The organism is Kitasatospora sp. NPDC001540, assembly GCF_042894345.1.
Lineage (GTDB): Bacteria > Actinomycetota > Actinomycetes > Streptomycetales > Streptomycetaceae > Kitasatospora > Kitasatospora phosalacinea_C.
This window is the reverse complement of record NZ_JBIAVO010000011.1, coordinates 109990-163700: the sequence shown is the minus strand read 5'-3', so window position 1 is coordinate 163700 and position 53711 is coordinate 109990. Positions and strand designations below refer to the sequence as shown.

Sequence of the window (53711 nt, the reverse complement as noted above, 5' to 3'; positions counted from 1 at the left end):
GGGGCGGCGGGTGATGACGGTCGGTCAGGACGGCGGTCATCGTACGTGCACCGTGCGTGTGTGCGGCGTAAGGGCGTCCGCCCGCCCGCCGCAGGAACGCAGGTGTGCCGCGACCCGTCCCCCAACCGGTCGCGGCACACCCGCCGTACTACCTGGTGGTGCTGTCGTCGCTCACGTGCTCCGGGTGGCTACAGGCGCTGCCACAGGGCCGGGACGACGTCCGGCGTCCAGGTGCTCTGCGAGGTGTGGGCCTGCAGGCACTTGTAGCTGACGCCGTTGTAGGTGACCACGTCGCCCGCGTTGTAGGCCACCCCGGCGGCCCAGGTGCCGCCTCCGGTGCCGCCGCCGTTCACGACCAGGGTGTAGCCGGTGGTGTGGGTGGCGGAGGAACCGGTGCCGGTGACCGTGATGGTGTAGGTGCCGGCGGGGGTGGTGGAGGAGGTGGAGACCGTCATGGTCGCGCTGCCGCCGCTGGTGACGGAGGACGGGCTGAACGAGACGGTGGCGCCGGACGGGGCGCCGCTCGCGGTCAGCGAGACGCTCTGCGCGCTGCCGGAGCTGGTCGCGGTGGCGACCGTGGCACTGGCCGCGGAGCCCGCCTGGACGGTGCCGGTGGCCGGGTTCACCGCGAGGGTGAAGTCGTTGACCGGGGTGGTGGTGCCGCCGACCGAGGTCTTCCAGATCGCGTACGCCACGCCGTCGGCGTTCCGGTTCAGCACCGTCGCGTCGACGTTGGAGGTGGTGTCGCAGGCGGAGTGGTAGCAGGAGTCGTAGGAGCGGTTCGCGGTGCCGCCCCACTTGGCGGCCTGCGCCTGGGTCTTGACGGCGTCGGCGCCCGCCGCGTAGCCGGAGGTCGGGATGCCGGCCTGCTGGAAGGAGTAGTCGTCGGAACGGCCCTGGCCCTCGACGTTCTCCTCCGGCTGGAGGTTCAGCGAGTCCCAGTACGCCTTGAGCGGCGCGGCGGTGGCCGAGGTGAGGTTGTTGACGAAGTACCCGGCGTTGGGGGAGCCGACCATGTCGAAGTTGTAGTAGCCCTTGATCGCCGAGCGCTGCGCCGAGGAGAGCTGGCCCACGTAGTACTGCGAGCCCTGCAGGCCCTGCTCCTCACCGGCCCACCAGGCGAACCGGACGTGCCGGGTCATGGTCGGGTTCTGCTGCGCCAGGACGAGCGCGTTCTCCAGCAGCACGGCCGAACCGGAGCCGTTGTCGTTGATGCCCGGGCCGGCCGAGACCGAGTCCAGGTGCGCGCCGAACACGGTGACCTGGTCGGACGGGCCGCCCGGCCAGTCCGCGATCAGGTTGTTGGCGGTGTAGGTGCAGGAGGTGCAGGTCTGCTCGGTGACGGTGTAGCCCGCCGCCTGCAGCTTGCCCTTCACGTACGCCAGCGACTGGCTGTAGCCCGCGGTGCCCGCCCGGCGGTTGCCGCCGTTCTGCTGGGCCACGGTGTACAGCTGGCTCAGGTGCGCCTGCACGTTGGCCACGTTGACGTCCGGGGCCGAGCCGCCGGGGTTGCCCCCGCCGTTCACCGTCAGCTGGTACTGCGCGGTGTGGGTGGCCGGGCCGGTGCCGGTCACGGTCAGGGTGTAGGTGCCCGCCGGGGTGTTCGCGCCGACGTTGACGCTCAGCGTCGCCGAGCCGCCGGACTGCACGGTGGACGGCGAGACCGTCGCGGTGGTGCCGGACGGGGCGCCGGTCACGGCCAGCGAGACGTTCGCCGCCGAGCCCGCGGTGACGGCGGTGGAGACGGTCGCGCTGGTCGAGCCGCCCGCCTGCACGGTGCCCGCGGACGGGCTCAGCGCCAGCGAGTAGTCGCTGGTCGGCGTCGCCGCGCAGGTCGGGTCGCCGGTCTGCGCCGGAACGCTGACCGCGTCCCAGGCGGCCTTGGCGCGGTTGAAGAAGGTGCAGGACGGATCGAGGTTCTTGGCCGCGGTCAGGGTCGCGGTCCGGTACTTCTTGTACGTCATGCCGCTGGTCTTGAGCAGCATGCCGCCGTAGAAGACCCGGCCCGCGTCCCGGATGCCGATGCCGGTGACGGACGAGGAGTTGCAGGTCGGGCTGGACGGCTTGCCGCCGCCCGGGTTGGAGCCTTCCGCCAGCAGGTAGAACCAGTGGTTCAGCGGGCCGGCCGCCGCGTGCTCCTCCGTGTTGGGGATCGAGGAGGAGTAGCAGTTCGGGTTCCCGGAGACCTGCGAGGGGTTGTACATCACCCGGATCGGGCCCTGCCCGACCAGGTTGATCATCTCGCCGACCGTGTAGTCCGGGGAGTCGTACGGCGCGGGCTCGTTGGCGTACGCCTCGGTCAGCGCGCCCATGATGTCGCCGGTCGCCTCGCCCAGGCCCGCCTCGTTGTTGGCGCCGCCCGGCGTGTACTGGTCCAGGCCGTGGCCGAACTCGTGGCCCACCACGTCGATCGCGGCGATCCACTCGTTGGCCTGGCTGTGGCCGATCGAGATGGACGAGCCGTCCCAGTACGCGTTGACGTCGTTCAGGCCGACCTTGACCGGCCAGCTGCCGCCGTTGCCGTTGTGGCCGTTGCGACCCAGCCAGTCGCGGAGCATGTCCCACTCCTTCTGCGCCGCGAACATCGCGTCGGCGCAGCCCGTCTCCTTGGAGGTGGCAGCGCCCGTGCCCCAGGAGTCGGTGGACTTGGTGAAGACCTGACCGGTCGAGTAGTCCGAGCACTGCAGGCCCGGGCGGGTGGAGTCGCGCAGCGAGTACGAGCCCGCCGAGCCGCTGGTGTTGATGGTCAGGCCCGCCGGGCCGTTCCACTTGCTGTTGATGGTGCCGGCCTTGACGTCGTCGTAGCTGTCCGCCACCTCGCCGGTGACCGCGTCCACGAACACGTGCAGGTGGCTGGGCCGGTTCCCGGTCGAACCGGTCAGCATCGACTCCCAGGCCAGCCGCGAGGTGCCGTCCTTGACCCGGACCACCAGCCGCGGCGCCTCGGCCGAGTCGACCTTCGCCAACCGCGCGCGCGCCGCCCTCTCCGCGGCCGCCGCGCTCACCTTCGCCTTCGTCGGCACGCCGACCGGCCCGGACGCGGCGTTCTGCACGCCGCGGACCTTGCCCTGGCCGTCGGCGAGCACCACCGCGTCGCCGCCGACCACCGGCAGGCCCTTGTAACTGCGTTCGTACGAGACCGAGTAGAGGCCGTTCAGGAACTGGGTGACGCCCCGGCGCTCGTAGCTCTCGTCCGGGCCCTTGGCCAGTGCGTCCAGTCCGGCCGAAGCCGCCAGGTCCGCGGCGGAGACGGCGGCGGCCAGCGGGGTGGGGGCCGGCGGGGCGGGGGGAGGCGCGGCGTTCGCCTGTCCGGCGAAGGCACCGAGCATGCCTCCCAGCACGGCCAGGGTGGTGCCGGCGGTCAGCAGTCTGCGTTTCATCAGAGCTCCTCAGCTCTTCGGGTGTGGGGGTGCCCGGAACCCTCACACCGCCGCCATGGCCCGGTCAACGGAGCTGACAATCCCCGGCACGGGATGGCAAATTCCGTCAAAGGCTTTGATCTAGAAGGGAATTGGCAGCACGTCAGCAAGGGTTCCGGGGCCCTCCGGCCGGGGCGCGGGCAAGGGGCCGGACAAGGGCGATGGCAAAGAAGAGGTACAGACCACGCCATGTACGGGGCGCGGTGCGGGCGGGTACCGTCGCGGTACGGCAACAGGAACCGCCGCAGGAACGGACCCGGGGGAGGTGTCGGCGGATGCTCGGGGCACCCAACCCGGTCGAACTGCCCGACGGCGGAAGCTGGCAGGAATTCGGCGCCCTGCTGCGCCACTGGCGCCGCCACGCCGGCTGGACCCAGGCCCAACTCGGCGCCGCCGTCGGCTACGACCACACCGCCGTCAGCCGCCTCGAACACGGCGCCCGCCGCGCCACCCCCCGCCTCGCCCGCCGGATCGACGAACTCCTCGGCGCCGGGGGCGAACTCGTCCGCGGCCACGACCGCGCCGAGAGCGCCGAGGGCGGGCGCCCCGCCCTCCCCCCGCACCTGCTGCGACCCCCGCTGCCCCCCGGCACCGGCCCCGCCCCGGGTGGCGGCCCCGTCCCCGCCGACGACTGCCCCGCCACCCTGCCCGACCACGACGTCCAGTGCCCCCTGCACGGCGCCACCGGCTGCCAGCCCCCGCCGCCCGCCACCGTCCTCGCCCTGCACGCCGCGTTCTGCGCCAACCCCGCCGCCCCCCTCGACACCGACACCGTGCACGCCCTCGCCGCCGTCCTCGGCGCCCAACTCCACGGCGCCGAACGGGCGATGGGCGAACGCGGACCGGGCGCCGTCATCGAGGGCACCCTGCGCGCCGTCGTCGCCCGCCTCGCCGACGCACCCGTCCGTCACCGCCGCGTCCTCGCCCGCCTCGCCGCCGAGTACGCCCACGCCGCGGGCAGCCTGCGCCTGCACGGCGGACGACCCGCCACCGCGATGGCCTGCTTCGACCGCGCCCTCGGCTGGGCCGCCCTCGCCGGGGACCCCACCACCCAGGCCGCCGCCCTCAGCGACATGGCCGTCCTCGGCCTCCTCGACGACGACCCCGCCGCCGCGGGCGACTACGCCCGCGAGATCCGCCGCGCCGCACCCGGCCGCCACTGGTCCGACGCCCTCGCCGAACTCGGCGAAGCGCGCGCCACCGCCCTCGCCGGGGACACCCGCACCACCGTCCGCCACCTCGGCCGCGCCCGCCAGCACCTCGAGCGACCCGACCCCGCCCTCCCCGACGCCGAGGCCCGCGTCCCCTGGCTGGCGCCCGCCGCGCTCCGCCTGCGGGTCGAGTCCGGGGCCTCCGCGGCCCTCCGCGACCTGGCTGCCGCCACCGCCGACCCCCGCCTCGCCCACCGTGCCCTCACCGCCGCCACCGCCGCCCTCGACCTCCTCGGCGACGGCCAACTCCCGGCGGCCCGCGCCATGCTCACCGTCCGCATCGCCGACTGCCACCTCTGCGCCGACGACCCCCACCCCGCCCTCGCCGCCCTCACCCCCCTCCTCGCCACCGACCCCGCCCCGCTCCCGGCCCTCGTCCGCCACGAACTGCGGGGTCTGCGGGGGCGGTTGGCGGCGGGTGGGGGGCGGTGGGGGGTGGAGGTGGTGGAGGTGGCGGCGCGGTTGGGGGCGGTGGTCTGAGGCGGCGCTGCGCGCAGCGGGGCTGCGGGAGGACGCGGACGGCCCTGGACCGGGCGCGGTGAGCATCCACGGCCGCACCGGCCCGCAGGCCCTCACGCTCGGAGCCGGAAGCCGGCCGGGCCGACCTCCGGCGCGGGGTGCCGGGGCGTGGACGGCCTGTACCCACCGACCGCACCGTCCGGAAGGGCCCGCTGTCCGGCGGGGCGGAAAACCGGGTGCGCGGGGGTGGAGCGGGGCGCAGACTCGCGGGGTGGACCTCGATCATGACGCGGTGGCGGCCGCTTTCGGGCTGGGGCGGGCCCTGGGGCCGTGGCGGGTGCTCGACAACGGGGGCGCCCCGACGGACAGCCGGGCGCTGGAGACCTCCCGGGGGCGCTGGGCGGTGCGGACGGGCCGGCTGCTGAGCGACTGGCACCACCAACAGGCCCACCGGGTACGGCGGTTGCAGCGGGCGGCGCTGGCGGCCGGGGTCGCGATGCCGCGCCCCGTCGAACCGCCCGCCCCCGCCGTCGGCTACTGGCACCGCGGCCCGGGCGACACGGTCGTCCGGGTGAGCGCCTGGCTGGACGGTCACGACCTGCGGCAGGGCGGCGTCGACGCCGCGGCGGTCGACTGGACGGGGCGGACCCTGGCCCGGATCGCGCTGCTGGAGGTCGGCGGGGAGGAGCCGCCCCCGCCGCACCCCGTGGCGGAGTGGCGGGAGTGGGTGGCCGAGGCGGAGGCGGGCGGCCTCCCGGTGGCGGGCCCGGCCCGTGCGCTGCTGCCCGCGGTCGCCGAGGCCGTCGCCCTGGTGCGGGAGGCGACGCGCGGCGCCCCCGCGGCCGTCCTGGTGCACGGCGACACCTCGCGGGCCAACGTGCTGCGCATGCCCGACGGGTACGCGTTGATCGACTGGGAGACGGTCGGCCCGGAGGTCCCCTGGTGGGAGGCGGTGAGCGTGGCCCTCCGCTTCGCGACCCCCTTCGACGGCCCCGCCGTCGACCCCGACCCCCGGGTGGTCCGTCCGCTGCTCGCCGCCTACCTGGACGCGGGCGGCCCTCCCGGTCCGGCGGATGCCTCGGCCTTCGCGGGCCTGCTGCGCGGCCAACTGACCACCGCCGCCTGGTGCCTGTGGCTGGCGCTGGGCCACCGCGGGGCGGACGCCCGCCGACGGGCGTTCGGGCTGCGGATCGTCACCGACACGGCGCGGGAGATGCCGCGGGTGCTGCGCTCGCTGGAGGGCTGGGCCGCGCTGCTGCGGTGAACCGGCGCCGGGAGGGGGCCGTTGTCGGCGGGGGCGGCGGGTGTGGGAGCATCCCCGCCATGTCTCTGACGACCTGGAGCCACGACGGCGACCTGTACTGCGCCCTGTTCACCGAGACGGGAGTGGACGGGAGCCGGGTCGGGCACTTCGAACTGAGCGAGGCCCGGACGGTGCCGGGCGGCGGCCCGGGGGTGCCGGACTCGCCCGCACCGGGGCCGACGGCCGTCACGGTGGTGGTCCGGGCCCTGGAACCGGAGGACCAGCCGGTGGTCTTCTTCGGCGACGGCTCCGCCCTGCCGTTCGCGGTGCTGCAGCACTTCGTGGCGACGGTGGCGGCCCGGCTGGAGGGCGCGGGCGCGTAGGCCCTCCCGGCCCGGCGGTCCCGCTCCGGCCGGAGCCATGCCCCCTGCCGGAGGCAGGACATATGATCTCCCCGTCAAGTCGGCCCCGTACGGAGCCGCTTGACGATCCGAGCGCCCGTCCGGGCCGGGCCGGGCCCGGACGGGGAGAAACCCGACGACGGGGGAGTGGGCATGGCGGCAGGACGGGACGACGACCTCGGCGGTCCGGAGATCACCGACGACGAACTGCTCGACGTCGCGGACAATCCGCGGCAGGCGGCCGAACTGCACCGCGCGCTGCGGACGTTGGCGAGCAACGACAAGGTCGGGCCGGAGCTGCAGCAGATGGCCCGGGAGGTGCTCAGCGGGCGGATCGGCATGCGGGAGGCGATCCAGTCCGACCGGTACCTGTCGGCGATCGGCGCGCGCCTGGGCGAGATGCGCGCCGCCGCGGAGAACCTCTCGCCGGAGGAGCGCGCGGCCTCCGAGAAGCGCGCCGTCAAGCTGCGCGAGGACTACGAGGCCGAGCACGGACCGGACCCGTACGCGGACGACGACGACGAGTGGACCGTCCGCCGCGACGACCGCCCCTGACGGGGGCTCCGGCCGCCCGGCCCGTCCGAGGGGTGGAAAACCACTGGTGCGGCCGGGGCCGCTGAGTAGGCTGCGCCGCATGTTCCGGACACGACGCAGCAAGCGGGCCCCCGCTCCGCCCGACGGCCGCCTGCCCGCAGCCGAGTTCCTCGCCCTGGTGCGCGAGGCGCTGGAGGAGGTCGCGCCCGGGTTCACCGAGGGCGTCGTGATCAAGGACGACCTGATGGTGAGCCCCCAGGGCTGGGCGGTCATCCTGCTGCCGCCGCAGCACAGCACGGGCCGCCACTACGACCTGATCGCCACCCCGGACCCCCGGCTGCCCGGCAAGGAGTGGACGTTCTCCGACTGCGTGACGGCGTTCTCCGCGGACGAGCGGGACACCGCCGCCTCCTGGGCGCAGACCACCGGCGCCTGCCTGGTCGAACTCGTCGACGGGCGCGGCCGCTTCGCGGAGCGGGTGGCCCCCGGGGACGCGGGCGGAGTGCCCGGCTGGGGCCTGATCGTCTCCGGCGCGATCGGCTTCGGCCGCGACGCCACGGAGAACCGCAAGCTGCAGGGCGCCCTGCTCCTCGCCGACGTGCTCCCCCGGACCGCCCACACCTTCACCGCGGACCTGACCTCCCCGCACGTCAACGGGATCAAGGTCTTCTACGGCGGCGCCCCCGGCGCCGTGCAGGCCGAGGTGCGGGTCAACGGCGAACGCCACGAGGCCGCGTCGGCGGCCCTGGCCGCGCTCGGCCTGCCCGAACCGGCCGCGCTCGCGGTGGCCCGCTACTACGCCCTGATGCTGCCGCTGCCGGAGAACGCCGAACTCTTCGCGGGCCGGGACGCGGGCCGGGACGCGGACCACCACGACGGGTGCGGCTGCGGTGACGCCTGCGGCTGCGGAGGGAGGATCGACCCCGAGCACCCCGGCTTCCTGCAGCCGCTGCCCGACCCGGTCCTGCGGCTCCCGGAGGCCGAGCGGGCCGACCGGACCAGGGTGGACACCGGGGCGGTCATGGCCGTGAAGGGGGTGGGCAACTTCCTGAAGGTGCGGCTGCCGGTCCGGTTGGAGGACGGCCGCACGGTCAACCACCTGCTCTGGGCCCGACTGGACGCCGCGACCATCGAGGAGGTGGTGCAGCGGGCCCGCGCGGGCACCCTGACCGGCCACCGCTTCGCGGGCACCCTGGCGAACGGCGTCCGGCCGTGGGGCGGGGAGCTGCTCGACGCACCGGTGGTGCTGGAGGGCCGGGCACCGGCCGGGGAGGGGACCGTCGGCATGTGCGAGGTCGTGGAGTCCGAGCGCCCGGTGCTGGCCGAGGTGCTCGCCGGGCGCTGGCCCGCCGAGCAGGTGCTGGGCGAGCGCGACCCCCGGCTGCGGACGGGCTGAACCACCCCCCGGGTGTTCGGCGTCCGCAACCGAGCACTAGGGTCCGCACCGACGATCCACCCTGCACGAACACATGAGGGAGAGCATGAACGCCCGTCTGACGGTCCACCTGGTCGTGTCGCTGGTCCTGGCCCTGGTGCTGGTGTTCACCGGCGCCGCGATCGGCGGACCCGCCCTGGCGCTGCTGGGCCTGGTCCTCTGGTACGTGCTGGAGAGCCTGGTCAAGGCGCTGCTGCCGCCCGCCTTCCTGCCCGGCGTCGAGGACGCGCAGGCCACCTCGGCCGTGTACCGGGGCTGGGCGGCCAAGCTGGTCGCGGGCACCGCCCCGGCCCGGACCCGGACGCCCGCGGGCGACGCCGCCCGCCTCGCCGCCGGGGTACCGCTGTGCATGCTCTCCTTCGGGGTGCACGACGGCAGCCAGACCATGGGCCACCTGCTGCTGCGGCGCACCCCCGACGGCGGTACGGCGCTCGCCTGGCGCGGCCGCGGCAAGAACGCCGGAACCCGGCCGATCGACCCGCCGGTCCCGACCTTCCGCCCGGGCCGGGAGCAGCTGAACCCCACCCAGGCCCGCCTTGGCTACACCTCGTCCGTGCAGTTCGGCGGAGACACCTACTGGCTGCGCGGCCACGACGCCGAACTGCTCCAGCTGCTCCTCGCCCCGAAGACCTCCGGGGCGCCGGTCACCGCCTGACCCACCGCCCCCCGCGGCGCAACGCCCCGCCCCGGCCCGACCGTGACGGGGCGTTGCCGCGGCGTGGCGGCCCGTCAGATGACCTCCTTCTCCTCGGTGACCATCACGGCCACCGAGTCCAGGTCGATGAAGCGCGCCTCGTCGGGGTTGACCAGCGTCCGGTAGTTCTCGGAGGCGAAGAAGGCGTCGTGGTCCGCCCAGTTCTCGAACCAGATCTCCGTCAGGCCGTCGTAGGCCCGGGGCGGGTGGTTCGCGGCGGGGACCGGGTGGGACACGGTGTACTTGCGCACGTAGCGTTGCGCCTCCGGGACGGAGGCGAACAGCGGCGCGTGCCGGTCCCGGTGGTACTCGACGAAACGCTCGTACGACATTCCCCCGGCGCGGTTGATCATGAAGATGAGCTTCAGCACGGCACTACCCTAAGAGCTCACACCGGTGTCAGGGGCAAGTGCGTCAGCAGCAGGTGAGGAGCGCGGCATGCGGATCGGTGAACTGTCCGCCCGGACCGGAGCCAGCCGCCGGTCGCTGCGCTACTACGAGGAACAGGGCCTGCTCGTCAGCTCCCGCTCGCCCAGCGGACAGCGCCACTACGAGGAGGAGCACGTCCGGCGGGTGCGTCTCGTGCGCGCGTTCCTGGCGGCGGGGGTGCCCAGCGCCACCATCGCCGAGATGGTGCCCTGCATGTCCGAGCCGACCGAGGACAGGGCGCGGCGGGCACTGGACCTCATGGGCCGCGAGCGGGTCCGGCTGTCCGAGGCCATCGACGCTCTCGCCACCGCCAGGAACGCGTTGGACCACCTCATCGAGGACAACCGCGCGTACCTGGAGCGGTCGGCGCCCGGCGGTCCGTGAGCCGGGCGCCGACCGCGCAGCTACTCCGCGGAACCGGCCGCCGGGTGCAGCAGGCCGCGCAGCTTGTCCGGGTTGACCTGGAAGCGCAGGTTGCGGATCAGCCCGTCCGCCAGGTCGAAGGTGAGCGCGCCGATCGGGTGGCCGTCCACCGTGAACAGCACGCCCTCCTCGCCGTTGATGGAGGCCGAGCGCCAGGCGGTGCCCCGCACCGAGGGCTTGGCGAGCACGCCGACCATCCAGCGGGCCACCGGGTCGGCGCCGTGCAGCGGGCGGCGGGCCGCGGTGACCTTGCCGCCGCCGTCCGACCAGGCCGTGACGTCGGGGGCGAGCAGTTCCAGCATCGCGTTCAGGTCGCCGCCGTCGCAGGCCGCCAGGAACCGGCCGGTGACCTCGCGGCGTTGTTCGGGGTCGGTGTCGAAGCGGGGCCGTCGGGCCCGGACGTGTTCCCGCGCCCGGTGCGCGGTCTGCCGGACGGTCGCCTCGCTGCGGTCCAGGAACCCGGCGATCTCCGCGTGGCTGAACCCGAACGCCTCGCGCAGCACGAACACCGCCCGCTCCACCGGCCCGAGGCTCTCCAGCACCACCAGCAGCGCCGTCGACACCGAGTCCGCCAGCACCGCCCCCTCCGCCGCGTCCGCCTCGGTCAGCACCGGCTCCGGCAGCCACGGCCCCACGTACGACTCCCGGACGGCCCGCGCCGACGTCAGCCTGGTCAGCGACAGGTTGGTGACCGTCCGCACCAGGTACGCCCGCGGGTTCTCCACCTGCTCGGCCCGCCCGGCCGCCGACCACTTGATCCAGGTGTCCTGCAGCACGTCCTCGGCGTCGGCGACACTGCCCAGCAACCGGTAGGCGGTGCCGAACAGCACCCCGCGGTGCGCGGTGAACACGTCCAGCGGATCGGCGGCCGACGCGGTGGCGGCCGACGGGGCGGCGGAAGAATCGATCATGCCGGTCAGCATGCCAGGCCGCCGACCGGCGGGGGCGGTCGACGGCGGATCAGGACGGTTCCGGGTCGGGGTTCAGAGCGCGGAGATGCGCTGGAGCAGGTCGTTGAGGGTGGCGCGTTCGGCGGGGGAGAGAGGGGCGAGAAGGTCCTCGGTGACGCGGCGGCTGTCGTGGTCGGCGGTGTGGAGGAGGGCGTGTCCGGCGGGGGTGAGGACGACGAGGCGGCTGCGGCGGTCGGCGGGGTCGGGGCGGCGTTCGGCGAGGCCGAGCTGCTGGAGGTCGTCGAGGAGGGAGACGATCGCGCTGGGGTCGTAGCCGAGGCGGTCGGCGAGTTCGCGTTGGCGGGCGCCGTCGACGGTGGCGAGGTAGCGCAGGATCGCGTGGTGGCGCAGGCGGAGGCCGTGCTGTTCGAGGGCGGCGTTGAACGCGCTGCCGGAGCGCTGGCCGAGGCGGTAGAGCAGGTAGCCGGTGTCGGCGTGCAGGCCGTGCATCCAGGGGGCGTCGTTCATGGGGCCATCATGCCAGAGCGAAGATGTTCGGAACAATCATTGACATCAGCAATGGTTGTTCCTAGCTTCAATGGCCATGAGCAACGAAACCCTCCTGACCCCCGGTCAGCACCCGGACCTGACCGGCACGGTCGGCACCCCCGTCCCGGTCGTCCCCGGCGCCGCCGAGTGAACCCCGCCGAGCTGACCGCGATCGACGTCCACACCCACGCCGAGGTCTCCGCGCACGGCCACGCCTCGCTCGACGAGGAGCTGAACGCGGCCTCCAGCGGCTACTTCAAGGCCGACGGGGCGCACCGCAAGCCGACCGTGGCCGAGCTGGCCGCGCACTACCGCGAGCGCCGGATGGCCGCCGTGGTGTTCACCGTCGACGCCGAGCACGCCACCGGCCGCCCACCGGTGCCCAACGAGGAGGTCGCCGAGGCCGCGGCCGCCAACGCCGACGTGCTGATCCCGTTCGCCTCGATCGACCCGTTCCGCGGCCGGGCCGGAGTGCGGCAGGCCCGCCGCCTGGTGGAGGAGTTCGGCGTCAAGGGCTTCAAGTTCCACCCCAGCATCCAGGGCTTCTTCCCGAACGACCGGATGGCCTACCCCCTGTACGAGCTGCTCGAGGAGACCGGCACCGTCGCACTCTTCCACACCGGCCAGACCGGCATCGGCGCGGGCGTCCCCGGCGGGGGCGGCATCCGGCTCAAGTACTCCAACCCGATGCACGTGGACGACGTCGCCGCCGACTTCCCGCACCTGAAGGTGGTCCTGGCCCACCCGTCCTTCCCCTGGCAGGACGAGGCGCTGGCCGTCGCCACCCACAAGCCCGGCGTGCACATCGACCTCTCCGGCTGGTCGCCCAAGTACTTCCCGCCGCAGCTGGTCCAGTACGCCAACACCCTGCTGCAGGACAAGGTGCTGTTCGGCTCCGACTTCCCCGTGCTCACCCCCGACCGCTGGCTCGCCGACTTCGCGAAGCTGCCGATCAAGGACGAGGTCCGGCCGAAGATCCTCAAGGACAACGCCGTCCGCCTGCTCGGCCTGGCCTGAACCGGCCCCGCGCCCCGCGTCCCGCGTCCCGAGTCCCGAGTCCCGAGTCCCGAGTCCCGAAAGGCTGTCACACCCTCATGCGCAACCAGGGAATCGGCTCCTGGCCCGCCCGCCGCGCCAGGAAGACCCCGCACCGCACCGCCCTCGTCCACACCGGACACCGCCACAGCTACGCCGATCTGCACGAGCGCAGCACCCGGCTGGCCCACGCCCTGCGCACCGCCGGGGTCCGCCGCGGCGACCGGGTCGCCTACCTGGGCCCCAACCACCCGGCCTTCCTGGAGACGCTGTTCGCGACCGGCCTGCTCGGCGCGCTCTTCGTCCCGCTCAACACCCGCCTCGCCCGGCCCGAGATCGCCTTCCAGCTCGACGACAGCGGGGCCCGGGTGCTGATCCACGCACCCGGCTGCGCCCCGCTGGTGCCGCCCGGCGCGGTGCCGGTGGCGGTGGAGACCGGGGAGCCGTACGAGTCCTGGCTGGCCGGGGCCGGGAGCGCGCCGCTCGACGAGCCGGTCGGCCTCGACGACACCTGCCTGATCATGTACACCTCGGGCACCACCGGCCGTCCCAGGGGCGCCCTGCTCACCCACGGCAACCTCACCTGGAACGCCTACAACGTCCTGGTCGACACCGACCTGCTCGCCGACGACAGCGCCCTGGTCGCCGCCCCGCTGTTCCACACCGGCGGCCTGAACATGCTCACCCTGCCCGTCCTGCTCAAGGGCGGCACCTGCCACCTGGTCGAGTCCTTCGACCCGGCCGCGACCCTGGAACTGATCGCCCGGGAGCGCATCACCTACATGTTCGGCGTGCCGACCATGTTCGACCTGATGGCCCGCCAGAGCGGCTGGGACGGCGCCGACCTGAGCAGCCTGCGCATCCTCAACTGCGGCGGCGCCCCCGTCCCGCGCCCGCTGATCGACACCTACCTGCGCCGCGGCCTGTCCTTCCAGCAGGGCTACGGCATGACCGAGGCCGGGCCTGGCGTGCTCTTCCTGGACGCCGGGCACACCGTCGCCAAGGCGGGCAGCGCGGGCGTCCCGCACTTCTTCACCGACGTGCGGCTGACCACCCCGGACGGGCGGGAGGCCGGGGTCGGCGAGGTCGGCGAGGTGCTGGTCAGCGGGCCCAACGTCGGCCCCGGGTACTGGGGCCTGCCCGAGGCCACCGCCCGGTCCTTCCACGGCGACTGGTTCCGCAGCGGCGACGCCGCCCGGGCCGACGCCGACGGCTACCTCACCATCGCCGACCGGATCAAGGACATGTACATCTCCGGCGGCGAGAACGTCTACCCCGCCGAGGTCGAGGAGGCCCTGCTCGCCCTGCCCGGCGTCGCCGAGTGCGCCGTCCACGGCGTCCCCGACGCCAAGTGGGGCGAGGTCGGCCGCGCCGTGGTCGTCCCCGAACCCGGCGCCGCGCCCGACCCGGCGGAACTGCTCGCCGCCCTGGCCGGGCTCCTCGCCAAGTACAAGCTCCCCAAGACCCTGGTGCTCGCGGACGCCCTGCCGCGCACCGCCACCGGAAAGATCCTCAAGCACAAGCTCCGCGCCCTGCACGGCAGCTGACCCCACCTCCCCTCTTCGAAAGGCACCTTCCCCACGGCACTCGTCGTCAGTGGGGATCCGCACCGACCCCGAGCCCGCCGCCGTCCTGCGGAGCGTCTCGCGCTGCCACGTCCGACGGGGCGTCGGGGTGGGTGCGTCGGGGTGCCGACGGCCGGCCGATATTCGGACGACACCCGGCTGACGTGCTGTTAGGGTGCCCGCCATGGCAGTGCTCAGACAGTTCCAGGTCACCTTCGACTGCGCCGACCCGGCCCGGGTCGCCCGCTTCTGGTGCGAGGTGCTCGGCTACGAGTCCAATCCCCCCAAGGGCTTCGACAGTTGGGAGGCGTACCAGGCCTCCTGCCCGCCCGAGGAGCGCGGCTCCTGGTCGGCCTGCACCGACCCCACCGGCGTCGGTCCCCGGCTGTACTTCCAGCGCGTCCCCGAGGGCAAGGCGGTCAAGAACCGCGTCCACCTCGACGTCCGGGTCGGCACCGGCCTGCGCGGCGAGGAGCGGCTGGCCGCGCTCGAGGCCGAGTGCGCCCGCCTGCTCCCGCTCGGCGCCGTCCGGGTCCAGCTGCTGTACGACGGCGGCGACGACTCGTGCATCGTCATGCAGGACGTCGAGGGCAACGAGTTCTGCCTCGACTGACGCCCGCTCACGCCCGCTCACTCCCGCGCCGCCGCCGCCAGGTCGATCATCCGGAGGGCCACCGCCGCCGGGATCGCCGGGTTGGCGGCGGCGGCTTGGGCCTGCCCCCGGTCGCGGAGCAGGCCGATCAGCACCGGCACCGGCAGCGCCGGGTTGCGGGTCAGCGCCCGGCGCAGCCCGTCGGTCTCGAAGCCCGCGCTGACGTCCGACCCGGCGGTCTCCAGCAGACGCCGCAGGGCGGCCGCGGGCAGCCGCGGATCGGCGGCGGCGGGCGCGTGCACCAGCCGGTCCGGGTCGTCGGCCAGCCGCTCGACCAGCTCGGGGGTGCAGTCGGCGGCGTGCAGGGCGAGGCGGCGCACGGTCGGTTCGGGGTCGTCGGCCCAGGCGGCCCGCAGCCGGTCGGAGGGGAAGTTCGGGTGGCGCAGCACCTCTTCGTGGTGGTGCCAGGTCCGGGCGGCCTCCAGCAGCAGCTCGGGGGGTGCCGCCTCGTTGTGGGCGGTGATCGCGGTGCGCACACCGCTGTCGGGGTCGCGGGCCAGCAGTGCCAGGATGTCGGGCGGTAGGGTGCGGGCCCGGGCGACGGAGCGCCGGACGGGGACGCTCGCGGAGGTGGCCAGGCGGCGCATCGCCGCGGGGTCGTCGTGCAGGTCCTCGACCCACTTCAGGTGCCAGAACTTCCGGTCGGGCGGCAGGCCCTGCGCGGCCCGGTCCCGCACGGCGTCGGGCACGTCCTCGCGGACGATCTCGGCGCGGACGTCCTCCTCCGGGTCCGCGGCCAGCGCGGCGAGCAGTTCCGGGTCCAGCTGGGCCCGGGCCGCGTAGCGGCGCAGCCCCGGGTCGGGGTGGACGGCCAGGTGCCGCAGGAGTTCCTCCTCGGCGCCCCGTTCGGCGAGTTCGTCGAGCCGGTCCTCCGCGTCCAGCGCCGCGAACTCGGCCGAGGACAGCGGGGGTTCGTCCTCCGCCATCTCCCGCGCGGCCTCCCGGACCTGCGGATCGGGGTCGGCGAGCAGCGCCGCCCGGCCCGCCTCGCCCGCCTCGTGCCAGGCGTGGAGGCAGACCTCCCGGCGCACCTGCGGGTCCGGGTCGGCGGCCAGCGCCACCGCCACCTCCCCGGGCCGGCCCCGGAACCACAGCGTCCGCAGCCGCACCCGCGGGTCCGGGTCGGCCGCCCGCCGGGCGAACCACTCCGCAGTGGGCCGCGGTGCGTGCTGGCCGGTGTGGTGGGCCATGAAGGTGCGCTGCCAGTCGAGGGACGGTTCGTCCCGGATCAGCCGCTCCCACTGCGCGAGGCTCATCCCCCGCTGGTTCTCCACCCAGTAGCGGCGCACCCGCCAGTCGGGGCAGGCGACGGCGGCCTCGACCACCTCCGGCGGGTGTCTCCCGTCCATCGCCATGTACGGCATCAGGGGCGCCAGCCGCACCCGGACGTCCAGGGCGGGGTGCCTGGACAGCCCGGACAGCCACGCCCAGCGCATTCCGGTGACGTCGACCCCCTCGAACAGCCCGTTCCACTCCCCGAATTCAGGCATGCCGCGCCCCTTCCTCCCCGACTGCGGACGGTGACACCCTACTCGCCCGCCGGGTGGGCGGTGCGCCGTTCGGGGAATCAAGTAGGCGCAGGTGAAAGGCGGTTGGACGCGGACGTCCGTCCCGTGCCGGTCGGACGGGTCGGCTGCGGAGAGTGACGGCGAGGAGAGGGGGTCAGCCTTCGAGGAGGCTGCGCAGGTCGTCGAAGGCCCGGCGGAGGTGCACGTCCAGGCGGGAGGCGGGGGCGTCGATCCAGGACTGGACCGCCCGGTGGAAGGCGGCCCACCCGGCCGTGGCGGCCAGTGCGGCCGGTCGGTCGGCGACGCCGCGCTGCCGCAGGGCCTCCGCCAGGGCGTCGCCGAGCGCCGCGGCCTTGGCCAGGTCGCGTTCGCGCAGCGCCGGGGTCGTCGCGATGACCCGCAGGCGCGGCTCGGCGAACGGGCGGTTGCGCTCCAGGACCGGTTCGGCCGTCCGGAAGGCGCGCAGCAGCACGTCGAGCGGGGACAGGCCGTCGGGCGCCTCGGCCACCGCCCGGACCAGCGCGGCGCGCAGGTCGGCCTCGCCGTCGAAGAGCACCTCGCGCTTGTCCGGGAAGTGTCGGAAGAAGGTGCGCTCGTTGACGCCCGCCCGGGCGGCGATCTCGGCCGTCGTCGTCCGGTCGAACCCGTGTTCCTGGTACAGCTCCAAGGCCGCCTGCTGGAGGCGGCGGCGAGCTTCTGCTCCGCTCCGTGGCACGCCCCGAGGGTAGCGCACGCGCCAGTCACTGGCGCTTCTTGACGTCAGTCACTGACGCTACCTAGGCTCGGCGACGGCGCCACGTAGCGCCAGTCACTGACGTAAAAAATGGGGAGCGCTCAGATGCACGTCTTCGTCACCGGCGGATCCGGCCAGACCGGGCCCGCGGTCGTCGCCGAACTCGTCGCGGCCGGCCACACCGTCACCGCCCTGGCCCGCTCGGACGCGGCCGCCGCCCGGCTGGCGTCGCTCGGCGCCGCGCCGCACCGCGGCTCGCTGGACGACCTCGACCGCCTGCGCAGCGGCGCCGAAGCCGCCGACGCCGTCCTGCACATGGCCTTCGGCGGCGACTTCTCCGACCTCGACGACATGAGGCGGCGCGACCGCACCGCGATCCAGGCGCTCGGCCGACCGCTGGAGGGGACGGGGAAGCCGTTCGTCAGCACCTCGGGCACCCTGGTCCTGCCCGCGGGCCGGGAGGCCACCGAGGAGGACGAGCCCGACGCGTCCGGTCTCGCCGCGTTCCGGATCGCGGGCGAGCGGGCCTGCCTGGACTTCGCCGCCCGGGGCGTGCGCGCGAGCGTGGTCCGCCTCGCCCCGACCGTCCACGGCCCCGCGGACCACGGCTTCGTCCCGATGCTCGTCGCCACCGCCCGGAAGACCGGCGTCTCGGCCTACGTCGGGGACGGCGGCAACCGGTGGCCCGCGGTGCACCGGCTCGACGCGGCGGTCCTGTTCCGGCTGGCCCTGGAGCAGGCGCCCGCAGGCAGCGTGCTGCACGGGGTCGCCGAGAGCGGCGTCACCTTCCGGAGCATCGCCGAGACCATCGCCCGGGGCCTCGGCCTGCCCACCGCCTCGCTCACCCCCGCCGAAGCCGCCACCCACTTCGCGAGCCCGTTCATGGCCACCGCCTACGCCTTCGACGGCCCCGTCTCCAGCGCCCGCACCCGGGGCCTGCTCGGCTGGTCGCCCACCGGCCCGACCCTGCTGGAGGACCTGGAGCACGGCGACTACCTGACCGCGCCGACTGCCTGACCGCACCGGCTCCCCGGCCGCCGGGGCGGGGCGGGGCGGAACTCCCGGGCGGGCGGACCCGCGCGCGGTTGGTGACCGGCGCGGCGGCCGGCCACGCGGCTCTCCTCGGAGGGGCCGAGCAGGGGCAGCCGGGTGCGAGGGACGTGCCCACCGCCCCGCGCCAACCCGTACACTCGCGCCCTGGTCGATCCCGCCCCCGCCCCCGCTCCGGCCGGCAGTCCGCCCGGCAGTCCGCTCCGCAGCCCGAACGAAAGGCCGTGACCCCGTGACCCCCGCCCTCGACTTCGTCTTCGAGATCCGCGCCCACCTCGCCCCCGCCCGGCACGTCGGCCACGGCGACGGCGAGGCCCTGGCGTTCACCCCGATCACCGGCGGCACCGTCACCGGCCCGCGCCTCACCGGCACCGTGCTGCCCGGCGGCGGCGACTGGGGCAGCACCCGCGGCGCCGTCTGCCAGCTCGACGCCCGCTACCTGCTGCAGGCCGAGGACGGCGCCGTCATCGACGTCGTCAACCGCGGCTACTACCGGCCCGGCCCCGACTGCCCCGCCCAGTACGAGGAGGACGGCCTGCGGGTCAGCGAGGCGGGCGTCTACTTCCGCACCGCGCCCGTCTTCCGCACCGACGCCCCCGCCCACCGCTGGCTGGCCGAGACGGTCTTCGTCGGCCTGGCCCGCCCCGAGGACGAGGGGCGGACGGTGGTGATCCGGATGTACGCGCTGCGCTGACGCCGCCGCGACCCGGGAAATAATTCGTACGACCGTGCTGAAATCTCGGGTACGCTCGGCGCCATGACGGACACTCAGGACGTGGACATCCGGGCGCTCGACGCGCGCGCACTGCGGGCCGCCCGCTCCTACGTCGACCGGGTCGACGCCGCCGCGCTCGACCGGCCGACCCCCTGCGGGGCGTGGACGCTCGGGCAGTTGCTCGCGCACATGACCGGGCAGAACCACGGCTTCGCGGCCGCCGCCCGCGGCGGCGGCCGCGACCGCGCCGAGTGGGCGGACCGCCCCGTCGGGGCCGACCCGGCGGGGGTGTTCGCCGCCTCGGTGGCCGAGGTCGCCGCGGCCTTCGCCGAGGAGGGCGTGCCGGAGCGCGCGTTCTGGCTGCCCGAGATCCGCGACGGCGGCCCGTTCCCGGCCCGGCAGGCGATCGCCTTCCACTTCCTGGACTACCTCGTCCACGGCTGGGACGTCGCCGTCTCGATCGGCCTGCGCCCCGCCTTCGACGCCGACCTGGTGGCCGCCGTCCTCCCGGTCGCCGCCCTCGTCCCCGCCGGGCCCGCCCGCGAGGCCCCCGGCGCGGCCTTCGGCCCCGTCCTGGCGGACGCGGCCGGCGCGGACGGGTCCGACCCGTTCGACCGGGTGCTCAGGCTGCTCGGCCGCGACCCGAACTGGGCGCCGCCCCAGGCCGGTTGACCGGACGGCCCCGCCCGGGCGGCCGCTCGCCGGGGCCGAGGAGGCAAGGCCGTGAGCGGGTCGAATCAGTCGTGCAGCAGGTCGAGCTGTTCGGTCGCCCGCCGCCAGCCGAGGGCGTCCGCCGCAGTACGAGCACGCAGTTCGGCCACCACGGAGCCGCGCCCACGGGCACCGGCGGCCCTGACGCGTTCGAGGTCCTCCCGTTGCCGCCGCAGCTCGGCGCCCGGGCCGGGAAGACGGGGGTCGCCCTGCCGCTGCCGCGCAGCGAGCGCGGCGGTCTGCAGACAGCGGAGGGCGCCGTCCCAGCAGTCACCGGTGCAGGCGGCAACGGCCTCCGAGACCGCCCCCAGCGCGTCGAGGTGCGCCAGCACGGCGCCCTCGGGCACCGCCTCCTCCAGGAAGTCGTCCAGGTCGACGGCGTCGCCCTCACCGGTCGGCGCCCCGTACGAGCGGAACAGTTCGGCCAGCGACAGATCCAGGTACGCGCTGGACCAGTCGGCCGACCGGGCGGCCAGCTCCCGGGCCCCGGCCAGGGGCGTCCCCTCCTCGTCGGCGGCGTCGGCCCAGCACTTCCGGAGCAACTCCTAGCGCGGGCCAGGACGCCCGTCCCCGCCCGCCGGACGGTCCGCCGGAACCCCTCGGACGGGTCCGCTGCGGGAGGTGGATCAAGGTCCGGCCAAGGGGCTGACGGTGGGGGAGGGGCGGCGCTACGGTGGCGGCCGTGATCGAAGACGGCGGCCGGACCGCCCCCACGGTGTACCACTCCTCCCGGCGCAAGGCCTGGCTGCTCCTGGCCATGGCGGTGGCCTTCGTGGCGGCGGGGGTGGCGTTCCTGGTCGCGCACAGCACGGTGGAGATGACCGTCGCCGGGGCGGTGGCCGTGCCCTTCTTCGGCACCGGCGTGGTCCTCCTGATGTGTCGCCTCGGCAGCGGGCGGCCCGAGCTGGTCATCGACGCGGGCGGCCTGGAACACTTCCGCCTCGGCCGCTTCGAGTGGGCCGAGATCGCCGCCGTCCGGCTGCGGGTGCAGCAGGTGCGCCGCACCACCTCGCAGCGCTTCCTCGAACTCGTCCTGCACGACCCCGACACCTACCTGGCCCGCGCCCCGCGCCTGGTCCGCGCCACCGCGGGCATGAGCCTCAGGCTCGGCTTCGGGCCCGCGAACATCCCGGTCAACACCCTCCCGGTCACGCCCGAGGCCGTGCTCGCCGCGATGAAGCAGCACCACCCGGAGCTCGTCGTCGCCCCCTGACGCGCCCGGTCGGGCGTCACGGCAGCCAGTGCACCGCGCTGGCCCGGCGGAGGTGGACCAGGACGTCGAAGGCGGCGGCCAGCGAGGCCACGGCCAGGTGCTCGGCGGCGTCGCCCTCGGGGGTGTAGACGCCGCTGACGACGCGGACCTTCGCCGGCCCGTCCCACCGGCGGCGGACGTCCTGCTCGCGCAGGTCCAGCCAGCGGGCGGCCGGGGCCCCCTCGCCGAGCCGCGCGTCGACCAGGTCCGCGGCCGGGGGCGGGACGGTGACCACCCCGAGGTCGCCGTGGTGGAAGCCGATCGCCGCCGAGACGTACCCCGCGCCGTAGCGCTCGCGCAGCACGCTGCCCGTGGTGGCCTGCGTGCCCGCTCCGGACGCCAGGCCCAGCCCCGCCCCGGCCGCCGAGGTGTGCCCGAGGCCGTCCCAGTAGACGACGCGCAGGCCGGTCCGCCGCCGGAAGTCCACGACCGCCCCGGCCCACGGCTCCGCCTCGCCCGCGTAGCTGCCGCGCCCGGCGACGCTGTGCTCGTGGAACTCCACGATCAGCCGCATCCGCTCGGCCGCGCCGCCGGGCCGGTCCGCGCCGGGCAGCGGCTCGACCAGCGCCAGCGCGTCCCGGGCGTGCTCGGCGAACGGGCGTCCCGGGTGGACGCCCCGCGCGCGCTGCACGTGCTCCGCCGTCTCGTGGGCGGTGCGGACGGGATCCAGGTGGGCCGCGACCCGGGCGAGCAGCTCCGGGGCGGTCGCGCGCACGAACGCCAGCACGGCCTCGTAGTCGGCGGGCCGCGCCCGGGCCGGTCGCACGCCGAAGATCCGCACCGGATCGTCCGGGTGGTCCCGGTTGAACGCCCGCACCCACTCCAGTGCCGCCGCCATCTCGGCGGTGCGCCACGGCCTCCAGGCGCCGGCCAGCGCGTACGCGGCCGAACCCGGGCCGCCGTTCGCGTACGCGTCGAGGGCGGCGGCGGCCACCGGGTCGTCCTGGAGGGCCAGCGCGCGGAAGCCGTGCTCCCGCACCAGTCGGCGGAACAGCTGGTCCCGGACGGCGAAGGTCTCCCGGGAGAAGCGGGTGGACTCCCCGACGCCCACCACCTCCGCCCCGGCGGCCAGCCGGGCGGCGATCTCGTCGAGCGCGGCGCCCGGGAGCGGGAGGTCGTCGGCGGGGTGACGGTGACTCAGGTCGCCGTCCGGACCGGTGGCTTGACCGGCGGCTGCGGTGGTGTTCGGCATGCCGCCCAGTCTCGTTCTTCAAGCCGACTTGAAGTCAAGCGCGAGTCCCCGCCTTTGCCGCCGCGCCCGCTGCCGCGGCCTTCGCCCCGGCGTGGGCCGCCCGGGCCGCCAGCACCTCGGGGACGCGCGACTCGGCCCAGCGGGCCAGCGCCCAGACCTGCCGGGCGGCCTCCTCGCCGAGCGGGGTCAGCGTGTAGTCGACCCGCGGCGGGATGACGGCGTGCGCCTCGCGGTGCACCAGGCCGTCCTGCTCCAGGGTCTGCAGGGTCTGGGCGAGCATCTTCTCGCTCACCCCGCCCACCGCGCGGCGCAGCTCGCTGAACCGGTGGGTGCCGTCCAGCAGGACGGCCAGCACCAGCACGGCCCAGCGGCTGGTGACGTGTTCGAGGATGCCGCGGGAGGCGCAGTCCGCCGAGTTGACGTCCGGCTCCAGTCCGCCGGTCAGTTCCTTCACCCTGGGGTTCATGGAAGTAGCTTACCCGAAAGTTGGTACTTCCGAATCGTTAGTGACTTTCCTACGGTGGGTGCGACAGCCCGTCGCACCCACCGTCGCACCACCCCAGGAGTTGCATCCCCATGAGCATCGTCGTCACCGGCGCCACCGGACAGCTCGGCCGCCTCGTCATCGGCGAACTGCTGGCCCGCGTCCCGGCCGCCGAGGTCGCCGCCGCCGTCCGCGACGAGCGGAAGGCCGCCGACCTGGCCGCCCGCGGCGTCGAACTGCGCCTCGCCGACTACGACCGGCCCGAGACGCTGGCCGCGGCGGTCCGGCCCGGCGACACCGTGCTGCTGGTCTCCGGCAGCGAGGTCGGCCGCCGGGTCGCCCAGCACGCCGCCGTGGTCACGGCCGCGAAGGCCGCCGGGGCCGCCCGCCTGGTCTACACCGGGGTGCTCGGCGGTCCGGACGCCGACTTCCGGCTCGCCGAGGAGCACAAGGCCACCGAGCGGCTGATCCTCGACTCCGGCCTGCCGCACACCTTCCTGCGCAACGGCTGGTACACCGAGAACTACACCGCCCTGATCCCGGTCCAGTTGGAGCACGGCGTGGTCGGCAGCACCGCGGGCGGCCGGATCGGCTCGGCCGCCCGCGCCGACTACGCCGCCGCGGCCGCCGTCGTGCTGACCGGCGAGGGCCACGAGAACCGCGCCTACGAACTCAGCGGCGACCGGGCCTGGACGCTGGAGGAGTACGCCGCCGAACTCTCCCGGCAGAGCGGCCGGGAGGTCGCCCACCACGAACTGCCCGCCGAGGCCCACCTCGCCGTGCTCACCGGCGCGGGCCTGCCGCCGCAGCTCGCCGAGATCCTGGTGGACGTCGACGTCTCCGGCATCGCCCGCGGCCTGCTGGCGGGCGGCAGCGGCGACCTGGCCCGGCTGATCGGCCGCCCGACCACGCCGCTGGCCGACACCGTCGCGCGGGCGCTCGCCGCCACCACCGCGACGGCGGGCTGAGCCGGGCGGCGGGCGCCCGGGCTACTCGGCGGCCCGGGCGCCCGCGCTACTCGGCGGCCCGGACGCCCCGACCGGCGGTCCCCTCCGCGTCCGGCACGGCGGCGTCCGCCGCGCCCAGGCCCGCGAGCAGGCGCAGCCCGTCCGCGGAGGGGGTGCCGGGGGCCGCGGTGAGCACCAGCAGTTCGGCGCCCGACCCGTCCGGCAGCGCGAAGTTCTCCTGGTGCAGTTCGAGCAGCCCCACCAGCGGGTGGCGGTACGCCTTGCTCCCGTGCGTGCGGGCGCGCACCTCCGCGCGGGCCCACAGGCGGCGGAAGCGCTCGCTGCCCATCGCCAACTCGCCGATCAGCGAGGTCAGTCGGGGGTCGTCGGGGTACTTCCCGGCGGCCAGCCGCAGGTGGCCGACCACGTCGAGGGTGCAGGTCTCCCAGCCCGCGTAGAGGCCGTCCTCGCCCTCCTCCAGGAAGAGGTGGCGGGCGATGTTCAGGCCCGCGACGTCCGGGCGGCCGTAGAGCAGCCCGGCGAGGCGGTTCCCGGCCAGCACGTCCAGCCGGTGGCCCATGATCAGCGCGGGCGCGTCGGCGACCAGGTCCAGCATGCGCAGCAGCTCCGGGCGGACCCGTCCGTTCGGGGTCCTCGTCCGCAGCCGGGGCTGCCGGGCCAGCCGGTGCAGGTGCTCCCGCTCGGTCCGGTCCAGGCCCAGCACCCGGGCCAGCGCGTCCAGCACCTGCTCGGAGGGCTGGGTGGCGCGCCCCTGCTCCAGGCGCACGTAGTAGTCGACGCTCACCCCCGACAGGTGCGCGACCTCCTCGCGTCGCAGCCCCGCCACCCGGCGGCGCCCGTCGACGGGGATCCCGGCCGTCGCCGGGTCGACCCGGGCGCGCCGGGTCCGCAGGAAGCCCGCGAGATCGTCCATGCGGACCAGTATCCCCTGGTGGCGCGCCGCGGACAGTGGTCCTGCGAGTACCAGGAAGTCCGGTCCTACGGAACCGCGGCCCCTGAACGCCGGGCCCCGCGGCGGCCAGGATCGGAGGTGCCGCAGAGGCGGCCCGACCGGAGGAGAGACCCCGATGAAGACCCTGATCGTCCACGCCCACCCCGAGCCGAAGTCGCTCAACGGCTCGCTCACCGACCACGCGGTCTCCGTGCTGCGGGCCGCCGGCCACGAGGTGCGGGTCAGCGACCTGTACGCGAAGGGCTGGAAGGCCACCGCCGACGCCGCGGACTACGGCCCGCACGCCTCCAGCCCGCTGAACGTCGTCCGCGACTCCGGCCGCGCCTTCACCGCCGGGGAACTCACCGCGGACGTCCGCGCCGAGCAGGAGAAGCTGCTGTGGGCCGACACCGTCATCCTGCAGTTCCCGCTGTGGTGGTACACCATGCCCGCGATCCTCAAGGGCTGGGTCGACCGGGTCTTCACCTACAACTTCGCGTACGGCGTCGGCGAGCACAGCGACACCAAGTACGGCGAGCGCTTCGGCGAGGGCACCCTCGCCGGACGGCGCGCCCTGCTGTCGGTCACCGTCGGCGGCCCCGCCTCGCACTACGCGGAGCGCGGCATCAACGGGCCCATCGACGACCTGCTGTTCCCCATCCAGCACGGCATCCTCTACTACCCCGGCCTGGAGGTGCTGCCGCCCTTCGTCGTCCACGGCGCCGACCGGCTCACCCCCGAGGAGTACCCGGCCGTCGCCGCGGCCTGGGAACAGCGCCTGCTCACCCTGGGGACCACCGAGCCGATCCCGTTCCGCCGCCAGAACTTCGGCGACTACGAGATCCCCTCGCTGCACCTCAAGGCCGGCCTCGAACCGGCCGGACGCACCGGCTTCGCCCTGCACACCCGCCCCTGACCGGCCGGATAGCATCGAGGGATGACCGAGTTCCGCATCGTGCAGGCCACCGCGCTCCCCGCCGAGGAGGCCTGGCGGCGCGTCACCGACTGGTCCCGGCACGGCGCGGCCGTCCCGTTCACCACCGTCCGCTCCGACGGGCGGACGGTGGTGGCCCGCACCGGGGCGGGCCGCCTCGGCTTCGACGACACCATGGACCTGACCCGCTGGGAACCCCCGCAAGGCGGCCGCACCGGCACCTGCCACCTCGCCAAACGCGGCCCCGTGGTCACCGGTTGGGCCCGGATCGAGGTCCGCCCCCACCACGGCGGCGCACTCGTCCGCTGGAGCGAGGACCTGCGGATCGCCGCCCTGCCCGCCCTCCTCGACCGCCCCACCGCCTGGTGCGGCCGCCTGCTCTTCCGCCGCGCCCTGCGCGCGCTGCTGCGCTGAGCCGTCGGCCGTCGTCCGTCGATCGTCCGTCACCTCCCTCCGGGCAGGGGAACTCCGGCCGAAGCGGGGCATACGTGTTCCGACGGAACCGGTAGGAACGCCGAAGGGGTGGACGCATGGGTGAGGGGACGAGTGCGGTGCTGTGGGTCGCCGCCGCGGTGTTCCTGGTCGCGACGGTGGCGGCTGCGATCGTGCTGGTGGTCAAACTGATGCGCACCAGACGGCTGTTGGCCGACGCGGGCATCCCGAGGTCGAAGAAGGTGCTGTTCTGGGCGGCGATCGCCTACCTGGTCTGGCCGGTGGACCTGCTGCCCGACCCGGTCCTGATCGACGACCTCGGCGTCCTGCTGCTGGCGCTGCGCTCGCTCAACAAGGCCGTCCCCGAGGGGATCGCCCGGCGGGCGGCCCGCCGCGACCGCCGAGCGTGACCGCCGCCGTCGGCTGACCGCGGCCGGTCCGCCGCGCTCAGGCGTCCGCCCGGACGCGGGCGTGCAGGTGCATGTCGTGCCAGCCGTCGGCGTGCAGCAGGGCGCTGCGGCGGGTGCCCTCCAGGAGGTAGCCGGTCTTCCCGGCGACCCGGCAGGAGGCGGGGTTCGCCGTGGAGTGACCGAGTTCGATGCGGTGGAAGCCGACGTCGTGCAGCGCCCAGTCGCTGACCCGCCGCACCGCCCGCGGGCAGACGCCGCGGCCGCGGGCCGCGGGGGCGGTCCAGTAGGCGATCTCGGCCTGCCCGCCGTACAGCACCAGGGACTGCAGGGAGACCCGGCCGAGCAGCCCGCCCCCGTCCGGGTCGGCGACCGCCCAGTGGGCGGCCCGCTCGTCCGCCCAGTCGCGCCGCCAGCGGGCGATCCACTCGCCGGTCTCCGCCGCCGAGTCGGCCCCGCGCAGGTGCCAGCGCCGGATCGCCGGGTCGCGGAAGACCTCGGCGACGGCGTCCGCGTCGGAGTCGAGCCAGGGCCGCAGCACCAGGCCGCCGTCGACCGGAAGGACCGGCTGGGCACGGCGGTTGAGACTGCCGGGCGGCAGGACGGGGGGAACGAGGGGAGGCATGCCCGCATCCTGGCAGGCCCGCCGCAGGGCGGGGGAGCCGGGGCGGGCCCGGGGCGGTGGGGGACGGATCGCGCCCGGCCGGGTACCGTCGGAGCAGACACGTGGGAGGGTGGAGGGATGACCGCGACGGCAGAGACCGGGACGCTGCGCGTGCCGCGCAGCATCAACGGCATCGAGCAGGCGCTCACGTACGAGGAGCGGGCCCGGTTCTACGGCGAACTCGGGCCGGTGGAGGACCCCGTGGAGCGCGAGGCGGTGATCGGGACGTGGTGGCTGCGGGCGATGTCCGCGGCGTACGGCAGCGACCGGGCGGGCTTCCGGGCCGCGGTGGCGCCGGTGCTGGTCGCGGGGCGCTCCGAGCGGGCCGGGGCCGCCGCCGCGTGAGCGGTCGGAGCGGGACCGCCCGCTGGAGCAGCCGACCGCCGGTGCCGCCCGCGCGGACGCGGACCGGCCGACGGCAGCCGTCCCCGCGCCGATCCGGCCCGGAGCACGCGTTCCGGCCGACGGGGCGGACACCCGGCCGTACGGCCCCGGAGGCCCGCCGCACGGACCCGGCCGATCCGCCGCGCGACTGCCGCCGCCCTGGCACGAGCGGCCCCGGACTCGTCGTCGGCCGTGGCACGACGGGTCCGTGGAAGACCCTGCGGGAGGCGTTCCCCGCCGTCCCGGCGGTGGTGGCCGAACCGGTCGGGTCCGCCCAGGACCGCTGGCGCGCGATCACCGGCGCCCACCTCCTCGCCCCGTCCCGCTCCGGCGCCGGGTTCGACAGCGGCGTCCGGGCCGAACGCGAGGAGGCCGAACGCGAGGAGGCGGTGACCGGATGAACCGGCCGACGCACGGGGCACTGCACCACGTCGAGATCTGGGTCCCCGACCTCGATCGCGCCCTCGCCTCGCTCGGCTGGCTGCTCCGGACGCTGGGTTACACCGTCTCGCAGAGCTGGGAGACCGGCCGCAGCTGGCGGCTCGGGCCGACCTACCTCGTCCTCGAGCGGTCCCCGGCCCTCACCGCCGACCGGCACGACCGCCGCCGACCCGGGCTGAACCACCTGGCCTTCCACGTCGAGGACGCCGCCACCGTCGAGGAACTGGTCACCGAGGCGGCCCGGCACGGCTGGAGCCTGATGTTCCCCGCGACCCACCCGCACGCCGGTGGCGAGCACCACTACGCGGCCTATCTGGAGGACGCCGACGGCTTCGAGGTGGAACTCGTCGCGATCACCCCGCCCGGGCAGCCGTGAGCCCGACCGATCGACGCGGGGTCCACGCCCCGGTCATTCCGGCATGAGGCCGTCGGTGGCGCGCACGGCCTGCTGGAGGAGATCCAGGGCGCGGGGCGTCTGTTCCCGGCCGATCACAGCGATGTCGACGACGTACTGGCCGTAGCGGAGTTCGCCGTACCAGTCCTCGCGCCCCTCCTCCGTGAAGGTCTTGTCCCGGATGAGGCAGGTGTAGGACTGGTCGTCCGCCTCGGAACTGCCGGTCAGCCGGATCGACTGGTAGGTCCACGGCTTGTCGCTCTCCGACGGGCGGCGCCGGTGGGTGCAGAGCCAGGCCCAGGTCGGGGAGGCGAACCGTCTGACGCGCTGGGAGAAGCCGTGGCGCAGGAAGTCGTTGCCGTGGGGCACGAAGTTCCGGGAGTCCTGTTCGACGAGCCCCCGTTCAGGCAGGTCCATGCCCTTCGGGTAGCTCTCCCAGGGCCCCGGTCCGGGCGGGGACTGCGGCAGGAGCTGCGTGAGCGCGGGCTCCCCCCGCCCCTGCCCGGCCAGCGGGACGTTCCACAGCAGCACCGCGGCCAGCACCGGCCCGATGGTGCCCGCCGCCAGGACCCGGCCGAACCGTGTCGTAGGTATCCAACGCATCGTCACGAACGGGACGGACGCGCGGAGCACGCACGCAGTTGCACCCGCGGCACTCGGCCGGCGTCCCGGCCCGTCCCGCGGTCTTGAGCGGTGTCTGTCGACGGGTGTCCCGATCGGGCGACTGCGGCGACGGTCGGGCACGGGAGCAGGGGCCACCTCGCTCGCTCCCGTGTGCCACGACCTGGCACACCGGCGCGGGAACACCGCCGACCACGCGGAGTGGGCTGTGGTGCGGCCGCTGCTGCCCGGCCGCCGCCGTGAAGCCGTTCGCTGCTCCGGGCCGGGCGGCTGAGGCCCCGTCAGGCGGCGGGCGGGGCGGGCGGGACCTGGTCGAGGACGGCGGTGACCACGGTGTGCAGGTGGCGGCGGAAGCGTTCCAGGACGGGCAGGTCGAGGGGGCCGCGGCGCGTTCCGGTGGGGTCGATCACCCCGGCCTGGCCGAAGGAGTGGGAGGTCCAGACGATGGTGAAGACCAGCATCTCGACGTCCGCGTCGGGGCCGAGCCCGGCCCGGGCCAGCACGGAGCGGACGGCGGCGGCGACCTCGGCGACCAGCGGACCGGCGAACTCGCTCTCGATGTCGGAGTGGTCGGCGCCCTCGGCCAGCCAGCGGCGCATCCACAGCGCCGGGACCTCGGGGTGCTCCAGGCAGAAGGTCAGGTAGTCGTCGACGAAGGCGAGCAGCGCGGCCCTGGTCTCGGCGGGGGTGGGGCCGCAGGCGTGCAGGCGGGTCAGGGCCTCGGTGACGACCCGGCGCTGGGCGAGGTGGGCGCGGCGCATCACCTCGCGGTAGAGCTCGGGCTTGGCGCCGACGTGGTAGGCGACGGTGGCGATGTTCAGGCCGACCGCGTCGCCGATCGCCCGGGTGCTGGTGGCGTCGTAGCCGCGTTCGGCGAACAGCCGGGTGGCGGTCGCCAGGATGCGTTCGCGGGGGCCGTCCCCGGGCAGGGCGCTCATGGGCACCGAGGATAGCGGAAGCCGGAGCCCGGACCCCATCAGATGACGGAGAGGGAAATCCCAGGTCACCACCCATTGTGCCGGACTCCATCATTCGATTGAATGAGCGCCTTTCCAGGAGAGGAGCACCCGGCATGGCCTCGACCGGCTCGACCAGGGTGGCGGTGATCGGCGCGGGCGCGGCAGGACTGGCCGCCGCCAAGGCACTGCTCGACCAGGGGCTGGACGTCACCGTCCTGGAACGCGGCACCCGCGTCGGCGGCCTGTGGGCGGGCGACGACGGCCCGGCCGGCTCCCCGGCGTACGACAGCCTGCACCTGAACACCAGCAAGGGCCGCACCCAGTTCGCCGACTTCCCGATGCCCGCGCAGTGGCCCGACTACCCGTCCGCCGCCCGGGTCGCGCGCTACCTCGCCGACTACGCCGACCACTTCGGCGTCACCGAGCGGGTCAGGTTCGGGACGGAGGTCGAGACGGTCGCCCGGGGCGCCGACGGCTGGCGGGTCGACGGCGAGCGGTACGACGCCGTGGTCGTCGCCAACGGCCACAACCGGGAGCCGAAGTGGCCCGCCCCCGGCTACCCCGGCCGCTTCGACGGCACCCAGCTGCACGCCCACGACCACCGCGGCGCCGAGGCGTACGCGGGCCGGCGGGTGCTGGTCGTCGGCACCGGCAACTCCGCGATGGACGTCGCCGTCGACGCCTCCCACGTCGCCGACGGCCCGGTGCTGCTCTCCGCCCGGCGCGGCACCCACATCGTCCCCAAGTACCTGTTCGGCCGCCCCGCCGACGCCACCGGCGGCGCGCTCGCCGTGCTGCCCTGGCGGATCCGGCAGGCCGTCGCGCAGGGCGTGCTCCGGCTCGCCGTCGGCACCCCCGGCCGGTACGGGCTGCCCGAACCCGACCGGGGCCTGTTCCAGGACCACCCCACCATCAGCGACACCGTCCTGCACCGCCTCACCCACGGCGAGATCGAGGCCCGCCCCGGCGTCGAACGGCTCGACGGGCGGCGGGTGCACTTCACCGACGGACGCTCCGACCAGGTCGACGTCATCGTCTGGGCCACCGGCTACCGGGTCACCCTGCCCTTCCTGGACGAGCGCTGGACCGGCCCCGACCCCGAGCAACTACCGCTCTACCAAAGGGTGTTCCACCTCGACGACGCCACGCTGAGCTTCGTCGGCCTGATGCAGTCCACCGGCGCCGCGCTGCCCGTCGTCGAGGCCCAGGGCCGCCTGGTCGCCGCCCACCTCGCCGGACGCTACGCCCTCCCGAGCGCCGAGCGGCAGCGCGCCCACGTCCGCCGCGCGCACGCCGCCGCCGTCCGGCGCTGGGGCGACCGGCGGCCGATGATGCGGATCGACTTCGACCGGTACGTCGCCGCCGTCCCCCGCGAACTCGAGGCCGGCGCCCGCCGCGCGCAGAAGCAGCAGAAGAAGGAGAAGACCCCGTGAGCGTACTGAACCGGCGTCAGGACCCGCGCGGCCGCCGCGTGCTGGTCACCGGCGCCTCCGGCACCATCGGACGCGCCCTCGGCGAGCGCCTCACCGCCGCCGGGGCGCACGTCCTCGGACTCGACCTGCGCCCCGGCGGCGACGAGCCCTTCCCCGTGCTGCGCTGCGACGTCACCGACGACGACAGCGTCGCCGCCGCCGTCGCCGAGGCGCTGGCCGCCCTCGGCGGCCTCGACGTCCTGGTCAACAACGCGGGCACCGGCGGCCCCGCCCCCGCCGAGCACGCCCCCGGCGCCGAGGTCCGCCGCCAACTGGAGGTCAACCTGCTCGGCACCTGGCGCACCACCGCCGCCTGCGCGGACGCCCTGGTCGCCGCCCGCGGCCGGGTCGTCATGGTCACCTCCCGGATGGCCGTCCTGCAACTCCCGCTCGCCGCCGCCTACGGCGCCTCCAAGCGCGCCATGGTGGCCTACGCCGACGCGCTGCGCCTCGAACTCGGCACCCACGTCGGCGTCAGCTGCGTCTACCCCTCCGCGGTGCGCAGCCCGATCCACGACTCCACCGCGGCCGCCGGCCTCTCCCTGGAGGGGATGAGCGTGTACGAGCCGCTGGAGGGCGTGCTCGACGCGATCACCGGGGCCGCGTTCGCCACCCGCCCGCCCCGCGACGTCACCACCACCCGCAAGGGCGCCGTCGAGTTCTTCCTCGCCCGCCACCTGCCCGCCCTCACCGACCGGATCGTCGCCCGCACCCTGCGCCGCCGCGCCGCCGCCGGGGCCCTCGACGGCGCCGCCCTCGCCGCCGGGGTCGTCGCCCGCCACCGGGCGACGCGGTGACGGAGAACCGGGCCGGGCGCCGGGCGCTCGCCCAGTACGCCACCGGGTCGGTCGGCATGGGCGTGTGGGTCACCGTCCCCGGACTGCTGCTGCTGTACTTCCTCACCGACGTGCTCGGCGTCAGCGCCGCCCTGGCCGGGCCGGCCCTGCTGCTGCCCAAGGCCGTCGACGTCCTCGTCCACCCCCTGCTCGGCTCCCGCTCCGACCGGCAGGCCCGCCGCGACGGCCACCGGCGGCGGATGATGCGCGGCGGACTGCTGCTGGGCGCCGCGATGACCGCGATGTTCAGCGTCCCCGCCGCGCTGGACGGCGCGGGCGCCGCGCTCTGGGTCGGCGGCTGGTTCACGGTCGGCAACCTGCTGTTCGCCGCCTTCCAGGTGCCCTACCTGACCACCCCCTCCGACCTGCGGATCGGCTACCACGAACGCACCCGGGTCTTCATGTTCCGGATGGCGCTGCTGACCCTCGGCCTGCTCGCCGCCGGAGTCGCCGCACCCGCGCTCACCTCCGGCGGCACCCGCGCCGACTACACCCGGACGGCCCTGCTGCTGGCCGTCGCCATGGCCGCCTCCGCCGCCGTCGCCCTGCGCGGCGTGCGCCGACTGACCGAGGAGTGCGGGTTCGAGACGCCCGAGGGACGGGCCGGGCACTCCGCCCGCGCCGACCTGCGCACCGCCCTGCGCGACCGCGACTTCCGCCCCCTGGTGCTGTCCTACCTGTTCACCGGCACCACCACCCACCTGTTCCTGGCCGCCCTGCCCTACGTCACCGAACACGTCTTCCACCGCAGCGCCCTGACCGCCCTGTTCATGGGCCTCTTCCTCGCCCCCGCCGTGCTCTCCGGCCCCGCCTGGACGGCCTGGTCCCGGCGGCCGGGCCACGGCAAGCAGCGCGGACTGCTGATCTCCCAGGGCCTCTTCGCCACCGGCTCGGTGCTCCTGCTGCCCGCCGCCGCCCTGCTCGACGGGGGAGCGCGGACCGCCGCCACCGCAGTCGTCGTGATGGCCATGGGCACCGCCTTCGCCTGGCTCCAGCTCTTCGCGTTCTCGATGCTCCCGGACGCCGTCGCCGCCGCCGACACCGCCGAAGCGGGCGCCTACACCGGCGTGTGGACCGCCACCGAGGCCACCGGCACCGCCGTCGGCCCCTACCTGTACTCGGCCGTCCTCGCCCTCGGCGGCTTCGCCTCCAGCACCGCGGGCGAGCACGTCGTCCAGAGCGACGGCGCCCTGACCGCGCTGCTGGCCGGGTTCACCCTGCTGCCCGCCGCGCTGATGGCCCTCGCCCTGGCCTTCCAGCGCCGCTGCCGCCTGGACGCCGCCCGGTGACCGGCGAGACCGCGGCCACCGCCGTCGCCCGCGCCGGGGTCCTCGCGCTGATCGCCGCCACGACCTGACCACCCGTCAGGAACGCTGCCGGTGAAGGGAGTCGGCGAACCCTCCGCAGGGTACGGGACGGGCGGGGGTGGGACCGTGGAGAAGGCACTGTGGGGCGCGGGCGGCGGGGCGCTCGCCTTCGTCGACGGCTCCGTGGCCCACCAGGTCCAGACCGAGGACGCCCACCCCGCGCTCGGCGACCGCCTCCAGGCCACCCGGGACCCGCGCGGCGTGGTCGACACCCGCCTGGGCCCCCGCCCCGACGCCCCGGACCGTACGACCGCCCTCGTCCTGCTGGTCGTCCTGGCCGGCTGCGCCCTCTTCACCGCCTTCGCCCCCGACTAGGAGCTGTCAGCCAGGAGCCGTCAGCGCAGCACGGCGGCCAGCAGGTCGGTGCCGAGCGTGCCGGTGGCAGCCAGGTCCAGGGCGTGGTGCACGTGCCGTCCCCGGCGGTGGGCGGTCAGCAGGCCCGCCCGGCGCAGCACGGCGAGGTGCCGGGAGACCTCCGGTGCGGTGAGGTCCCAGGCCCGGGCCAGCTCGCCGGTGGTGTGCGGCCCGCGCGCCAGGGTGCGGACCAGGCGCAGCCGCACGGGGTGGGACAGCGCCTCCAGGCGCAGGCTGACGGCCTCCAGCGGGACGGTCGCCGTCCGCTCCCCGCCCGCCGCCGGGTACTGCACCACCGGCTGCCAGCCCGGGGCGTGCACCACGACCAGGTGCGGGTGGCCGAACACGCTCGGCAGGAAGGTCACCCCCGCCGGGCCCGCCTGCGCGGTGGAGTCCTGCAGCTTGTCCAGCACCAGCGAGCCGCCGTCCGGCGTGACGGCGACCGCCGCCGACACCCCGGCCAGCGCCGCGGCCAGGCCCTGGCGGCGGCTCAGCTCGGTCTTGTCCCGCACGTCCCGGCCCAGGCGGGCGGCCAGCGTCGGCCACTGTGCGTCGAAGAACGCCTCCGCGCACCGCTCCAGGGTCTCCCGCACCCGGGCCCGGACGGCCGCCGGATCGGACAGCAGCCGTTCCGCGAACGCCTCCTGGACGGGCCCGCGGGCCTGCGCCCGCTCCAGCGCGGCGGCCCGGGCCGCCGGGTCGTGCAGCGGGGAGCGGTCGGCGAAGGTCCGCCGGTTGGAGCCGCAGGTGGTCACCAGCGCCGCGTGCGCGTACCGCTCGTCGCCGAGCGCGTCCACCTCGTCCAGCTCGGCCTCCAGGGTGGCCCGCGGCCGGGCCGGGACGAGGAAGTCCGCCCGGGAGGAGCGCCACAGGAACTCCGCCTCGCGCAGCCGCTCGGCCAGCTCCGGCCGCAGCCCCGCCCACACGCCCGCCGCCCACCCGGCGAGCTGCGGATGGTGCTCCGGCGAGGCCAGCACGTGCAGCATCGCGGTGAGTTCGGCGAGCGGGGAGACGCCGAACCGGATCCGCTCCGGCGGCGTCCCGGCGAGGTCGATGCGCAGGGTCACCCCGGTATTCTCGCTGCTCACGGGCGGGGCCCCGGCGCCGGTTGACGGAAGGCGTCAACCGACGTGACCGCCCCGCCGCCCCGCCCGCACCGTGGCGCCATGACCACCACCCCCACCGCCGCCACTCCCGCCGTCGTCGCCCCCGCCGCCGCGCCGCCCCGCCCGACGCTCCGTCGGCTCGTGCGGGCGGGCGGCGGCCCGCGCTACGCCACCGCCCTGCTCGTGGACGCCCTCGGCTCGGGCCTGCTGCGCCCGTTCCTGCTGCTGTACGGCATCTCCGTGCTGCACCTGGACCCGGCCGCCACCGGCCTGGCGATGACCGGCGGGATCGTCGCGGGCCTGGCCTGCATGCCGCCGCTCGGCCGCTGGCTGGACCGGGGCGCCCGCAGCACCGCCGTCGCCGCGGCGATGCTGGTGCGGGTCGCGGGCGTGGCCGCGCTGCTGGCCGCGCCCGCCGGGAGCGTCGCCCTGTTCGCGCTGGCCGCGCTGTTCCTCGGCATCGGCAACCAGGCCTGGCCCGCCGCGCACGCCGCCCTGGTCACCACCGTCGCCGGGACCGGCCTGCGCGACACCGCGCTCGCCGCCGCCCGCGCCGTCCGCAACGCCGGGCTCGGCCTCGGCGCGCTGCTCGCCACCGGCTGCCTGACCGGCGGCGCCCCCGCCCTGCGGGCCCTGGCCGCGGTCTCCGGCGCGGGCTTCCTGGCCGCCGCCGCGCTGGCCCGCTCGGTGCGGGTCAGCGCCGGGCGGACGGAGCGCGTCCCCGGGGCCGGGCCGGAGGACGGCGGGACGCGGCGGCTGCGGGCGGTGCTGCTGGCCAACGTGGTGTACGTGTTCTGCCTCAACGTGCCCGAAGTCGCGGTGCCGCTGGTGCTGGTGACGGTCCTGCACGCCTCCCCGGCCTGGCCCGCCGCGGTGTTCGTCGCCAACACCGTGCTGGTGGTCACCCTCCAGGTGCCGGTCACCGCGTGGGCGGCGGCCCGCTGGCCGCGGGCCGGGGTGCTGGCGCGGGCGGGGGCGGTGCTCGCCGCGAGCTACCTCGCCCTCCTGCCCGCCACGGCGCTCGGCCCGCTCGCGGTGGCCCTGGTGACCGTCCCGTGCACCCTCGGCGAGATCCTCCACGCGGGCAGCGCCACGCCCCTGGTCGCCGCCCTCGCCCCGCCCGGCGGGCTCGGCCGGGCGCTGTCCCGCCTGCAGTTCTCCACCGGCCTGGGCCTGGCGCTCTCCCCGGCCGTCATGACCGCCCTGGCCCCGCTCGCCCTCTGGCCCGCCCTCGCCGCGGGCACCCTCGCCGCCGCGGCGGCCGTCCGCCGGGTGAACCTGACGGAGCGTCGACGTGAAGGCTGAACGGCATTGGCGCGCACGGAAGTTCGATCGTCGCTACCACTGGAAGGAAACTTTACTTTCTATTACTCTCGCTGGCAGCGGCGCGGCGTCGGCCCCTCCACGGCGTGCGCCCACCCTCAGCTCTCCCCTCCAGGTCAGGGAGTCCAGATGCACCAGGCAATCACGGCCCGGCGGGCCAGGATCGGCGGCTGCGCCGTCTCGCTCGCCCTCCTCGGCGGACTGCTGCTCGGCTGGTCCGAGCGGGCCGGAGCGGCGGCCGACCCGCTGCTCTCCAAGGGCAGGGCGGCCACCGCCTCCTCCACCGAAGGCTCCTCCTACGCCGCCGGAAAGGCCTTCGACGGCAGCGGCAGCACCCGGTGGGCCAGCGCCGAGGGCAAGGACCCGCAGTGGCTGCAGGTCGACCTCGGCGCCACCGCCACCATCACCCGGATCAAGCTCAGCTGGGAGGCCGCCTACGCCAAGGCCTACCGGCTGGAGACCTCCGCCGACGGCACCACCTGGACCGCCCTCACCACCGAGAAGGCCGGTGACGGCGGCACCGACGAGTTCACCGGCCTGTCCGGGAAGGGACGCTACGTCCGGATGTACGGCACCGCCCGCGGCACCTCCTACGGGTACTCGCTGTACGAGATGGAGGTCTACGGGACGACCGGCGCCACCACCCCCAGCCCGTCGCCCAGCCCCTCGTCCAGCACGCCGCCCACCACCGGCGCGTTCACCGTGGTCGCGGCCGGCGACATCGCCGCCCAGTGCACCGCCGCCGACAGCGGCTGCGCCCACCCGAAGACCGCCGCGCTCGCCCAGCGGATCGACCCCGCCTTCTACATCACCATGGGCGACAGCCAGTACGACGACGCCCGCCTGGCGGACTTCAAGAACTACTACGACAAGACCTGGGGCGCCTTCAAGGCCAAGACCCGCCCCGTCCCCGGCAACCACGAGACCTACGACCCGGCCGGGTCGCTGGCCGGGTACAAGTCCTACTTCGGCGCGGTCGCCTACCCCCAGGGCAAGAGCTACTACAGCTACGACCAGGGCAACTGGCACTTCATCGCGCTCGACTCCAACTCCTTCGACCAGAGCGCCCAGATCGACTGGCTGAAGGCCGACCTCGCCGCCAACGGCAAGAAGTGCATCGCCGCCTACTGGCACCACCCGCTCTACTCCTCCGGCGGCCACGGCAACGACCCGGTCTCCAAGCCGGTCTGGAAGATCCTCTACGCGGCCGGGGCCGACCTGGTCCTCAACGGCCACGACCACCACTACGAGCGCTTCGCCCCGCAGGACCCGGACGGCAGGGCCACCCCCGACGGCCTGGTCGAGATCGTCGGCGGCACCGGCGGCGCCGAGCCCTACCCGATCGAGCAGGTCCAGCCCAACAGCCAGAAGCGGATCAGCGGCGACTACGGCGTCCTGAAGCTCGACTTCACGGACAGCGGCTACCGCTGGACCTACGTCGGCACCGACGGACAGGTCAAGGACACCAGCCCCGCCTACAGCTGCCACTGATGATGTACCTGGCCACCACCGGCCGCCGCACGGACGCGCCCGCCCGCCCCGCCGGGACGGGCGGGCGCGTCCCCGGCACCGTCCTCGCGCTCGGGGCGGTCAGCCTGGTCACCGACGTCTCCTCGGAGATGGTCACCGCCGTGCTGCCGCTCTACCTGGTGCTCGGCCTCGGCCTGTCACCCCTCCAGTTCGGCTTCCTCGACGGCCTGTTCAACGGCGCCACCGCACTCGTCCGGCTGCTCGGCGGACGGCTCGCCGACCGCGGCGGCGGCCGGCACAGGAACGTCGCCGGAGCCGGCTACCTGCTCTCCGCGCTCTCCCGGCTCGGCCTGCTGCTGGCCGGCGGCGCCGCCGGCGGCATCGCCGCCGCCCTCGCCGCCGACCGCCTCGGCAAGGGCGTCCGCACCGCCCCCCGGGACGCGCTGATCTCGCTCAGCACGCCCCCCGCCGACCTCGGCCGCGCCTTCGGCGTGCACCGCGCCATGGACACCACCGGCGCCCTGCTCGGCCCGCTGGCCGCCTTCGCCGTGCTCCGGGCCACCGCCGACGCGTACGACGCCGTCTTCGTGGTCTCCTTCGCCACCGGACTGCTCGGCGTCCTGGTGCTCGCCCTGTTCGTCCGCGACGGCGCAGCCGCAGCGGCGGTACCGAAGACGCCGAAGTCGCCGAAGCCCCGCGCCGCCCCCCGCCCCGACCGGCCGACGGTCCGACAACTGCTGCGCGACCCCGCGCTGCGGCGGATCACCGGCGCCGCCGCGCTGCTCGGCGCCGCCACCGTCGGCGACTCCTTCCTCTACCTGCTGCTGCAGCGCCTCCTCCACCTGCCGGCCGAGGCCTTCCCGCTGCTGCCGCTCGGCGCCGCCGCCTGCTACCTGCTGCTCGCCGTCCCCGCCGGGCGGCTCGCCGACCGCACCGGCCGCCGCACCCCGTTCCTGGTCGGGCACCTCGCCCTGCTGGCCGGGTACCTGCTGCTGCTCGTCCCGGCCGGCCCGGCCACCCTCGTCCTGGTGCTCGTCCTGCTCGGGGTCTTCTACGCGAGCACCGACGGCGTCCTGATGGCGCTGGCCGGCCCCGCCCTGCCCGCGAGCGGCCGGGCCGGCGGACTCGCCGTCGTCCAGACCGGCCAGGCCCTGGCCCGCCTGGTCGGCGCCGCCGCCTTCGGGGCGGCCTGGACCTGGTGGGGCAGCGGGCCCGCCCTGGCCGCCGCCGCGCTCGCCCTGACCGCCGCCCTGGTGGCGGCCCGCCGCATCCTGCCCGAAGGGGGACCCGCATGACCGCGCTCGACCTGCCCGGAGCGGCGCCGCAGGACGCGGAGCAGGAGCGCAGGCCCCCGGTGTGGCGCCTGCTGGTGCTCGGCGTCGCCGTGCTCGCCCTGCTCGGCGGCTCGCTCGGCTACGTGCTGCACGCCCGCGGCCGCGGCGGCGCGCACCGGGCCGTCGCCGCCGACGCCTCCTTCACCCTGGACCGGCCCGGCCTCTACTACCGGGACGCCGCCACGGGACGGGTCGCCCGCGAGTCCGGCCCGGTCGGCGGCCCCTCCTGCGAGCGCTTCCACGCCGGCGGCGAGCGCTCGCTGTGCCTGCGCGCCCTGCCCGGCACCCCCGCCCGCACCGAAGCCGTCGTCTACGACCGCGCGTTCACCCGGCTGCAGAGCATCACCGTGCCCGGCGTCCCCAACCGGGCCCGGGTCTCCGCCTCCGGCAACCTGCTCTCCTGGACGGCCTTCGCCGTCGGCGACTCCTACGCCGTCAGCGGCTTCTCCACCCGCACCTCCGTCCTCGACCTCCGCTCGGGCTATCTGATCAAGTCGATCGAGGACATCCCGCTGACCGTGGACGGCGTCCGCCACCACGCCGCCGACGTCAACTACTGGGGCGTCAGCTTCGCCGCCGACGACAACCGCTTCTACGCCACCGTCTCCACCGGCGGCCGCACCCACCTGGTCGAGGGCGACCTCGCCGCCTGGTCCGCCCGCACCCTGCGGGAGAACGTCGAATGCCCCTCGCTCTCCCCGGACGGCACCCGGATCGCCTTCAAGAAGAAGGTCTCCGACGATCCCGCCGCCCCCTGGCGGCTGTACGTCCTCGACCTCGACGGCCTGCGCGAGCACCCCCTCGCCGAGACCCGCAGCGTCGACGACCAGGCCGCCTGGCTGGACGGCGCCACCCTCGGCTACGCCCTCCCGGGCGGCAACGGCCGCAGCACCGACGTCTGGACCGTCCCCGCCGACGGCACCGGTGCCCCCGTCCTGCGCGTCCCCGGCGCCTCCTCGCCGGTCGCCGTGCAGGCCCCGGGCGCGGGCGCGGACGCGGCACCGGCCGGGAATGCGGCGGCCGGGAGCGGGCACACGGCCGGACATGGATGAGCGCACCCCGCCGAAGCCGAACCGGAATCCGCAGCCGCAGCCGCATCCGCCGGTCCCGCCGACCCCGTCGGTGCCACCGCAGCCCTCGGTGCCACCGCAGCCCTCGGCGCCACCACCGCCCCCGGTCCCGCCGCAGCCGGTGGTGGCGCCGCGGGCGGGAGACCGGCGGCGGGCCTGGCAGTGGGGCGCGCTGGCGGCCGTGCTGGTACTGGTCGGGGCGGGCGCGGTGGCCCTGGCCGACGGGGACGGGGCGGGCGGCGGAGAGGGGCCGCAGGCGCTGCCGGGCAGTCCGCGGGCGCTGCTGCTGGACGGGGTGTCGGGCCGGGTCGAGGTGGTCGCCGCCCGCGGGTCCGCCGCCACCGCCGAGTACCTGCCCGAGGGGTCGGAGCGCCCCGGACGGGTCGGGCTGGGCCCGGCCGGGAGCGACGGCGCCGTGCCGGTGCGGTGCGCCGCCGCGGACAGCGGGGCGTTCGACCGGTGCGCCGGTCGGCTGCGGCTGACCGTCCCGGCGGACACCGCGCTGACGGTCCGCCAGGAGTCCGGGGAGATCGCGCTGACCGACCTGCGCGGCGACCTGGCGCTGTCGCTGGCCTCGATCCGCTGCACCGCCGTCGGTCTGCGCCCGTCGCACGCGACGGTGTCGATCCGCTCCGGCAGCGCCGACCTGGGCTTCGCCGCCCCGCCCGGCGAGCTGAGCGTGGAGTCCACCTCCGCCTCGGTGGCGCTGCGGCTGCCGGAGCGGGACGGCGGCTACGCGTTCGACTCCGACCAGGTCTCCGCCGACGTCCGGATCGCCCTGCCCGCGCAGCCGGACGCCGAGCACCGGGTGCGCCTGCGCACCACCTCCGCCTCGGTGGCGGTGCTGCCCACCGACGGGTAGCACCCCCACCGGGGCGGGGTGAGCGGCCGTCAGCCCGCCGCGCCGCAGCGTTCGGTGTCGATCTCCGGCAGCATCGCCTCCGGGTAGCGCGAGCCGTGCACCGTCCCGTCGGAGAGCACCCGGCCGGCCGCGGCCAGCACCTCGGCGGGGACGTCCAGGCCGAGGACGGCGACGTCCTCGCGCAGGTGGTCCACCGAGCGGGTGCCGGGGATGGCGACCACGTGCTCGCCCCGGGAGAGCACCCAGGCCAGGGCCAGCTGGGCCACCGTCAGGCCCGCCTCCGCGGCCAGCGCGGCGAGCCGCTCGCGCAGCGCCAGGTTCGCCGGGTAGTGGGCGTCGGTGAAGCGCGGCATGGCGTGCCGGATGTCACCGGGCGGCAGGTCGGCCATCCGCGGCGGGGCGTCGGTCAGGAAGCCGCGCGCGACGGGGCTGAACGCGACCAGGGCGACGCCCAGTTCGCGGGTCGCCTCCAGGGTGCCGCGCTCCGGGTTGCGGGTCCACAGGCTGTACTCGTTCTGCAGCGCCGCGACCGGGTGCACCGCGTGCGCCCGGCGCAGGGTGGCCGCCGACACCTCGGACAGGCCGATCTCGCGGACCTTGCCCGCCGCGACCAGCTCGGCCAGCGCGCCGACGCTCTCCTCGACCGGGACGGCCGGGTCGAGCCGGTGCAGGTAGTACAGGTCGATGACGTCGGTGCCGAGCCGGGCCAGCGACTGCTCCGCGGTGCGCCGGATGGTCTCCGGGCGGCCGTCGATGACGCGCCGTCCGTCCACGCCCGTCATGCCGCACTTGGAGGCCAGCACGATCTGCTCGCGGTGCGGGCCCAGCACCCGGCCGACCAGCTCCTCGTTGGCGCCGAAGCCGTACAGCGCGGCCGTGTCGAACAGCGTGACGCCCGCGTCCAGGGCGGCGAGCAGCAGCTTGGCGCCGTCCTCGGGGGAGGGCGCGGTGCCGTAGGCGTGGCTGAGGTTCATGCAGCCGAGGCCGACGGCCGGGACCTCGAACGGCCCGATCCTGCGGAGGGTGCTCATGCGCCCACCGGGGTGGCGAGCTGCCGTTCCAGGTCGGCCAGGGTGCGGTAGCAGGGCAGCACCTGGGCCAGCGAGGCGTTCGGCTCGCGGCCCTCGCGGATCGCGGCCACGAACTCGCGGTCCTGCAGTTCGATGCCGTCCAGTGAGACGTCGATGCCGCTGACGTCGATCGGTTCCTCTTCTCCGGTCATCAGGTCATCGTAGCGAGCCAGGTAGGTGCCGGTGTCGCCGATGTAGCGGAAGAAGGTGCCCAGCGGGCCGTCGTTGTTGAAGGAGAGCGAGAGGGTGCAGATCGCGCCGCTCGCCGCCTGCAACTGGATCGACATGTCCATCGCGATGCCGAGCTCCGGGTGGATCGGTCCCTGCACCGCGTTGGCCCGGACGATCGGCGAGCCGGTCTGGTACGCGAACAGGTCGACGGTGTGCGCGGCGTGGTGCCACAGCAGGTGGTCGGTCCAACTGCGCTTCTGGCCCAGCGCGTTGAGGTTGGTGCGGCGGAAGAAGTAGGTCTGTACGTCCATCTGCTGGATGGCGTACTCGCCCGCCGTGATTCGCCGGCGCACCCACTGGTGGCTCGGGTTGAAGCGCCGGGTGTGCCCGGCCATCGCGACCAGGCCGGTGCGTTCGGCCGCCGCGACGCACGCCTCGGCGTCCGGCAGCGAGGACGCGACCGGGATCTCCACCTGCACGTGCTTGCCCGCCGCCAGGCAGGCCCGCGTCTGCGCGGCGTGCAGCGGCGTCGGGGTGGCCAGGACCACCGCGTCCACGTCGTCCATCGCCAGCACCTCCTCCAGGCTGCCCGCAGCCCGGGCGATGCCCTGCTCGGCGGCGAACTTCCGGGCGCTGTCCAACGAGGAGGAGACCGCGGCGGCCACCTCCACGCCCTCGATCCGGCGCAGGGCCGCGGCGTGCTTGGCGCCGAACGCGCCACCACCGGCCAGGGCGATCCGCAGGGGTTGCTGCTTGCTCATGTCAGTTCTCCTCGGCAAGGCGGTGGTGGTTGTTCAGGATCAGGTGGCCGACGGCCGTGTTGGACGCCGGGACGTGGTAGAAGCGGTGCTCGACCTCCACGCTGCCGCCGTCGTCCACGTCGCTCAGCGCGCCGCGCGCGATCAGCCACATCACCAGCTCGATGCCCTCCGAACCGGCCTGCTCGACGTACTCCAGGTGCGGCACCCGGGCCAGGCCCGCCGGGTCGGCGACCAGCCGGTCCAGGAAGGCGTTGTCCCACTCCCGGTTGATCAACCCGGCGCGCGGGCCCTGCAGTTGGTGGCTCATCCCGCCGGTGCCCCAGACCTGGACGTCCAGCGGGCGCGGGTAGGACTCGATCGCCCGGCGCAGCGCCCGGCCCAGCTCGAAGCAGCGCGCGCCCGACGGGACCGGGTACTGCACCACGTTGACGTGCAGCGGGATCACCTTGCACGGCCACTTCTCCACCTCGCCGAACATCAGCGACAGCGGCACCGTCAGCCCGTGGTCGACCGGCATCTCGTTGGCCAGCGTCAGGTCGAAGTCGTCCTGGATCAGGCAGTGCGCCAGGTGCGCGGCCAGCTCCGGGTCGCCCTCGATGCCCGGCACCGGGCGCGGGCCGTAGCCCTCGTCGGCGGTCGGGTAGGCGGCGCCGGTGCCCAGCACGAAGGTCGGGATCAGCGACAGGTCGAAGGCGCTGGCGTGGTCGTTGTAGACCAGGACCACCACGTCCGGGACGTGCTCGGCGGCCCACCGCCGGGAGTGCTCGTACCCGGCGAACACCGGCTGCCAGTACGGCTCCCCGGTCTTGCCGTGGTCCAGCGCGGCCCCGATCGCCGGGACGTGCGAGGTGAACACGGCGGCCGAGACGGCGGCGTGCTCGGCGGGCGGTGCCGCATCGGCGTGCGCGGCCTCCAGCACGGCGTGGTCGATCCGGCTGCCGGGGGCGGTGGCCGAGCGGCCGCCGGAGACCATCATGTCCCGGTACTCCTGCTCGGTCATGCCGGTCATCGAGCCCGCCATCTGCTGGAACGAGAACCCCAGCGTGGCGCCCCACTTGGCGAGGAAGTAGATGTTCCCGCCCTCGCGCATCGCCGCGTTCAGGTCGCGCTCCAGCAGCGCCCGCTTCTGCTCCTCGCGCAGCGGCCAGGCGTCCAGGTAGGCGCGCTCGTCGGCCAGGTACGCGGCCCGGTTCTCGGCCGTCATCAGCGACATGCAGAACTGGTTGAGGTGGTAGCCGCGGGCCGACTGCTCGGCGTCGAAGATCGTCGTGCCGGGGACCAGCCGGTAGCTGCGGTCGATCGCCATGCTGCTCAACTCCCTTCGTTCTCGGGCCAGTACAGGCGCATCGGGTTGTCCACCAGCAGCCGCCGCCGCAGTTCGGCGCTCGGCGCGACGTGCGGGAGGAAGTCGACCAGCAGACCGTCGTCCGGCATGTGGTCCTTCAGGTTGGGGTGCGGCCAGTCGGTGCCCCACAGCACCCGGTCGGGGAACTCCTCGACCACCCGGCGGGCGAACGGCACCACGTCCCGGTACGCGGCGCGCTCGCCGTCCAGGGCGGGCGGGCCGGTCAGCGAGAGCCGCTCCGGGCAGCTGACCTTGCACCAGACGTCGTCCCGGGCCCGCAGGAAGGACAGGAACCCGGCGAACTCCGGCCCGTCGACGTCCTTCGAGACGTCCGGACGGCCCAGGTGGTCGACCACCAGCGGCACCGGGATCGAGAGGAAGAACTCGCGCAGCTCGGCGAGGTCCGCGGCCTCGAAGTACAGCACCACGTGCCAGCCCAGCGGGGCGATCCGCTCCACCACGTCCCACAGGTCCGCGCGCGGGGTGACGTCCACCAGGCGGCGCACGAAGTTGAACCGCACCCCGCGCACCCCCGCCCCGTGCAGCTCGCGCAGCTCGGCCTCCGAGACGCCCGGCCGCACCGTCGCCACGCCGCGGGCCCGGCCGCCGGAGCGGCGCAGCGCGTCCACCAGGGCCCGGTTGTCGGCGCCGTGGCAGGTCGCCTGGACGATCACGTTGCGGGCGAAGCCCAGGTGGTCGCGGAGCGCGAACAACTGCTCCGCGGAGGCGTCGCACGGCGTGTACTTGCGCTCCGGGGCGTACGGGAACGCGGCGGCCGGGCCGAACACGTGGCAGTGCGCGTCCACCGCGCCCGCCGGCAGCTCCAGGGAGGGACGGCTGGGGGAGGAGTGCCAGTCCAGCCAGCCCGGGGTCTTCTGCTGCTCCATCGCGATCAGTCCTCGTAGCGCAGGCCGAGCTCGGCCAGCGGGCCGCGCATCGCGTACATGTCCAGGCCGAGCTCGCCCGCGCGCAGCCGCTCGCGCTTGCCCGCCTCGTTCGCCTCCCGCTGCGCCGACGCCCGCGCGGTCTCGGCGGCCCGCTCGCGCGGCACCACCACCACGCCGTCCGCGTCCGCGACCACCACGTCGCCCGGCCGCACCAGCGCGTTGGCGCACACCACCGGCACGTTGACCGAGCCCAGGGTGGCCTTCACCGTGCCCCGGGCGTTGACCGCCCGCGAGAACACCGGGAAGTCCATCGCATGCAGGTCCGCGACGTCCCGCACCCCGCCGTCGATCACCAGGCCCGCGCAGCCCCGGGCGCGCAGCGAGGTCGCCAGCAGCTCGCCGAAGAACCCGTCCTCGCTCTCCGTCGTGCAGGCCGCCACCACCACGTCCCCCGGCCGCACCTGCTCCGCCGCGACGTGCAGCATCCAGTTGTCGCCCGGCTGCAGCAGCACCGTCACCGCCGGGCCGCACAGCCGCGCCGACGGGTACACCGGGCGCAGGTACGGGCGGGTCAGGCCGGTGCGGCCCATCGCCTCGTGGACGGTGGCCGTGCCGAAGGCCGACAGCGCGGCCACCACGGCCGGGTCCGGCCGCTCGATCTTCGTGTGGACGACACCGAGTTCGGTGTGCATGTCTCTCTCCTCCTGGGGGTCGGGGCGGTCAGCGCGCGGCGAGGCGGGCGGCCAGCCGGGGGTGGACGCGCAGCGCGTTGCCCGCGTACACCGCGGCCCGCTGCGCGTCGGTGAGCCGGTCGGTGGCGTCCACGTACCGCCGGGTGTCGTCGAAGTGGTGGCCGGTCAGCGGGTCGACGCCCCGGACGGCGCCGATCATCTCGCTGGCGAACAGCACCCCCTCGGACGGCACCACCGAGGTCAGCAGGTCGATGCCCGGCTGGTGGTAGACGCAGGTGTCGAAGAAGACGTTGCGGCCCACCAGCTCCTCCGGCGTCGGCCCGCCCAGCGCCTGCGCCAGCCCGCGGAAGCGCCCCCAGTGGTAGGGCACCGCGCCGCCGCCGTGCGGCACCACCAGCCGCAGCGTCGGGAAGTCCGCGAACAGGTCGCCCTGCAGCAGCTGCATGAACGCGGTGGTGTCGGCGTTCAGGTAGTGCGCGCCGGTGGTGTGGAACGCCGGGTTGCAGGAGGTCGACACGTGCACCATCGCCGGGACGTCGTACTCCACCAGCGCCTCGTACAGCGGGTACCAGGAGCGGTCGGTCAGCGGCGGCGCCGTCCACCGGCCGCCCGACGGGTCCGGGTTGAGGTTCACCGAGACCGCGCCCAGCTCCTCCACCGCCCGCCGCAGCTCCGGCAGGCAGCTCGCCGGGTCGACGCCCGGCGACTGCGGCAGCATCGCGCCCATCGCGAAGCGCTCCGGGAACAGCGCGCTCACCCGGTGCACCAGGTCGTTGCAGATCCGCGCCCAGGTCGCGGAGACCGCGAAGTCGCCGATGTGGTGCGCCATGAAACTGGCCCGCGGCGAGAAGACCGTCAGGTCGGTGCCGCGCTCGTCCATCAGCCGCAACTGGTTGGACCCGACCGCCTCGCGCAGGTCGTCGTCCGAGATCCGCAGCTCGGAGGGGTCGGGGGCGGCGGAGGGGTCGCCCACGGCGGCGACCTGGCGCTCGCGCCAGGCGGCGAGCTGCGGCGGGGCGGTGGTGAAGTGGCCGTGCGCGTCGATGATCACGGAGTTCTCCCGGAAGGTTGGGGGTGTCAGGCGGAGGCCGGCCAGCCGGTGTACTGCTCGGCCAGGTACGCGCGGCCCGCGCGGGTGCCCACCACGCTGTCCAGCTCGCCCAGTTGGCGGCGCAGCTCGAACGCGGTGGCGCCCGGCGCGGTGTGCAGCAGGCGGGTCATCCAGGAGGAGAAGTGCTGGGCCCGCCAGATCCGGCGCAGCGCCAGCGGCTGGTAGTCGGCCAGCGCCGCCTCGCCCCCGCCGCCCAGCGCCCGCAGCAGCACGCCCGCCAGCACCTTGACGTCGTGCAGCGCCAGGTTCAGCCCGCGCGCGCCGGTCGGCGGCACGGTGTGCGCCGCGTCGCCCGCCAGCAGCAGCGAACCCCAGCGCATCGGCTCCTGCACGAAGGACCGGAAGCGCAGCACCGAGCGCTCCAGGACCGGGCCCTCGATCAGCCGGAAGCCGTCCGCGCCCGCGACCCGGGCCTGCAGGGTCGCCCAGATCCGCTCGTCCGGCCAGTCCTCGGTCCGCTCGTCCGGGTCGCACTGGAAGTACATCCGCTGGACGCTCTCGGTGCGCTGGCTGATCAGCGCGAACCCGTGCTCCGAGTGCGCGTACACCAACTCCGGTGCGCTGGCCGGGGCCTGGGCCAGCACGCCGAACCAGGCGAACGGGTACTCGGCGCCGTAGCGGGTGCGCAGCGCCTCCGGGACGAGGCCCCGGCACGTGCTGCGCGAGCCGTCCGCGCCGACCACGTAGCGGGCCCGCAGCTCGTGCCGCGTCCCGTCCGCCGCGGTGAAGCGCACCCGGGGGCGGTCGGTGGCCGCGTCCAGCACCTCGGTGCCGCGGACGCCGAAGTGCACCGTCCCGCCGTCGCGCTCGCGGGCGTCGGCCAGGTCGGTGAACACCTCGGTCTGCGGGTACAGCCACACCGAGGCGCCCACCAGGGCGCGGAAGTCGATCCGGTGCGCCCGGCCGCCGAAGCGCAGCTCGGTGCCCTCGTGCTCGTGGCCCTCGCGCAGGATCCGGTCGCTCACCCCGGTCTCCACCAGGTCGCGGGCCGCGTCCGCCTCCAGGATGCCCGCCCGGTGGGTGGTGGCGATCTCCTCCCGGGTGCGCAGGTCCACCGCCACCGCCGCCACGCCCGCCCGGCCCAGCAGGTGGGCCAGCATCAGCCCGGCGGGCCCCGCGCCGACCACCGCGACGGGCACCTCGGTGACGGTGTCGACCGGGTCGACGACGGATTCGGGCATGACGGCTCCAGGGCAGGGCGGGGGCGAGGGGTGCGGCACGGACGAGGTCCGGCCCGCCCCGAACGTTGGCAGCTCGGCGCGGTGCCCGTCCGCACCCTTTCCGCCTGACGGAAAGGCCCTGCCCCCCGGGTGCCCCCGCCGCGCAGACTGCGGTACGCCCCGGCAGGCCCTACAGCGCCGTGCGGGCCCGCCGCCCCAACTCCTCGGAGATCCCGTGCACCGCCCGCAGCAGCGGCTCCCGCAGCCCCCGCGCCCGCTCCGCGCCGCGCGCCGCCACCACGATCCCCAGCGCCGCGCCCACCGGCCCCGCCCGGCCGGTCCGCACCGGCGCCGCCACCGCCACCGTGCTCTCCGACAACTGACGGTCGCTCACGAACACCTGCTCCCGGCGGATCAGGTCCAACTGCGCCCGCAGCGTGCGCGGATCGGTGACCGTGTGCGGCGTCCAGGCGCGCAGCGGCGCCGCCAGCACCTCCTCCTGGAACTCGCGCGGCGCGTGCGCCAGCAGCACCCGGCCCATCCCGGTGGAGGCCACCGGGAAACGGGTGCCCACCATCGTCAGCAGCTCCACCGAACGGTGCCCCGCGATCCGCTCCACGAACACCAGCTCGGTGCCCTCGCGCACCGCCAGCTGGATGTTCTCGTGCGTCGCCTCGTACAGGTCCTGCATGAACGGCAGCGCCGCGTCCCGCAGGATCTGGGTGCGCGGACACCCCGAGGCGATCTCCCACAGCCGCAGCCCCACGTGCCACGAGCCGTCCTCGGCCCGCTCCAGCGCGCCCCAGGCCGCCAGCTCCGCCACCACCCGGTGCGCCGTGCTCACCGCCAGGCCCGTGCACTGCGCGATCTCCGACAGCGTCCGCGCCGGGTGCTCGCGGTCGAAGACCGCCAGCACCTGGAGGACCTTGCCCGCCGCCGACACCCGGTTCGCACTCATCCCGCCAGTCTCGCACCCCGCCCGTGGAGGAAAACCCCGTGGACCTGCTCGCCCTGACCTCGATGGCCGTCCGCCCCGCCCTCGCCGACCTCGCCCCGCTGCTGCCCCCCGTGCGGTTCGAGGCCGCGGGCGGCGTCGAGGTCGCCCGCCGGATCCGCGCGGGCGCGCCCGCCGACCTCGCCGTGCTCGCCGCCGACGCGCTCGCCGCCCTGCACGCCGAAGGGCTCACCGAGGCGCCCCGGCCGCTGTGGGACTCCGCGACCGTCGCCGCCGTCGCCGCCTGCGCACCGCCCGCCGCCCTGGACACCGTCGACGACCTGCGCACCCTGCTCACCACCGCCCGCGCCGTCGCCCACTCCACCGGCCCCAGCGGCACCGCCCTGCGCGCCCTCGTCGACCGGCTCGGCCTCACCGACCGCGTCCGCCTCGTCCAGGCCCCGCCCGGCACCCCCGCCGGCACCCTGCTCACCGACGGCCGCGCCGACCTCGCCTTCCAGCAGCACAGCGAACTCGCCGACCTCCCCGGCCTGCGGATCCTCGGCCCGCTGCCCGGCGACACCGCCATCACCTCCACCTTCGCCGCCGCCCCCCTCACCGGCAGCCCGCACCGCGAACGCGCCCGCGCCCTGGTCGAACTGCTCGCCTCCGACGCGGCCGCCGCCACCGCCCGGGCCCGCGGCATGCACCCGCACGCCCCCCGCTGAACCACCCCGCCGGACCGGCGTCAACCCCCGTACGCGGCGCGCCGATAACGGTTGGACGCCCGCCCGCCCGGACCGGAGACTGTGGCGGTGACGACCCAGACGGACTGCGCCCCGGAGCCGTACCCCGGCACCTCGACCGACCTGCCCGCCCTGCGACGGCAGCTGACCGTGCTGCAGGGCGGAAAGGTGACCTCGGTGCACGTCCCCAGCGAGAGCGAGGGCCGGTTCGCGCTGCTGCTCGCCCTGACGTACCGCCGGTCGAACGGCAGGAACGGGCTCGCGTACCGCTGGCTGACCGTCGGCAGCCCCGTCTGGCGGCTGGACCTCACCGGCCCGGGGGAGCCCGTGGTGGCCGCCGCCTCCGGCGACGCCGTCCCGCGGCTCGCCGCCGACCTGCGGGTGCTGGTCGGCCGCGAGATCACCGACGTCCGGATCACCGAACCCGGCTGGGACACCCGGATCGAGTTCGGAGACCACCGGCTGACCGTCTTCCCCACCACCTACCACACCCCGGACAGCGGCCCCGACTGGGTGCTGCGCCTGCCCTCCCGCCGCCAGTTGGGCATCGGCCCCGGCGCCCGCTGGGAGGCGCGTGGATGAGCACCGTCACCCCCGAACAGGCCCGGCAGCGGATCGCCCCGCTGCTCGGCCTCCCCGCCTGGCGGGTCGAACGCGGCTGGGGCAGCTTCGTCGACATGGAGTTCGGCGACCCGCTGCCGCCGGACCAGGACGGCCGGGTGTACGGCCGCTGGCACCTGTGGGTGATGATGGCGGCCTGGCGGCTGGAGAGCGCCGACCGCGTCCTGGCCGGCAGCGAGGACGCCGCCCTCCAGCAGGCCCTGGACCACCTGGAGGGCCGCCCGCTCACCGACGTGCTGATCGCCCCCGGCACGCTCGCCACCACCTTCGACTTCGACGGCCTGCGGCTGCGCACCTTCCCCCTCTACCGCCCCGATCCGGACGGGCACGAGTACGACCACTGGCTGCTCTGGCTGGACGGCTCGGGGGACGTCCTGGTCGCGGACTCCCGCCTGCGGATCGGCCGGGACGACGAGCCCGGCACCCCCGGGGAGCGGTGACCGCCCGGTGCTGCCGCACGTGTACCGCGTCACCAAGTACGACCCCGCCGACCGCGACGAGCGCGGCCGCTACCTCGGCACCGAGGACACCCTCAGCGACCACGGCCCGGTCGAGGCCGCGTACGTCGCCGCCGTCGCCGCGTTCGCCGCCGACTCCGGGGTGGGCGTGCTGGAGCTTCGGGAGCCCCAACTGCCGTTCGGTACGGTTCACTTCGGGCTCGAACCGGCCTACGGGGGCGACGCGTTGGACGCGCTGCTGCCCGGCGGCAGGGAAGGGCTGCACGACGGGCTGCGGGTGGACCTGCCGACCGGGCGGGAACTGGTGCGGGCGATGCTGCGCGACAGCGGGTTCTGGGGCCGGCTGGAGGTGGAGGGCCGGTTCGCCGTGCACGTCGGGTGGGACCTGTACCTGTACGTCGGCAGCCACCTGCCGTGCGAGCGGGCCGTCGCCGCGACCGGCGCCTCCGGGCTGTTCGTCGAACGGATCACCGCCTCCCCGTACGACGGCGAACCCGAGCCGCGCGAGATCGAACAGTGCCCGGCCGACCGGGAGTTCTGGGAACGGCTGCGCCGGTGCGTGGAGCGGGGCGAGGCCGCGCTGCTGGAGGAGGGGTACGCCCACAACCGAGCCCGCTGGCACCGGCTCACCCCCGCGAACCTCGACGTCGTTCGGGCCCGCCTGGCCCCGCGCGCCCTGCTCTCGGTGCGGCCGGACGTCCTCGGCGACGCCGGCGCGGTGGCCGCCCGGCTGGCCGCGACGACCGAGGAGGACGACACCTTCGAACTGGTCGTCGAGCACGCGGACGGCCGGATCACCGGCGGCGTCCACGAACCCGGCGCCGCGGCCCCCGACCTCTCCGCCGCCCGGGGTGCCGCCCTGCTGTCGATCTACGCGGGCGAGGACCTCCCGCTGTTCACCGCCGTCCGCCCCGACTCCGACGGCGTGCTGCGGGCCCGCTGGCGGACCGACCCGGCCCCCGGGGACTTCCGGTGGGCCCGGCTGCGGGCGCTGCGGGTCGGCGAGCAGGTCGTTGTCGAGGTCGGGGCGGACGGGGCGGCCGAACTGGACGGCCTGCCCGTCCGGTGGAGCGGCGGCGATCCGGCCCCCGGGGAGCGGGTGGCGGGCCGGATCACCGCGGTCGACCTGATCCGCGAGCAGGTCGAGGTGGCGCCTACAGGGTGGTGAAGTACCCGCCGAGCAGCCGGGCGTCCACGCTGTCCGGGTCCAGTTCGCCGTGCTCGGCCAGGATCCGTTCGGCGTACGCCTCGGCGTCGTCCTGCGGCTCGTAGCCGAGCGCCCGGGCCGGGCCGAGGTCCCACCAGGCGCGGGTGTTGGCGCTGATCGCGTTGACCACGGTGTGGCCGACGCCGGGGGCGGTGAGGGCGGCGTGCACCAGGCGGGCGCAGTCGCCGGGGCTGAGCCAGGTGGAGAGCATCCGGGGCGAACGTGGCTCGGGGAAGCAGGAGCCGATCCGCAGCGAGACGGTCTCCACCCCGTACTTGTCGGCGTACAGCGAGGCCAGCGACTCGCCGAACACCTTGGACAGGCCGTAGTAGGTGTCCGGCCGGGGCGGGATGTCGGCGCGCACCGGCAGCTCGCCGTCCAGCGGGGTGAAGCCCACCGCGTGGTTCGAGCTGGCGAACACCACCCGGCGCACGCCCTCGGCCCGCACCGCCTCGTACAGCCGGTAGGTGCCCTCGATGTTGCTGTGCGCGATGTTGGCGAAGGTGTCCTCCAGCGAGATCCCGCCGAGGTGGACGACCGCGTCCACGCCGCGCACCGCCGCCCGGACGGCGTCGGCGTCGGTCAGGTCGAAGGCCAGCGCGTCCGGGGCGCCCTCGACGGGCTTGAGGTCGGCCAGCCGCAGCCGGTAGCCGTACGGGGGCAGCAGCTCGCGCAGCAGGGTGCCGATGCCGCCGGCCGCGCCGGTGAGCAGGACGAGTGTCACGACACCTCCACGGTGTGGGACTTGATGTAGTCGAGGTCGAAATCGTCGCCCAGGCCCGGGCGTTCGGGGAAGCGCACCACACCGCGTTCGTCGATCGCGTCCACCGCGGAGTTCAGGTGCGGCGGCAGCAGGTCGAAGTCGACCAGCGGGTGCAGCAGCCCGCGCTCGTACCAGCGGGCGTTGGTGGTGGCGCCGAGCAGGGCGAGGTTGCCGGAGCCGTTGCCGTGCACCTCGCAGTCCAGGTTGAACGCCTCGGCCAGGTGCAGGGTGCGCACCGCTGGGGTGAGGCCGCCGACGTCCGTGGTGCCGGTGCGCAGGATGTCGCAGGCGCCGGAGGCCGCCCACTCGGCGCGGGTGAAGTTCTTGCCCCAGGAGGTCTCCGGGCCGATCACCGGAATGTCCAACTGCTCGGCCAGCCACCGGTAGGAGGAGACCGAGGCCTCCTCCATCGGCTCCTCCAGCCAGTAGAACCCCAGCTCCTGCAGCGCCCGGCCGAGCCGCAGCGCCTCGGTGCGCGAGTACCAGTGGTTGGCGTCCAGCATCAGCTCGACGTCCGGGCCGACCGCCTCGCGCACCGCCGTGCAGGCCGCGACGTCGAGGGCCACGCTGGGGGCGCCCGCGACCGGCGGCATCCAGGTGTGCAGCTTGATCGCCCGGTAGCCCTGCTCGACCAGCCGCACCGCGAAGGCCGCGTAGTCCGCCGGGGTGGCCAGGCCGCCCGGTGTCTCGTCGCCGCACATGGTGGAGGCGTACGCGGGCACCTCACGGCGGGCGCCGCCGAGCAGCCGCCACACCGGCTGGCCCAGCCGCCGCCCCGCGAGGTCCCACAGCGCCAGGTCGACGAAGCACAGCGCCCGGTCGGTCAGGCCGCCGCCCGCGCCGCGCTGGCGCCGGGCCAGCGACGTCCACAG

58 protein-coding genes (1 of these 58 running past the window's edge) are annotated in these 53711 nt (G+C 75.3%); 34 read left to right on the top strand and 24 right to left on the bottom strand.

All coding sequences use genetic code 11. The features are described from left to right. Window positions 1-188: 188 nt before the first annotated feature. On the bottom strand, window positions 189-3380 hold the full coding sequence (locus ACFY00_RS16295; protein ID WP_388031857.1) for a M28 family peptidase: 3192 nt from the start codon (window positions 3378-3380) through the stop codon (window positions 189-191). A 314-nt stretch (window positions 3381-3694) separates the two neighbouring features. Between ACFY00_RS16295 and ACFY00_RS16290 the strand changes: the two genes are divergently transcribed. The 6 genes from ACFY00_RS16290 (at window position 3695) to ACFY00_RS16265 (ending at window position 9357) form a co-directional block, all read left to right on the top strand. Further along, window positions 3695-5110, top strand: coding sequence for a helix-turn-helix domain-containing protein (locus tag ACFY00_RS16290; RefSeq protein WP_388031855.1), 1416 nt, complete (start codon window positions 3695-3697; stop codon window positions 5108-5110). 250 nt (window positions 5111-5360) lie between these two features. Next, entirely contained in the window at window positions 5361-6353 is a 993-nt protein-coding gene (locus ACFY00_RS16285; RefSeq protein WP_388031853.1) for a phosphotransferase, read from the top strand. Window positions 6354-6412: 59 nt separating this feature from the next. Next, entirely contained in the window at window positions 6413-6715 is a 303-nt protein-coding gene (locus ACFY00_RS16280; RefSeq protein ID WP_388031851.1) for a hypothetical protein, read from the top strand. A gap of 171 nt (window positions 6716-6886) precedes the next feature. Continuing rightward, the gene (locus ACFY00_RS16275) at window positions 6887-7288 is read left to right on the top strand and encodes a hypothetical protein (protein WP_388031848.1); all 402 of its coding nucleotides are present in this window, start codon (window positions 6887-6889) and stop codon (window positions 7286-7288) included. Window positions 7289-7367: 79 nt separating this feature from the next. Continuing rightward, the gene (locus ACFY00_RS16270; RefSeq protein ID WP_388031847.1) at window positions 7368-8663 is read left to right on the top strand and encodes a DUF6348 family protein; all 1296 of its coding nucleotides are present in this window, start codon (window positions 7368-7370) and stop codon (window positions 8661-8663) included. 85 nt (window positions 8664-8748) lie between these two features. Next, window positions 8749-9357: a hypothetical protein gene (locus ACFY00_RS16265; RefSeq protein WP_388031845.1), complete on the top strand. Its 609-nt coding sequence runs from the start codon at window positions 8749-8751 to the stop codon at window positions 9355-9357. A gap of 74 nt (window positions 9358-9431) precedes the next feature. Here ACFY00_RS16265 and ACFY00_RS16260 read toward each other — a convergent pair whose 3' ends face one another. Further along, window positions 9432-9767, bottom strand: coding sequence for an EthD domain-containing protein (locus ACFY00_RS16260; RefSeq protein ID WP_388031842.1), 336 nt, complete (start codon window positions 9765-9767; stop codon window positions 9432-9434). Between the two features lie 67 nt (window positions 9768-9834). Between ACFY00_RS16260 and ACFY00_RS16255 the strand changes: the two genes are divergently transcribed. Beyond that, the gene (locus ACFY00_RS16255; RefSeq protein ID WP_388031839.1) at window positions 9835-10209 is read left to right on the top strand and encodes a MerR family transcriptional regulator; all 375 of its coding nucleotides are present in this window, start codon (window positions 9835-9837) and stop codon (window positions 10207-10209) included. Between the two features lie 20 nt (window positions 10210-10229). Here the strand turns inward: ACFY00_RS16255 and ACFY00_RS16250 are convergent, their stop codons facing one another. Next, the gene (locus tag ACFY00_RS16250; RefSeq protein ID WP_388031837.1) at window positions 10230-11159 is read right to left on the bottom strand and encodes an RNA polymerase sigma-70 factor; all 930 of its coding nucleotides are present in this window, start codon (window positions 11157-11159) and stop codon (window positions 10230-10232) included. 72 nt (window positions 11160-11231) lie between these two features. After that, complete coding sequence (locus tag ACFY00_RS16245) at window positions 11232-11666, bottom strand: MarR family winged helix-turn-helix transcriptional regulator (protein ID WP_388031834.1); 435 nt, start codon at window positions 11664-11666, stop codon at window positions 11232-11234. Between the two features lie 168 nt (window positions 11667-11834). Here ACFY00_RS16245 and ACFY00_RS16240 point away from each other — a divergent pair, with 168 nt between their 5' ends. The 3 genes from ACFY00_RS16240 to ACFY00_RS16230 all read left to right on the top strand — a co-directional run bounded on the left by ACFY00_RS16240 (window position 11835) and on the right by ACFY00_RS16230 (window position 14900). Beyond that, complete coding sequence (locus tag ACFY00_RS16240; RefSeq protein ID WP_388031831.1) at window positions 11835-12704, top strand: amidohydrolase family protein; 870 nt, start codon at window positions 11835-11837, stop codon at window positions 12702-12704. Between the two features lie 77 nt (window positions 12705-12781). Next, the gene (locus ACFY00_RS16235) at window positions 12782-14269 is read left to right on the top strand and encodes a long-chain fatty acid--CoA ligase (RefSeq protein ID WP_388031830.1); all 1488 of its coding nucleotides are present in this window, start codon (window positions 12782-12784) and stop codon (window positions 14267-14269) included. A gap of 202 nt (window positions 14270-14471) precedes the next feature. Next, entirely contained in the window at window positions 14472-14900 is a 429-nt protein-coding gene (locus tag ACFY00_RS16230) for a VOC family protein (protein WP_388031828.1), read from the top strand. 17 nt (window positions 14901-14917) lie between these two features. On the opposite strand, the gene ACFY00_RS16225 is transcribed toward ACFY00_RS16230, so the two are convergent. Both ACFY00_RS16225 and ACFY00_RS16220 read right to left on the bottom strand, forming a co-directional pair. After that, the gene (locus ACFY00_RS16225) at window positions 14918-16429 is read right to left on the bottom strand and encodes a hypothetical protein (protein ID WP_388031826.1); all 1512 of its coding nucleotides are present in this window, start codon (window positions 16427-16429) and stop codon (window positions 14918-14920) included. 172 nt (window positions 16430-16601) lie between these two features. Beyond that, complete coding sequence (locus ACFY00_RS16220) at window positions 16602-17162, bottom strand: TetR family transcriptional regulator (protein ID WP_388031824.1); 561 nt, start codon at window positions 17160-17162, stop codon at window positions 16602-16604. A gap of 123 nt (window positions 17163-17285) precedes the next feature. Between ACFY00_RS16220 and ACFY00_RS16215 the strand changes: the two genes are divergently transcribed. From ACFY00_RS16215 to ACFY00_RS16205, 3 genes are all read left to right on the top strand, one after another. Continuing rightward, window positions 17286-18197 carry an SDR family oxidoreductase gene (locus ACFY00_RS16215; protein WP_388031822.1) on the top strand — a complete coding sequence of 304 codons (912 nt, stop codon included), beginning with the start codon at window positions 17286-17288 and terminating at the stop codon, window positions 18195-18197. A gap of 265 nt (window positions 18198-18462) precedes the next feature. Continuing rightward, the gene (locus ACFY00_RS16210) at window positions 18463-18924 is read left to right on the top strand and encodes a DUF3237 domain-containing protein (RefSeq protein ID WP_388031820.1); all 462 of its coding nucleotides are present in this window, start codon (window positions 18463-18465) and stop codon (window positions 18922-18924) included. A 63-nt stretch (window positions 18925-18987) separates the two neighbouring features. Beyond that, entirely contained in the window at window positions 18988-19617 is a 630-nt protein-coding gene (locus ACFY00_RS16205; RefSeq protein WP_388031817.1) for a TIGR03086 family metal-binding protein, read from the top strand. Between the two features lie 65 nt (window positions 19618-19682). Here the strand turns inward: ACFY00_RS16205 and ACFY00_RS16200 are convergent, their stop codons facing one another. Beyond that, window positions 19683-20198, bottom strand: coding sequence for a hypothetical protein (locus tag ACFY00_RS16200; RefSeq protein ID WP_388031815.1), 516 nt, complete (start codon window positions 20196-20198; stop codon window positions 19683-19685). A gap of 140 nt (window positions 20199-20338) precedes the next feature. On the opposite strand from ACFY00_RS16200, the gene ACFY00_RS16195 reads away from it, so the two are divergent. After that, on the top strand, window positions 20339-20869 hold the full coding sequence (locus ACFY00_RS16195; RefSeq protein WP_388031813.1) for an STM3941 family protein: 531 nt from the start codon (window positions 20339-20341) through the stop codon (window positions 20867-20869). A 16-nt stretch (window positions 20870-20885) separates the two neighbouring features. On the opposite strand, the gene ACFY00_RS16190 is transcribed toward ACFY00_RS16195, so the two are convergent. Both ACFY00_RS16190 and ACFY00_RS16185 read right to left on the bottom strand, forming a co-directional pair. Beyond that, window positions 20886-22100: an erythromycin esterase family protein gene (locus ACFY00_RS16190; protein ID WP_388031811.1), complete on the bottom strand. Its 1215-nt coding sequence runs from the start codon at window positions 22098-22100 to the stop codon at window positions 20886-20888. Between the two features lie 34 nt (window positions 22101-22134). Further along, a complete protein-coding gene (locus tag ACFY00_RS16185) occupies window positions 22135-22566 on the bottom strand; it encodes a winged helix-turn-helix transcriptional regulator (protein WP_388031808.1) in 432 nt (143 codons plus the stop codon). A 110-nt stretch (window positions 22567-22676) separates the two neighbouring features. On the opposite strand from ACFY00_RS16185, the gene ACFY00_RS16180 reads away from it, so the two are divergent. Further along, window positions 22677-23552 (top strand): NAD(P)H-binding protein, encoded by an 876-nt coding sequence (locus ACFY00_RS16180; protein WP_388031807.1) that lies wholly within the window; start codon window positions 22677-22679, stop codon window positions 23550-23552. Between the two features lie 46 nt (window positions 23553-23598). Here the strand turns inward: ACFY00_RS16180 and ACFY00_RS16175 are convergent, their stop codons facing one another. Beyond that, a complete protein-coding gene (locus tag ACFY00_RS16175) occupies window positions 23599-24465 on the bottom strand; it encodes a helix-turn-helix transcriptional regulator (RefSeq protein WP_388031804.1) in 867 nt (288 codons plus the stop codon). 154 nt (window positions 24466-24619) lie between these two features. On the opposite strand from ACFY00_RS16175, the gene ACFY00_RS16170 reads away from it, so the two are divergent. The 3 genes from ACFY00_RS16170 to ACFY00_RS16160 all read left to right on the top strand — a co-directional run bounded on the left by ACFY00_RS16170 (window position 24620) and on the right by ACFY00_RS16160 (window position 26259). Continuing rightward, the gene (locus ACFY00_RS16170) at window positions 24620-25399 is read left to right on the top strand and encodes an NAD(P)H-dependent oxidoreductase (protein WP_388031802.1); all 780 of its coding nucleotides are present in this window, start codon (window positions 24620-24622) and stop codon (window positions 25397-25399) included. Window positions 25400-25420: 21 nt separating this feature from the next. After that, the gene (locus tag ACFY00_RS16165) at window positions 25421-25831 is read left to right on the top strand and encodes an SRPBCC family protein (protein ID WP_388031800.1); all 411 of its coding nucleotides are present in this window, start codon (window positions 25421-25423) and stop codon (window positions 25829-25831) included. 116 nt (window positions 25832-25947) lie between these two features. After that, entirely contained in the window at window positions 25948-26259 is a 312-nt protein-coding gene (locus ACFY00_RS16160) for a YkvA family protein (protein ID WP_388031798.1), read from the top strand. Window positions 26260-26296: 37 nt separating this feature from the next. Here the strand turns inward: ACFY00_RS16160 and ACFY00_RS16155 are convergent, their stop codons facing one another. After that, entirely contained in the window at window positions 26297-26881 is a 585-nt protein-coding gene (locus tag ACFY00_RS16155; protein ID WP_388031795.1) for a GNAT family N-acetyltransferase, read from the bottom strand. Window positions 26882-26998: 117 nt separating this feature from the next. On the opposite strand from ACFY00_RS16155, the gene ACFY00_RS16150 reads away from it, so the two are divergent. The 3 genes from ACFY00_RS16150 (at window position 26999) to ACFY00_RS16140 (ending at window position 28121) form a co-directional block, all read left to right on the top strand. After that, window positions 26999-27265, top strand: a complete 267-nt coding sequence (locus tag ACFY00_RS16150) for a hypothetical protein (protein WP_388031793.1) — start codon at window positions 26999-27001, stop codon at window positions 27263-27265. 287 nt (window positions 27266-27552) lie between these two features. Further along, window positions 27553-27705: a hypothetical protein gene (locus ACFY00_RS16145; RefSeq protein ID WP_388031790.1), complete on the top strand. Its 153-nt coding sequence runs from the start codon at window positions 27553-27555 to the stop codon at window positions 27703-27705. Beyond that, complete coding sequence (locus ACFY00_RS16140) at window positions 27702-28121, top strand: VOC family protein (RefSeq protein ID WP_388031788.1); 420 nt, start codon at window positions 27702-27704, stop codon at window positions 28119-28121. The genes ACFY00_RS16145 and ACFY00_RS16140 overlap by 4 nt, the downstream gene beginning before the upstream one ends. A 33-nt stretch (window positions 28122-28154) precedes the next feature. Here ACFY00_RS16140 and ACFY00_RS16135 read toward each other — a convergent pair whose 3' ends face one another. Next, on the bottom strand, window positions 28155-28742 hold the full coding sequence (locus tag ACFY00_RS16135) for a hypothetical protein (RefSeq protein WP_388031785.1): 588 nt from the start codon (window positions 28740-28742) through the stop codon (window positions 28155-28157). A 299-nt stretch (window positions 28743-29041) separates the two neighbouring features. Beyond that, window positions 29042-29698 (bottom strand): TetR/AcrR family transcriptional regulator, encoded by a 657-nt coding sequence (locus ACFY00_RS16130; protein ID WP_388031783.1) that lies wholly within the window; start codon window positions 29696-29698, stop codon window positions 29042-29044. Window positions 29699-29832: 134 nt separating this feature from the next. Between ACFY00_RS16130 and ACFY00_RS16125 the strand changes: the two genes are divergently transcribed. From ACFY00_RS16125 to ACFY00_RS16110, 4 genes are all read left to right on the top strand, one after another. Next, window positions 29833-31152 (top strand): flavin-containing monooxygenase, encoded by a 1320-nt coding sequence (locus ACFY00_RS16125; protein ID WP_388031780.1) that lies wholly within the window; start codon window positions 29833-29835, stop codon window positions 31150-31152. Beyond that, entirely contained in the window at window positions 31149-31988 is an 840-nt protein-coding gene (locus ACFY00_RS16120; protein WP_388031777.1) for an SDR family NAD(P)-dependent oxidoreductase, read from the top strand. Before ACFY00_RS16125 ends, ACFY00_RS16120 begins: the two co-directional genes overlap by 4 nt. Further along, complete coding sequence (locus ACFY00_RS16115; protein WP_388031775.1) at window positions 31985-33316, top strand: MFS transporter; 1332 nt, start codon at window positions 31985-31987, stop codon at window positions 33314-33316. The genes ACFY00_RS16120 and ACFY00_RS16115 overlap by 4 nt, the downstream gene beginning before the upstream one ends. A 144-nt stretch (window positions 33317-33460) precedes the next feature. Then, window positions 33461-33709 (top strand): hypothetical protein, encoded by a 249-nt coding sequence (locus ACFY00_RS16110; RefSeq protein WP_388031772.1) that lies wholly within the window; start codon window positions 33461-33463, stop codon window positions 33707-33709. A gap of 20 nt (window positions 33710-33729) precedes the next feature. Here ACFY00_RS16110 and ACFY00_RS16105 read toward each other — a convergent pair whose 3' ends face one another. After that, window positions 33730-34815, bottom strand: coding sequence for a DUF5937 family protein (locus tag ACFY00_RS16105; protein ID WP_388031769.1), 1086 nt, complete (start codon window positions 34813-34815; stop codon window positions 33730-33732). Between the two features lie 99 nt (window positions 34816-34914). On the opposite strand from ACFY00_RS16105, the gene ACFY00_RS16100 reads away from it, so the two are divergent. The 5 genes from ACFY00_RS16100 to ACFY00_RS16080 all read left to right on the top strand — a co-directional run bounded on the left by ACFY00_RS16100 (window position 34915) and on the right by ACFY00_RS16080 (window position 40913). After that, on the top strand, window positions 34915-36159 hold the full coding sequence (locus tag ACFY00_RS16100; RefSeq protein WP_388031766.1) for an MFS transporter: 1245 nt from the start codon (window positions 34915-34917) through the stop codon (window positions 36157-36159). A gap of 147 nt (window positions 36160-36306) precedes the next feature. After that, window positions 36307-37668 (top strand): discoidin domain-containing protein, encoded by a 1362-nt coding sequence (locus ACFY00_RS16095; protein ID WP_388031764.1) that lies wholly within the window; start codon window positions 36307-36309, stop codon window positions 37666-37668. 2 nt (window positions 37669-37670) lie between these two features. After that, on the top strand, window positions 37671-38942 hold the full coding sequence (locus ACFY00_RS16090) for an MFS transporter (RefSeq protein WP_388031935.1): 1272 nt from the start codon (window positions 37671-37673) through the stop codon (window positions 38940-38942). Continuing rightward, window positions 38939-40033: a hypothetical protein gene (locus ACFY00_RS16085; RefSeq protein WP_388031761.1), complete on the top strand. Its 1095-nt coding sequence runs from the start codon at window positions 38939-38941 to the stop codon at window positions 40031-40033. Before ACFY00_RS16090 ends, ACFY00_RS16085 begins: the two co-directional genes overlap by 4 nt. Before the next feature lie 88 nt (window positions 40034-40121). Continuing rightward, window positions 40122-40913: a hypothetical protein gene (locus tag ACFY00_RS16080; protein ID WP_388031759.1), complete on the top strand. Its 792-nt coding sequence runs from the start codon at window positions 40122-40124 to the stop codon at window positions 40911-40913. A gap of 29 nt (window positions 40914-40942) precedes the next feature. On the opposite strand, the gene ACFY00_RS16075 is transcribed toward ACFY00_RS16080, so the two are convergent. The 8 genes from ACFY00_RS16075 to ACFY00_RS16040 all read right to left on the bottom strand — a co-directional run bounded on the left by ACFY00_RS16075 (window position 40943) and on the right by ACFY00_RS16040 (window position 49068). Then, complete coding sequence (locus ACFY00_RS16075; protein WP_388031756.1) at window positions 40943-41944, bottom strand: aldo/keto reductase; 1002 nt, start codon at window positions 41942-41944, stop codon at window positions 40943-40945. Beyond that, complete coding sequence (locus ACFY00_RS16070) at window positions 41941-42915, bottom strand: Gfo/Idh/MocA family oxidoreductase (protein WP_388031753.1); 975 nt, start codon at window positions 42913-42915, stop codon at window positions 41941-41943. Before ACFY00_RS16070 ends, ACFY00_RS16075 begins: the two co-directional genes overlap by 4 nt. A gap of 1 nt (window position 42916) precedes the next feature. After that, window positions 42917-44221 carry a protocatechuate 4,5-dioxygenase subunit alpha gene (gene ligA, locus ACFY00_RS16065; RefSeq protein WP_388031748.1) on the bottom strand — a complete coding sequence of 435 codons (1305 nt, stop codon included), beginning with the start codon at window positions 44219-44221 and terminating at the stop codon, window positions 42917-42919. A gap of 5 nt (window positions 44222-44226) precedes the next feature. Then, entirely contained in the window at window positions 44227-45147 is a 921-nt protein-coding gene (locus tag ACFY00_RS16060) for an amidohydrolase family protein (RefSeq protein ID WP_388031737.1), read from the bottom strand. Between the two features lie 5 nt (window positions 45148-45152). Further along, on the bottom strand, window positions 45153-45839 hold the full coding sequence (gene ligK, locus ACFY00_RS16055; protein ID WP_388031735.1) for a 4-carboxy-4-hydroxy-2-oxoadipate aldolase/oxaloacetate decarboxylase: 687 nt from the start codon (window positions 45837-45839) through the stop codon (window positions 45153-45155). 28 nt (window positions 45840-45867) lie between these two features. Continuing rightward, the gene (locus ACFY00_RS16050) at window positions 45868-46890 is read right to left on the bottom strand and encodes an amidohydrolase family protein (RefSeq protein ID WP_388031732.1); all 1023 of its coding nucleotides are present in this window, start codon (window positions 46888-46890) and stop codon (window positions 45868-45870) included. A gap of 26 nt (window positions 46891-46916) precedes the next feature. After that, window positions 46917-48131: a 4-hydroxybenzoate 3-monooxygenase gene (locus tag ACFY00_RS16045; protein ID WP_388031729.1), complete on the bottom strand. Its 1215-nt coding sequence runs from the start codon at window positions 48129-48131 to the stop codon at window positions 46917-46919. A gap of 169 nt (window positions 48132-48300) precedes the next feature. After that, window positions 48301-49068 (bottom strand): IclR family transcriptional regulator, encoded by a 768-nt coding sequence (locus tag ACFY00_RS16040; protein WP_388031727.1) that lies wholly within the window; start codon window positions 49066-49068, stop codon window positions 48301-48303. A gap of 38 nt (window positions 49069-49106) precedes the next feature. On the opposite strand from ACFY00_RS16040, the gene ACFY00_RS16035 reads away from it, so the two are divergent. The 4 genes from ACFY00_RS16035 (at window position 49107) to ACFY00_RS16020 (ending at window position 52037) form a co-directional block, all read left to right on the top strand. Then, entirely contained in the window at window positions 49107-49772 is a 666-nt protein-coding gene (locus ACFY00_RS16035; protein WP_388031724.1) for a molybdate ABC transporter substrate-binding protein, read from the top strand. 87 nt (window positions 49773-49859) lie between these two features. Continuing rightward, window positions 49860-50372, top strand: coding sequence for a hypothetical protein (locus ACFY00_RS16030; RefSeq protein ID WP_388031722.1), 513 nt, complete (start codon window positions 49860-49862; stop codon window positions 50370-50372). After that, window positions 50369-50851: a hypothetical protein gene (locus tag ACFY00_RS16025; protein ID WP_388031719.1), complete on the top strand. Its 483-nt coding sequence runs from the start codon at window positions 50369-50371 to the stop codon at window positions 50849-50851. Before ACFY00_RS16030 ends, ACFY00_RS16025 begins: the two co-directional genes overlap by 4 nt. Window positions 50852-50858: 7 nt before the next feature. Continuing rightward, window positions 50859-52037, top strand: coding sequence for an RNA-binding protein (locus tag ACFY00_RS16020; RefSeq protein ID WP_388031716.1), 1179 nt, complete (start codon window positions 50859-50861; stop codon window positions 52035-52037). Here the strand turns inward: ACFY00_RS16020 and ACFY00_RS16015 are convergent. Next, window positions 52024-52800: an NAD-dependent epimerase/dehydratase family protein gene (locus tag ACFY00_RS16015; protein WP_388031713.1), complete on the bottom strand. Its 777-nt coding sequence runs from the start codon at window positions 52798-52800 to the stop codon at window positions 52024-52026. The two genes, ACFY00_RS16020 and ACFY00_RS16015, sit on opposite strands and share 14 nt — an antisense overlap. Beyond that, window positions 52797-53711, bottom strand: the 3' portion of a protein-coding gene (locus ACFY00_RS16010) for an enolase C-terminal domain-like protein (RefSeq protein WP_388031710.1). 243 nt of this gene lie beyond the right edge of the window; the window shows 915 of its 1158 coding nt (coding positions 244-1158); the start codon falls outside the window, past its right edge — the gene reads right to left on this strand; it ends in the stop codon at window positions 52797-52799. The genes ACFY00_RS16015 and ACFY00_RS16010 overlap by 4 nt, the downstream gene beginning before the upstream one ends.

Excerpts from the sequence above, each read along its gene's own strand:
- ACFY00_RS16295 (WP_388031857.1), bottom strand. The coding sequence starts at position 3,380 with ATGAAACGCAGACTGCTGACCGCCGGCACCACCCTGGCCGTGCTGGGA.
- ACFY00_RS16290 (WP_388031855.1), top strand. The coding sequence starts at position 3,695 with ATGCTCGGGGCACCCAACCCGGTCGAACTGCCCGACGGCGGAAGCTGG.
- ACFY00_RS16280 (WP_388031851.1), top strand. The coding sequence starts at position 6,413 with ATGTCTCTGACGACCTGGAGCCACGACGGCGACCTGTACTGCGCCCTG.
- ACFY00_RS16275 (WP_388031848.1), top strand. The coding sequence starts at position 6,887 with ATGGCGGCAGGACGGGACGACGACCTCGGCGGTCCGGAGATCACCGAC.
- ACFY00_RS16270 (WP_388031847.1), top strand. The coding sequence starts at position 7,368 with ATGTTCCGGACACGACGCAGCAAGCGGGCCCCCGCTCCGCCCGACGGC.
- ACFY00_RS16265 (WP_388031845.1), top strand. The coding sequence starts at position 8,749 with ATGAACGCCCGTCTGACGGTCCACCTGGTCGTGTCGCTGGTCCTGGCC.
- ACFY00_RS16255 (WP_388031839.1), top strand. The coding sequence starts at position 9,835 with ATGCGGATCGGTGAACTGTCCGCCCGGACCGGAGCCAGCCGCCGGTCG.
- ACFY00_RS16250 (WP_388031837.1), bottom strand. The coding sequence starts at position 11,159 with ATGATCGATTCTTCCGCCGCCCCGTCGGCCGCCACCGCGTCGGCCGCC.
- ACFY00_RS16245 (WP_388031834.1), bottom strand. The coding sequence starts at position 11,666 with ATGAACGACGCCCCCTGGATGCACGGCCTGCACGCCGACACCGGCTAC.
- ACFY00_RS16235 (WP_388031830.1), top strand. The coding sequence starts at position 12,782 with ATGCGCAACCAGGGAATCGGCTCCTGGCCCGCCCGCCGCGCCAGGAAG.
- ACFY00_RS16230 (WP_388031828.1), top strand. The coding sequence starts at position 14,472 with ATGGCAGTGCTCAGACAGTTCCAGGTCACCTTCGACTGCGCCGACCCG.
- ACFY00_RS16225 (WP_388031826.1), bottom strand. The coding sequence starts at position 16,429 with ATGCCTGAATTCGGGGAGTGGAACGGGCTGTTCGAGGGGGTCGACGTC.
- ACFY00_RS16215 (WP_388031822.1), top strand. The coding sequence starts at position 17,286 with ATGCACGTCTTCGTCACCGGCGGATCCGGCCAGACCGGGCCCGCGGTC.
- ACFY00_RS16205 (WP_388031817.1), top strand. The coding sequence starts at position 18,988 with ATGACGGACACTCAGGACGTGGACATCCGGGCGCTCGACGCGCGCGCA.
- ACFY00_RS16190 (WP_388031811.1), bottom strand. The coding sequence starts at position 22,100 with ATGCCGAACACCACCGCAGCCGCCGGTCAAGCCACCGGTCCGGACGGC.
- ACFY00_RS16185 (WP_388031808.1), bottom strand. The coding sequence starts at position 22,566 with ATGAACCCCAGGGTGAAGGAACTGACCGGCGGACTGGAGCCGGACGTC.
- ACFY00_RS16180 (WP_388031807.1), top strand. The coding sequence starts at position 22,677 with ATGAGCATCGTCGTCACCGGCGCCACCGGACAGCTCGGCCGCCTCGTC.
- ACFY00_RS16175 (WP_388031804.1), bottom strand. The coding sequence starts at position 24,465 with ATGGACGATCTCGCGGGCTTCCTGCGGACCCGGCGCGCCCGGGTCGAC.
- ACFY00_RS16170 (WP_388031802.1), top strand. The coding sequence starts at position 24,620 with ATGAAGACCCTGATCGTCCACGCCCACCCCGAGCCGAAGTCGCTCAAC.
- ACFY00_RS16165 (WP_388031800.1), top strand. The coding sequence starts at position 25,421 with ATGACCGAGTTCCGCATCGTGCAGGCCACCGCGCTCCCCGCCGAGGAG.
- ACFY00_RS16160 (WP_388031798.1), top strand. The coding sequence starts at position 25,948 with ATGGGTGAGGGGACGAGTGCGGTGCTGTGGGTCGCCGCCGCGGTGTTC.
- ACFY00_RS16155 (WP_388031795.1), bottom strand. The coding sequence starts at position 26,881 with ATGCCTCCCCTCGTTCCCCCCGTCCTGCCGCCCGGCAGTCTCAACCGC.
- ACFY00_RS16150 (WP_388031793.1), top strand. The coding sequence starts at position 26,999 with ATGACCGCGACGGCAGAGACCGGGACGCTGCGCGTGCCGCGCAGCATC.
- ACFY00_RS16140 (WP_388031788.1), top strand. The coding sequence starts at position 27,702 with ATGAACCGGCCGACGCACGGGGCACTGCACCACGTCGAGATCTGGGTC.
- ACFY00_RS16135 (WP_388031785.1), bottom strand. The coding sequence starts at position 28,742 with ATGCGTTGGATACCTACGACACGGTTCGGCCGGGTCCTGGCGGCGGGC.
- ACFY00_RS16130 (WP_388031783.1), bottom strand. The coding sequence starts at position 29,698 with ATGAGCGCCCTGCCCGGGGACGGCCCCCGCGAACGCATCCTGGCGACC.
- ACFY00_RS16125 (WP_388031780.1), top strand. The coding sequence starts at position 29,833 with ATGGCCTCGACCGGCTCGACCAGGGTGGCGGTGATCGGCGCGGGCGCG.
- ACFY00_RS16100 (WP_388031766.1), top strand. The coding sequence starts at position 34,915 with ATGACCACCACCCCCACCGCCGCCACTCCCGCCGTCGTCGCCCCCGCC.
- ACFY00_RS16095 (WP_388031764.1), top strand. The coding sequence starts at position 36,307 with ATGCACCAGGCAATCACGGCCCGGCGGGCCAGGATCGGCGGCTGCGCC.
- ACFY00_RS16090 (WP_388031935.1), top strand. The coding sequence starts at position 37,671 with ATGTACCTGGCCACCACCGGCCGCCGCACGGACGCGCCCGCCCGCCCC.
- ACFY00_RS16085 (WP_388031761.1), top strand. The coding sequence starts at position 38,939 with ATGACCGCGCTCGACCTGCCCGGAGCGGCGCCGCAGGACGCGGAGCAG.
- ACFY00_RS16075 (WP_388031756.1), bottom strand. The coding sequence starts at position 41,944 with ATGAGCACCCTCCGCAGGATCGGGCCGTTCGAGGTCCCGGCCGTCGGC.
- ACFY00_RS16070 (WP_388031753.1), bottom strand. The coding sequence starts at position 42,915 with ATGAGCAAGCAGCAACCCCTGCGGATCGCCCTGGCCGGTGGTGGCGCG.
- ligA (WP_388031748.1), bottom strand. The coding sequence starts at position 44,221 with ATGGCGATCGACCGCAGCTACCGGCTGGTCCCCGGCACGACGATCTTC.
- ACFY00_RS16060 (WP_388031737.1), bottom strand. The coding sequence starts at position 45,147 with ATGGAGCAGCAGAAGACCCCGGGCTGGCTGGACTGGCACTCCTCCCCC.
- ligK (WP_388031735.1), bottom strand. The coding sequence starts at position 45,839 with ATGCACACCGAACTCGGTGTCGTCCACACGAAGATCGAGCGGCCGGAC.
- ACFY00_RS16045 (WP_388031729.1), bottom strand. The coding sequence starts at position 48,131 with ATGCCCGAATCCGTCGTCGACCCGGTCGACACCGTCACCGAGGTGCCC.
- ACFY00_RS16040 (WP_388031727.1), bottom strand. The coding sequence starts at position 49,068 with ATGAGTGCGAACCGGGTGTCGGCGGCGGGCAAGGTCCTCCAGGTGCTG.
- ACFY00_RS16025 (WP_388031719.1), top strand. The coding sequence starts at position 50,369 with ATGAGCACCGTCACCCCCGAACAGGCCCGGCAGCGGATCGCCCCGCTG.